60 protein-coding genes (2 of these 60 cut by a window edge) are annotated in these 57,671 nt (G+C 37.1%); 34 read left to right on the top strand and 26 right to left on the bottom strand.

Annotated elements, in window-relative coordinates:
* Both atpD and B176_RS0110785 read right to left on the bottom strand, forming a co-directional pair.
* A protein-coding gene (gene atpD, locus B176_RS0110790; RefSeq protein ID WP_017258825.1) for a F0F1 ATP synthase subunit beta crosses the window boundary here: on the bottom strand, window positions 1-532 show its 5' end (the start). It extends 941 nt beyond the left edge of the window; the window shows 532 of its 1,473 coding nt (coding positions 1-532); its start codon is at window positions 530-532; its stop codon lies off the left edge, out of view.
* Between the two features lie 25 nt (window positions 533-557).
* Complete coding sequence (locus B176_RS0110785; RefSeq protein WP_026063273.1) at window positions 558-776, bottom strand: SHOCT domain-containing protein; 219 nt, start codon at window positions 774-776, stop codon at window positions 558-560.
* Between the two features lie 376 nt (window positions 777-1,152).
* Here B176_RS0110785 and B176_RS0110780 point away from each other — a divergent pair, with 376 nt between their 5' ends.
* The 10 genes from B176_RS0110780 to B176_RS0110735 all read left to right on the top strand — a co-directional run bounded on the left by B176_RS0110780 (window position 1,153) and on the right by B176_RS0110735 (window position 10,147).
* Window positions 1,153-1,713, top strand: coding sequence for a helix-turn-helix domain-containing protein (locus B176_RS0110780; RefSeq protein ID WP_026063272.1), 561 nt, complete (start codon window positions 1,153-1,155; stop codon window positions 1,711-1,713).
* 159 nt (window positions 1,714-1,872) lie between these two features.
* Entirely contained in the window at window positions 1,873-2,643 is a 771-nt protein-coding gene (locus B176_RS0110775) for an MlaE family ABC transporter permease (RefSeq protein ID WP_017258822.1), read from the top strand.
* 3 nt (window positions 2,644-2,646) lie between these two features.
* A complete protein-coding gene (locus tag B176_RS0110770; RefSeq protein ID WP_017258821.1) occupies window positions 2,647-3,432 on the top strand; it encodes an ABC transporter ATP-binding protein in 786 nt (261 codons plus the stop codon).
* Window positions 3,433-3,473: 41 nt separating this feature from the next.
* Complete coding sequence (gene tnpA, locus B176_RS0110765) at window positions 3,474-3,920, top strand: IS200/IS605 family transposase (RefSeq protein ID WP_017258097.1); 447 nt, start codon at window positions 3,474-3,476, stop codon at window positions 3,918-3,920.
* Between the two features lie 40 nt (window positions 3,921-3,960).
* Window positions 3,961-4,947: an MlaD family protein gene (locus B176_RS0110760; protein WP_017258820.1), complete on the top strand. Its 987-nt coding sequence runs from the start codon at window positions 3,961-3,963 to the stop codon at window positions 4,945-4,947.
* 184 nt (window positions 4,948-5,131) lie between these two features.
* Window positions 5,132-6,493, top strand: coding sequence for an OprO/OprP family phosphate-selective porin (locus B176_RS0110755; RefSeq protein ID WP_017258819.1), 1,362 nt, complete (start codon window positions 5,132-5,134; stop codon window positions 6,491-6,493).
* A 22-nt stretch (window positions 6,494-6,515) separates the two neighbouring features.
* Entirely contained in the window at window positions 6,516-7,349 is an 834-nt protein-coding gene (locus B176_RS0110750) for a lamin tail domain-containing protein (RefSeq protein ID WP_017258818.1), read from the top strand.
* Window positions 7,350-7,398: 49 nt separating this feature from the next.
* A complete protein-coding gene (locus B176_RS0110745; RefSeq protein WP_017258817.1) occupies window positions 7,399-8,022 on the top strand; it encodes a hypothetical protein in 624 nt (207 codons plus the stop codon).
* A 21-nt stretch (window positions 8,023-8,043) separates the two neighbouring features.
* Window positions 8,044-8,514, top strand: a complete 471-nt coding sequence (locus B176_RS0110740) for a CYTH domain-containing protein (protein WP_017258816.1) — start codon at window positions 8,044-8,046, stop codon at window positions 8,512-8,514.
* Between the two features lie 4 nt (window positions 8,515-8,518).
* Window positions 8,519-10,147, top strand: a complete 1,629-nt coding sequence (locus tag B176_RS0110735; RefSeq protein WP_017258815.1) for an SLC13 family permease — start codon at window positions 8,519-8,521, stop codon at window positions 10,145-10,147.
* A 14-nt stretch (window positions 10,148-10,161) separates the two neighbouring features.
* Here B176_RS0110735 and B176_RS0110730 read toward each other — a convergent pair whose 3' ends face one another.
* From B176_RS0110730 to B176_RS0110670, 12 genes are all read right to left on the bottom strand, one after another.
* On the bottom strand, window positions 10,162-10,749 hold the full coding sequence (locus B176_RS0110730; protein WP_026063270.1) for an SOUL family heme-binding protein: 588 nt from the start codon (window positions 10,747-10,749) through the stop codon (window positions 10,162-10,164).
* Window positions 10,750-10,783: 34 nt separating this feature from the next.
* Window positions 10,784-11,479, bottom strand: coding sequence for an ABC transporter ATP-binding protein (locus tag B176_RS0110725; protein WP_017258813.1), 696 nt, complete (start codon window positions 11,477-11,479; stop codon window positions 10,784-10,786).
* Window positions 11,480-11,481: 2 nt separating this feature from the next.
* The gene (locus B176_RS0110720; RefSeq protein ID WP_017258812.1) at window positions 11,482-12,741 is read right to left on the bottom strand and encodes an ABC transporter permease; all 1,260 of its coding nucleotides are present in this window, start codon (window positions 12,739-12,741) and stop codon (window positions 11,482-11,484) included.
* Window positions 12,738-13,847 (bottom strand): efflux RND transporter periplasmic adaptor subunit, encoded by a 1,110-nt coding sequence (locus B176_RS0110715; protein ID WP_017258811.1) that lies wholly within the window; start codon window positions 13,845-13,847, stop codon window positions 12,738-12,740. The genes B176_RS0110720 and B176_RS0110715 overlap by 4 nt, the downstream gene beginning before the upstream one ends.
* A 437-nt stretch (window positions 13,848-14,284) precedes the next feature.
* Window positions 14,285-14,920 (bottom strand): MgtC/SapB family protein, encoded by a 636-nt coding sequence (locus B176_RS0110710; protein WP_017258810.1) that lies wholly within the window; start codon window positions 14,918-14,920, stop codon window positions 14,285-14,287.
* 431 nt (window positions 14,921-15,351) lie between these two features.
* Window positions 15,352-18,033, bottom strand: a complete 2,682-nt coding sequence (locus B176_RS0110700; RefSeq protein WP_017258808.1) for a cation-translocating P-type ATPase — start codon at window positions 18,031-18,033, stop codon at window positions 15,352-15,354.
* Window positions 18,034-18,084: 51 nt separating this feature from the next.
* Window positions 18,085-18,966: a universal stress protein gene (locus B176_RS0110695; protein ID WP_017258807.1), complete on the bottom strand. Its 882-nt coding sequence runs from the start codon at window positions 18,964-18,966 to the stop codon at window positions 18,085-18,087.
* Between the two features lie 92 nt (window positions 18,967-19,058).
* Entirely contained in the window at window positions 19,059-19,706 is a 648-nt protein-coding gene (locus tag B176_RS0110690; RefSeq protein ID WP_017258806.1) for a BON domain-containing protein, read from the bottom strand.
* Window positions 19,707-19,875: 169 nt separating this feature from the next.
* The gene (locus tag B176_RS19435; RefSeq protein ID WP_017258805.1) at window positions 19,876-20,913 is read right to left on the bottom strand and encodes a class I fructose-bisphosphate aldolase; all 1,038 of its coding nucleotides are present in this window, start codon (window positions 20,911-20,913) and stop codon (window positions 19,876-19,878) included.
* Between the two features lie 34 nt (window positions 20,914-20,947).
* Entirely contained in the window at window positions 20,948-23,341 is a 2,394-nt protein-coding gene (locus B176_RS0110680; RefSeq protein WP_017258804.1) for a phosphoketolase family protein, read from the bottom strand.
* 6 nt (window positions 23,342-23,347) lie between these two features.
* On the bottom strand, window positions 23,348-24,550 hold the full coding sequence (locus tag B176_RS0110675) for an acetate/propionate family kinase (protein WP_017258803.1): 1,203 nt from the start codon (window positions 24,548-24,550) through the stop codon (window positions 23,348-23,350).
* Complete coding sequence (locus B176_RS0110670; protein ID WP_017258802.1) at window positions 24,543-25,181, bottom strand: HAD family hydrolase; 639 nt, start codon at window positions 25,179-25,181, stop codon at window positions 24,543-24,545. Before B176_RS0110670 ends, B176_RS0110675 begins: the two co-directional genes overlap by 8 nt.
* 320 nt (window positions 25,182-25,501) lie before the next feature.
* Between B176_RS0110670 and B176_RS0110665 the strand changes: the two genes are divergently transcribed.
* The 4 genes from B176_RS0110665 (at window position 25,502) to B176_RS0110650 (ending at window position 29,054) form a co-directional block, all read left to right on the top strand.
* Window positions 25,502-25,987: a helix-turn-helix transcriptional regulator gene (locus tag B176_RS0110665; protein ID WP_237739820.1), complete on the top strand. Its 486-nt coding sequence runs from the start codon at window positions 25,502-25,504 to the stop codon at window positions 25,985-25,987.
* Between the two features lies 1 nt (window position 25,988).
* The gene (locus tag B176_RS0110660; RefSeq protein WP_017258800.1) at window positions 25,989-26,642 is read left to right on the top strand and encodes a nucleotidyl transferase AbiEii/AbiGii toxin family protein; all 654 of its coding nucleotides are present in this window, start codon (window positions 25,989-25,991) and stop codon (window positions 26,640-26,642) included.
* 483 nt (window positions 26,643-27,125) lie between these two features.
* A complete protein-coding gene (locus B176_RS0110655) occupies window positions 27,126-27,944 on the top strand; it encodes a TapB family protein (RefSeq protein WP_017258799.1) in 819 nt (272 codons plus the stop codon).
* Window positions 27,945-28,328: 384 nt separating this feature from the next.
* On the top strand, window positions 28,329-29,054 hold the full coding sequence (locus tag B176_RS0110650) for a LytR/AlgR family response regulator transcription factor (RefSeq protein ID WP_017258798.1): 726 nt from the start codon (window positions 28,329-28,331) through the stop codon (window positions 29,052-29,054).
* Between the two features lie 12 nt (window positions 29,055-29,066).
* On the opposite strand, the gene B176_RS0110645 is transcribed toward B176_RS0110650, so the two are convergent.
* From B176_RS0110645 to B176_RS0110620, 5 genes are all read right to left on the bottom strand, one after another.
* A complete protein-coding gene (locus B176_RS0110645) occupies window positions 29,067-29,768 on the bottom strand; it encodes a hypothetical protein (RefSeq protein ID WP_026063268.1) in 702 nt (233 codons plus the stop codon).
* 325 nt (window positions 29,769-30,093) lie between these two features.
* Window positions 30,094-30,384 (bottom strand): Bor family protein, encoded by a 291-nt coding sequence (locus B176_RS0110635; RefSeq protein ID WP_202803344.1) that lies wholly within the window; start codon window positions 30,382-30,384, stop codon window positions 30,094-30,096.
* A gap of 117 nt (window positions 30,385-30,501) precedes the next feature.
* Window positions 30,502-30,966 carry a GNAT family N-acetyltransferase gene (locus B176_RS0110630; protein WP_040540410.1) on the bottom strand — a complete coding sequence of 155 codons (465 nt, stop codon included), beginning with the start codon at window positions 30,964-30,966 and terminating at the stop codon, window positions 30,502-30,504.
* A gap of 45 nt (window positions 30,967-31,011) precedes the next feature.
* Window positions 31,012-31,545, bottom strand: coding sequence for a dihydrofolate reductase family protein (locus B176_RS0110625; RefSeq protein WP_017258793.1), 534 nt, complete (start codon window positions 31,543-31,545; stop codon window positions 31,012-31,014).
* 35 nt (window positions 31,546-31,580) lie between these two features.
* Entirely contained in the window at window positions 31,581-32,552 is a 972-nt protein-coding gene (locus tag B176_RS0110620; RefSeq protein ID WP_017258792.1) for a c-type cytochrome, read from the bottom strand.
* Between the two features lie 290 nt (window positions 32,553-32,842).
* On the opposite strand from B176_RS0110620, the gene B176_RS0110615 reads away from it, so the two are divergent.
* The gene (locus tag B176_RS0110615; protein ID WP_017258791.1) at window positions 32,843-33,475 is read left to right on the top strand and encodes a YceI family protein; all 633 of its coding nucleotides are present in this window, start codon (window positions 32,843-32,845) and stop codon (window positions 33,473-33,475) included.
* Window positions 33,476-33,599: 124 nt separating this feature from the next.
* Here the strand turns inward: B176_RS0110615 and B176_RS0110610 are convergent, their stop codons facing one another.
* Both B176_RS0110610 and B176_RS0110605 read right to left on the bottom strand, forming a co-directional pair.
* On the bottom strand, window positions 33,600-34,163 hold the full coding sequence (locus tag B176_RS0110610) for a DinB family protein (RefSeq protein WP_017258790.1): 564 nt from the start codon (window positions 34,161-34,163) through the stop codon (window positions 33,600-33,602).
* A 51-nt stretch (window positions 34,164-34,214) separates the two neighbouring features.
* Window positions 34,215-34,724 carry a Crp/Fnr family transcriptional regulator gene (locus B176_RS0110605; RefSeq protein ID WP_017258789.1) on the bottom strand — a complete coding sequence of 170 codons (510 nt, stop codon included), beginning with the start codon at window positions 34,722-34,724 and terminating at the stop codon, window positions 34,215-34,217.
* A gap of 93 nt (window positions 34,725-34,817) precedes the next feature.
* Between B176_RS0110605 and B176_RS0110600 the strand changes: the two genes are divergently transcribed.
* The 3 genes from B176_RS0110600 to B176_RS0110590 all read left to right on the top strand — a co-directional run bounded on the left by B176_RS0110600 (window position 34,818) and on the right by B176_RS0110590 (window position 36,773).
* The gene (locus B176_RS0110600; protein ID WP_017258788.1) at window positions 34,818-35,396 is read left to right on the top strand and encodes a Crp/Fnr family transcriptional regulator; all 579 of its coding nucleotides are present in this window, start codon (window positions 34,818-34,820) and stop codon (window positions 35,394-35,396) included.
* A gap of 96 nt (window positions 35,397-35,492) precedes the next feature.
* Entirely contained in the window at window positions 35,493-35,936 is a 444-nt protein-coding gene (locus tag B176_RS0110595; RefSeq protein ID WP_017258787.1) for an ester cyclase, read from the top strand.
* Between the two features lie 168 nt (window positions 35,937-36,104).
* Window positions 36,105-36,773 (top strand): head GIN domain-containing protein, encoded by a 669-nt coding sequence (locus tag B176_RS0110590; protein ID WP_017258786.1) that lies wholly within the window; start codon window positions 36,105-36,107, stop codon window positions 36,771-36,773.
* Window positions 36,774-36,959: 186 nt separating this feature from the next.
* On the opposite strand, the gene B176_RS20270 is transcribed toward B176_RS0110590, so the two are convergent.
* The gene (locus tag B176_RS20270; RefSeq protein WP_017258785.1) at window positions 36,960-38,828 is read right to left on the bottom strand and encodes a sensor histidine kinase; all 1,869 of its coding nucleotides are present in this window, start codon (window positions 38,826-38,828) and stop codon (window positions 36,960-36,962) included.
* A gap of 293 nt (window positions 38,829-39,121) precedes the next feature.
* Here B176_RS20270 and B176_RS0110580 point away from each other — a divergent pair, with 293 nt between their 5' ends.
* From B176_RS0110580 to B176_RS19425, 11 genes are all read left to right on the top strand, one after another.
* The gene (locus B176_RS0110580; protein ID WP_051130020.1) at window positions 39,122-39,655 is read left to right on the top strand and encodes an NADPH-dependent FMN reductase; all 534 of its coding nucleotides are present in this window, start codon (window positions 39,122-39,124) and stop codon (window positions 39,653-39,655) included.
* A 229-nt stretch (window positions 39,656-39,884) separates the two neighbouring features.
* Window positions 39,885-40,463, top strand: coding sequence for a Crp/Fnr family transcriptional regulator (locus tag B176_RS0110575; RefSeq protein ID WP_026063267.1), 579 nt, complete (start codon window positions 39,885-39,887; stop codon window positions 40,461-40,463).
* A gap of 70 nt (window positions 40,464-40,533) precedes the next feature.
* A complete protein-coding gene (locus B176_RS0110570) occupies window positions 40,534-40,974 on the top strand; it encodes an SRPBCC family protein (RefSeq protein ID WP_017258782.1) in 441 nt (146 codons plus the stop codon).
* 17 nt (window positions 40,975-40,991) lie between these two features.
* Window positions 40,992-41,378: a VOC family protein gene (locus B176_RS0110565; RefSeq protein ID WP_017258781.1), complete on the top strand. Its 387-nt coding sequence runs from the start codon at window positions 40,992-40,994 to the stop codon at window positions 41,376-41,378.
* A gap of 184 nt (window positions 41,379-41,562) precedes the next feature.
* On the top strand, window positions 41,563-41,997 hold the full coding sequence (locus tag B176_RS0110560) for a VOC family protein (protein ID WP_017258780.1): 435 nt from the start codon (window positions 41,563-41,565) through the stop codon (window positions 41,995-41,997).
* A gap of 32 nt (window positions 41,998-42,029) precedes the next feature.
* Window positions 42,030-42,281 carry a hypothetical protein gene (locus tag B176_RS0110555; protein ID WP_017258779.1) on the top strand — a complete coding sequence of 84 codons (252 nt, stop codon included), beginning with the start codon at window positions 42,030-42,032 and terminating at the stop codon, window positions 42,279-42,281.
* Window positions 42,282-42,387: 106 nt separating this feature from the next.
* Complete coding sequence (locus B176_RS0110550) at window positions 42,388-42,939, top strand: dihydrofolate reductase family protein (protein ID WP_026063266.1); 552 nt, start codon at window positions 42,388-42,390, stop codon at window positions 42,937-42,939.
* Window positions 42,936-43,325 (top strand): DoxX family membrane protein, encoded by a 390-nt coding sequence (locus tag B176_RS0110545; RefSeq protein WP_083852705.1) that lies wholly within the window; start codon window positions 42,936-42,938, stop codon window positions 43,323-43,325. The genes B176_RS0110550 and B176_RS0110545 overlap by 4 nt, the downstream gene beginning before the upstream one ends.
* Window positions 43,326-43,412: 87 nt before the next feature.
* Entirely contained in the window at window positions 43,413-43,841 is a 429-nt protein-coding gene (locus B176_RS0110540; RefSeq protein ID WP_017258776.1) for a cupin domain-containing protein, read from the top strand.
* A gap of 43 nt (window positions 43,842-43,884) precedes the next feature.
* Window positions 43,885-44,247: a DUF4180 domain-containing protein gene (locus B176_RS0110535; RefSeq protein ID WP_017258775.1), complete on the top strand. Its 363-nt coding sequence runs from the start codon at window positions 43,885-43,887 to the stop codon at window positions 44,245-44,247.
* 868 nt (window positions 44,248-45,115) lie between these two features.
* Entirely contained in the window at window positions 45,116-45,580 is a 465-nt protein-coding gene (locus B176_RS19425) for an REP-associated tyrosine transposase (RefSeq protein WP_202803343.1), read from the top strand.
* A gap of 123 nt (window positions 45,581-45,703) precedes the next feature.
* On the opposite strand, the gene B176_RS0110525 is transcribed toward B176_RS19425, so the two are convergent.
* Together B176_RS0110525 and B176_RS0110520 are read right to left on the bottom strand one after the other, a co-directional pair.
* Complete coding sequence (locus B176_RS0110525; RefSeq protein WP_017258773.1) at window positions 45,704-46,684, bottom strand: BtrH N-terminal domain-containing protein; 981 nt, start codon at window positions 46,682-46,684, stop codon at window positions 45,704-45,706.
* A gap of 157 nt (window positions 46,685-46,841) precedes the next feature.
* Window positions 46,842-47,624, bottom strand: a complete 783-nt coding sequence (locus B176_RS0110520; protein WP_017258772.1) for a polysaccharide deacetylase family protein — start codon at window positions 47,622-47,624, stop codon at window positions 46,842-46,844.
* Between the two features lie 212 nt (window positions 47,625-47,836).
* On the opposite strand from B176_RS0110520, the gene B176_RS0110515 reads away from it, so the two are divergent.
* The 4 genes from B176_RS0110515 to B176_RS0110500 all read left to right on the top strand — a co-directional run bounded on the left by B176_RS0110515 (window position 47,837) and on the right by B176_RS0110500 (window position 54,980).
* Window positions 47,837-49,213: a TolC family protein gene (locus tag B176_RS0110515; RefSeq protein WP_017258771.1), complete on the top strand. Its 1,377-nt coding sequence runs from the start codon at window positions 47,837-47,839 to the stop codon at window positions 49,211-49,213.
* Between the two features lie 24 nt (window positions 49,214-49,237).
* On the top strand, window positions 49,238-50,575 hold the full coding sequence (locus B176_RS0110510; protein WP_017258770.1) for an efflux RND transporter periplasmic adaptor subunit: 1,338 nt from the start codon (window positions 49,238-49,240) through the stop codon (window positions 50,573-50,575).
* Window positions 50,576-50,859: 284 nt separating this feature from the next.
* Window positions 50,860-52,764, top strand: coding sequence for a sialate O-acetylesterase (locus tag B176_RS0110505; protein ID WP_017258769.1), 1,905 nt, complete (start codon window positions 50,860-50,862; stop codon window positions 52,762-52,764).
* Window positions 52,765-52,790: 26 nt separating this feature from the next.
* Entirely contained in the window at window positions 52,791-54,980 is a 2,190-nt protein-coding gene (locus tag B176_RS0110500; protein ID WP_017258768.1) for a glycoside hydrolase family 52 protein, read from the top strand.
* A 427-nt stretch (window positions 54,981-55,407) separates the two neighbouring features.
* Here the strand turns inward: B176_RS0110500 and B176_RS0110495 are convergent, their stop codons facing one another.
* Window positions 55,408-56,229: a sugar phosphate isomerase/epimerase family protein gene (locus B176_RS0110495; protein WP_017258766.1), complete on the bottom strand. Its 822-nt coding sequence runs from the start codon at window positions 56,227-56,229 to the stop codon at window positions 55,408-55,410.
* Window positions 56,230-56,235: 6 nt separating this feature from the next.
* A complete protein-coding gene (locus B176_RS0110490; protein ID WP_017258765.1) occupies window positions 56,236-57,108 on the bottom strand; it encodes an AraC family transcriptional regulator in 873 nt (290 codons plus the stop codon).
* A gap of 163 nt (window positions 57,109-57,271) precedes the next feature.
* Here B176_RS0110490 and B176_RS0110485 point away from each other — a divergent pair, with 163 nt between their 5' ends.
* Window positions 57,272-57,671 carry the start of an MFS transporter gene (locus B176_RS0110485; RefSeq protein ID WP_017258764.1) on the top strand. It continues 848 nt past the right edge of the window, so only the first 400 of its 1,248 coding nucleotides appear in the window; the start codon lies at window positions 57,272-57,274; its stop codon lies beyond the right edge, outside the window.

Here is a 57,671-nt window from a genome sequence, read left to right as displayed (position 1 = left end):
TCATTTCTGTAAGCAATACAGTTTTACCAACACCTGCACCGCCAAATAGACCGGCTTTTCCGCCACGTTCAAGCGGGATTAAAATATCAATGGCCTTAATGCCAGTTTCAAATACTTGCAACTGGGTAGAACGCTTGTTTAATGGAGGAGGAGCTTGGTGGATGTTTCTTTTTTCTCCCTCAACTAATGGCTTTAAATGATCAATCGTATTTCCAAAAACATCGAACATTCTACCTAGCGTTCTCTTTCCAACTGGTACTTTCAATTCTTGCCCGTTGGCTTCGATTTGCATCCCACGAGACAAGCCTTGAGTGGGCGTTAGCGCAATTCCTCGCACCGTTTTGTCATCCAATTGTGAAAGTACTTCTATTGCAATTTCTTGATGTTCGCCTGCATGCAACAACGCAAACACGGCCGGTAACGAATCTTCAAAGTACGCATCAATCACACTGCCTCGCACAGAAATAATTTTGCCGTAGTTTAAGGCTTTTGTCGGATGTTTTAAGACTGTCTTCGTGTTGTCTTTAATCATGTTAGAAGCGTCTATTTATTGTAATTTATTTGACTTGGCCTATTTCGAGTATTTTCTTTTTCTCGTGATATTCGTCTTCGCTAATCGCACCAGATGCAAACCTTTTTTGCAAAATCTCTAGTGCAGTTTCTTTTTGATGACGTTGGCCTGGGATTTTATAGGGTGTTGCAAATATCCAGAAGAGCATAATCATCCAAATGATCCACCAAATGAAATTCATACCGCCGTAGTTGTTGTAAAACATGGTTTTAATTTTTTTGTGAATTATAAGTCACGGTATTACCGCAATTGTCGTTATTACAAGGTCGGGTTTTGGTATTGATGATTATTGTAGAACTTTAACTAAAAGTTACATGATTCACACCTTTTAGGTCGGGTTTAAAAGGTTTTGCCACGTGAAAATCAAATACTAAGAATTACACAAATAGTTGAATTATTTCCATCAGTCAAACTTTTTTGACAATAAAAAGCGGTACTACTTACACGCTTAAACGGGCTTAAAGTATTAGTGACTGTTGTCACTATTTTAACCCGTGGCTATGTTATTGATTCATTTGATCAATAGAGAATTGTTTCTCTGATAAGCAAAATTAATCCACACATAAACAAGCCAACCCATTATGAAGTTATACATCAGGAACATGGTATGTATTCGATGCAAAATGATTGTGGAGCAAGAGCTTAAACGGCTTTTTTTGCATGGCATTATTGTAGAACTAGGCGAAATAGAAATATTGGAAAATGCCACAGCAGTTCAGCTAGAACAATTGAATACTGCTTTGCTTAAGTATGATTTAGAACTAATGGACTGTAGAAAAAGCATCCTGATAGAAAAAATAAAAAAGGTTATCGTTGAAATGGTGCATTACATTGATGATCCAGAAAAAATCAATTTTTCAAATTACCTCAGTAAAAAACTAAACCATAACTATACTTATCTGGCTAATCTGTTTTCTGAAACCGTTGGAATTACTATTGAGCAATATATCATTAGCCACAAAATTGAGCGAGTAAAGGAGTTGTTATTTTACGATGAACTTTCGCTTACCGAAATTTCTTACAAAATGCACTACAGCAGCGTTGCTCATTTATCAAATCAATTCAAAAAAACCACAGGTTTAACACCTTCTCACTTCAAGAAGTTCGGGACGCATCGATTTGAGGGGATTGTAACTCCTTAGTCTCAAAAATTTATTATTCAAATAGCCTGCTCATTACAAAGTATGAATTCTGTAAGTTATCGGTAGAATTCTGTAACGATTTAACCTTTGGGAATAGGGATTTTTGTAATTACATAGACTACCAAGATCATCTACAAAATTATCATTAAGCTCATTAAAATGTCTGTCATTTCAAGTGTACGTGATTTCCTCGACGAAACCGGTCAAATATCCAGGTTTGCTGGTCGCTTTTTTTCTCACGGTCTTAAACCGAAGTTTGAGATTAAAGAGCTTTTGGCGCAATGCTACGTCATCGGCTATAAGTCTTTCCCGTTAGTAGGACTTACAGGTTTTATCATGGGGCTAGTGCTTACCATGCAACTTCGGCCGTCTTTGGTAACTTATGGCGTACAATCTGAGTTGCCAGTTATGGTCGGAATAGCTATCGTAAGGGAAATAGGTCCAATTATTACGGCGCTCATATTTGCAGGCAAAATAGCGAGTAGCATAGGTGCAGAATTGGGATCAATGAAAGTTACAGAACAAATTGATTCTATGGAAGTGAGCGGAACCAACCCGTTTAAGTATTTGGTGGCTACCCGAGTAATTGCTACAAGCTTAATGCTCCCATTGCTTACCCTTCTTGCAGATGCGATTGCACTTTTCGGCGCTTATATCGGTGTCAACATTAAATCGGTAACCAATATTAAGTTTTTCTTTATTCAGGTTTTTGAAAGTTTAAGCTATAGCGACATCATACCCGCAGTGATTAAAACAGTATTTTTTGGCTTTGCAGTTGGTATCATTGGCTGTTATAAGGGTTTCAATTCTACCAAAGGCACTCAAGGCGTTGGCAGATCGGCAAATTCTGCGGTTGTACTTTCTTCCGTACTCATTTTTGTTTTGGATTTATTAACCGTTCAACTCACTAATCTCCTCGGTTTTAATTAAAGTATGGAAACGAAACCGAAAACAAATGAAGAAAACGAACCTGCGAAAAGCGAGTCGGTTATTGTAATGAAAAATCTTTACAAAGCTTTTGGCGATAATCAAATTTTAGAAGATTTTTCGCTGAGCGTTCAAAGAGAAGAAAGCGTGGTGGTGTTGGGAAAATCCGGTGCAGGAAAATCGGTATTGATCAAATGCATTATTGGACTTTTAACTCCCGATAAAGGAAGCATAGAAGTACTTGGTAAAGAAGTTACTGGGTTAGATGAGGACGGATTGGCGGAAGCCAGAAAAAAAATCGGTTTTCTGTTTCAGGCTAACGCAATCTATGATTCTATGACGGTTAGAGAGAACTTGGAATTTCCGTTACGCAGGCATTGGACAGATTTGGATGAACCGAAAGTGCTAAAAATGGTAGAGGAAGCGCTAGAAAACGTAGGGCTTGCGCATACCATGGATATGATGCCGGCAGAACTGTCTGGCGGAATGTTAAAACGGGTGGCATTAGCCAGAACGCTAATTTTAAAGCCCGAAATTATACTTTACGACGAACCAACAACAGGTCTTGATCCAATTACTTCCAAAGAAATTGATCAACTCATTCTTACTCTACAGAAGAAACTTAAAACATCGTCCATCGTGATTTCTCACGATATGAGCTGTGTAAAGACAATTGCTGACCGTGTAGTTATTCTGTTGGATGGTAAGTGCTATGCAGATGGTACTTATGAAGAACTCGAAAGTTCGGAAGATCCGAAAATCAATCAATTTTTTCAATCTCTTTTGGTTTGATTCCTCGAAGCTCTGCTTCGATTTATTTGTAATTTCGGTATGTGAGTGAATATATTCATAAGAAGCATAATGTATCAGTTTTATTATATCATTTTGTATGTCCGGCAAAATATAGGCGAGTGGTATTCAGTGAAGCGGTTGATATCAGTCTAAAAGAAATTTGTGTTGAGATTTCTAAACGGTATGATATAATTTTCATTGAAATTGGGACAGATAAAGACCATGTTCATTTTCTGATTCAGAGTGTACCTATTGAAAGTCCAACAAAAATAATTAGAACTGTAAAAAGTATCACAGCAAAAGAGATTTTCAAAAGACATCCTGAGGTTAAGCTGAAATTGTGGGGCGGAGAATTTTGGTCTAAAGGGTTTTATGTTAACACAGTTGGGAAACATGGAGATGAGAGTACAATTCAGAATTATGTAAAGTCTCAAGGAAAAGCAGAAGAATATAAAAAAATACACAGTCAACAGTTAGAAATGTTCTAATACCTCTGGGGCTCTGCCCCGAGGTAGTTTATTAAATATTATGGCAAAGACAGGAGGAAATAACATCAAACTAGGCCTATTTGTATTCGCAGGGTTGCTAGTGCTAGTTATCGCATTTTATATGATTGGAAATGGAAGCAATATACTTGGAAGAGACTTTGAACTAAAAGCTCGCTTTAATAACCTAAGTGGTTTAACGGAGGGCAATAATGTGCTTTTTTCGGGTATTCAAGCCGGTACGGTGAAAAAGATTGACATGGTTGGCGATACAATCATTGAAGTCACCATGCAGATTGATAGCAAAATACAGCCATTCATCAAAAAAAATGCAATGGCTGCCATTGGAACAGAGGGCTTAATGGGAAACAAGGTAATCAATATTGAACCAGCCCCACAAGCGAGTGCAAAGGTAACGGATGGAGATATGCTGCAAAGTAGCAAACTGGTAAGCACAGAGGAAATGATGAAGACCTTATCTAAAACTAATGATGATGTTGCTGCAATTGCCAAGGCCTTAAAAGAAACAGTTCTTAGTTTGGATACAAGCGAGCTATTCAGCTTACTGAACGATCCTGAAATTAGCAAAAGTTTAAAATCATCACTCAGTGAGATTAATAAAACTACAAAAAATGCCAATAACATGAGTTCTGGACTCAACACGATTGTTGAAGATATGAAAAAAGGTAAAGGAACTGCGGGGATGTTTTTGACAGATCCAGTTCTTGCCTCAAACCTTAAAAACGCAGTTGAAGATCTAAGGCTAACTAGTGGCAATGCAAAAAAAATCACGGCAAAACTATCGACCACGGTCGATGGATTGGATTACGATTTAAATAACGGTAAAGGACCGATACCTGCATTGTTACGTGATTCTAACATGACTCAAAATCTAAATAAAGGTCTTTACAATCTCCAAAAAGGAACTGGCGGTTTCAGTGATATTATGGAAGCCACAAAACACAGCTTTTTATTTCGTAGGTATTTTAAGAAACAGGAAAAGGACAAGACAACAACCATTAAGAAATAGGCCCTTTTGAGGGTTATTGTGGTAGTTCTGAAGATGTAATTTTCGGAATACATTCGTATGTCATTTAATTTATTTTTAAAGTAATTTCTTTATAAATTAAATAAGTCTATAATGACTAAAGTAATTTTGTATTATTAGTTTATTTATTACTATTGTTTAATTAATAATAAATAAATTGAAAATCATGAAAACATTATTATTGACAGCGGTTCTTGGTCTATACTTCGGCATAGTCTTTAGTCAAGAGGTTCAGGATACTTCCATAAGGGTTGATCATTATGGAAAAGTAGTAGAGCGAGTTCCACTTACTGCGGAAAGTCGTAATGGCATATTGGTGTTTGAATCTCCAGATCAGCTGTACAGACTATGGTTTGATATCAGGGTGGAAACAGACGGACAAATTTTTCTTGGTAAGCCATTAAATCCAATCGGTAATGGTGTTACAATCCGCCGAGCTCGTTTTGCTGTAAAAACCAATTTGGGAAAAAACTGGTATGGGGAGTTGGATTTGAATGTTTCTAACGGTGCGTTGCAACTGGAAGACGCTTATTTTAGTTATGATTTTTTAAATGGATTTAAAGTTAGAGTTGGAAATTACAAAGAGGGCTTTTCCATGTCAGAAACCACTTCTTCACGTTATCTTAAATTTATGGAAAGGGCGAATGTAGTTTCTACATTTGCTCCTTCTCGCCATCTGGGCTTAGAAACATCCTATAACGGAAAATTATTTTTGGTATCGGGTGCCGTTTTCTTTCAGGAAATTAAAGACTTAGAAACGCTTACTTATGTGGAAGACAACAATAAGGACTTCGGTCGGGATCAAGGTCTTTCGCTAACTGGAAAATTTGTTTTTCAACCGTTTGGTGCTAACCAGGATTATGGAGTGCATTTGGCCTACGGATATTCTTACAGACAGCCAAAAACTGATGTAAAACCTTCAGAATATACCAGTATTAGATACAGTACGCGTTCACTCAGCAAAATTAACCGTAAAAAATATTTAGATACCGATCTCATTTCGGATTATAAAAATCAGCTCATCAGCAATATTGAACTTGCTGGTTTTTACAAAGGTTTAAACTTTCAAGTGGAAGTACTTAATAACCAAACCAAAAGAGAAAATAATCAACAAACACTAAAGTTCGGTGGGTATTATGCACAAGCTGCTTATTTATTATTTGGTGGAAAACAAGTGTACGATAAATCAGCAGGCGAATTTACACAACCCGTTAAAGGTAAAAAATGGGGAGACGTTGAATTGGCTTTAAGGTATGATTACGTTGACCTAAATGATAAGGTCATATACGGAGGTTCTGCAGGATGCATTACAGCAGGCATTAACTTTTACACTTCTAGGAATGTAAAATTCATGCTCAACTATAGCAACATCAACCATGACCGGTATGCCAGTGGGAAAAATAAATTGTTTGTTGGATCTGATGTGAATGGTTTACTAACCAAAGACCCTACTAAAGTTGCTAATGGCAATGGTAAAGCAGGCGACGATTATAATCAGCTGGGAATTCGCTGTGAAATTAATTTTTAAACCATTTCTAAATTATAGAACCATGAAACTCAGCTATTTTTCAGTCATCAGCTTAATGCTGGTAATGTTTCTTACACCATCATGTGTAAAGGACGAAATTTATAACGGACCGGCATCAATAGATAAGGCGTCTATTTTGCCGGAAGCTCCAAAATCTACTGATGATGTTATTGTATCTGCTCAAGTCACAGATTTAAAAGGTATTACGTCCGTTACACTATTTTATAAAACAGCTGCCTCTGCGACGTTTCAACCTCTAGAGATGACAAAAGGCGACGGCTCTTTGTTTAGTGCAACCATCCCGGCCTTGGCTTTAAATACTAAGGTTGAGTATTACATTGAAGCAAAAAACGTTGGTGGCTTTCAAACGCTATCTCCTGCAGAAGCACCTGCAAAACTTGCCAGTTATACCGTCGGTGTATCAAGCGTAGTTAAAATTTTCATTAATGAAGCTTTTTCTGACGGCACTAAAGATGCCACCGACCCCGATTGGGCAGAGATTTATAATGCTTCAGATATTCCGGTTGATTTAAGCGGTTATGCTTTTTATGACGAAGGCATTAAATCGTCTGCCGGGGTAAAGCCTAAACGAATATTGAACGCTGGAACAATTATACCTGCAAAAGGATTTCTGGTTTTAAAAACCGAAAATACAGGAGGCGAGTATGCAGTTGAGTTTGGATTAGGAAGCTCTGGTGATGCAGTTTATTTGGAAAATACAGCTGGTGTTTTAGTTTCTTCTTTAGATTTTTTGACCATCAGTTTATCAGGAAAAAAATCATACGGACGTCAGCCAGATGGTTCTACAAACCTGGTTGTATTTACAGCGCCAACAAAAGGAACGTCTAATAATTAGCTTATTTACAGCTATTAACGCATAATATTAAAAGTATTAATTCAATATAATGGATACGAAAAAAGAAGAAACTGAGCCATCAGCACCAAGATTTGAGTTTAGGATATTTGGCCAAAACTTTGACCATTTCGCTAAACGAATGGCTCGGCTTTCTGTGCCTGTTCCAGAGAAGATTTGGGAAAGGCAGAGCGACGAAATTTATATTTTATCAAAAGCTAATGATAACAGTAGTGTGAAAATTAGGGATGGTAAAATCGATATTAAAAAATTGGTAAATACGCTGGAGGGCTTTGAGCAATGGGATCCAATTTTAAAAGCAACATTCCCTGTTAAAGCGGAATTATTGAGCAACACCATATTTCCAGCGTTTAACGTAAATTATCCGCAGCCAAACAAAGACGATTACAGCTATGAAGAGTTTATCGATTTAATCAAAACCTTTCCAGATTTGCTTGCGGTAAATATTCATAAACAGCGGTTTGCTTATATGGTGAATAATACTATTTGCGAGGTTGCAAAGGTGCTGATTAATGGTGCAGAACTTACTACGATGAGCTCGGAATCCACGGAAATCGAAGATATCAAAAAAACAATCAGTGATGTTGGACTGGAAGGAATAGAAAACGTAAATTATTTAAAAGCCTTAAAAAGGGTTGTTGGAATGGTAAAATAAACCGTTCATAAATTAAAAAATATGGCACAAGAAATAGAGAAAAAGTTTTTAGTGAATTCTGATGCTTTCAAGAAGGAAACTTTTGAAAACTCGCATATAATTCAGGGGTATTTATCTTCTGTTCCAGAAAGAGCAGTACGAATTAGAATCAGAGACCAGTCAGGCTTTATTACAATTAAAGGTATCGGAAACGAATCTGGAGCATCTCGTTTTGAGTGGGAGAAGGAAATCCCACTTGTTGAGGCCGAGGAGCTTATGAAGCTATGTGAACCTGGCGTAATTGATAAAACCCGCTACAAAGTAAAAGTAGAAGGTGGCACTTTTGAAGTCGATGAATTTCATGCAGAAAACGATGGGTTGATAATGGCTGAAATGGAAATGGCTAAGGAGGACGACCATTTTGACCGTCCAATTTGGTTGGGTAAAGAAGTAACCGGAGATACCAAATACTACAACGCAATGTTGATGAAATTACCTTTTTCTAAATGGTAACGTAATGGCTCAAAAAAAATCGGTGACAGATAAATTGGGAGAAGATGAAGTAGTTTTCGACCCGCTTGATATGAACAATTATCGGGTGGAGAAATTCAAAAAAATCGAGAAAGTCGGTTTTGAAAAATGGATGGAGATTGCCGGAGGACCATTAGCCATTTTAGTTTTTCTATTTATTTACTTTTTCGCCGATTTTTCTTTTTTAAGCCACATTAACCTAGAGGCACTGCGTAAAGGAGGCGAACAGCGCTTAAATGAACTTGGCGAAGCAAAGTTCATCAAAATCAACTACGCAATGTTGGCCATTTTTGCAGGGGCTATTGTTTTGTGGATTACAGAAGCAATTCCAAATTATCTCACATCACTGCTTGTGATATTATTGATGGTGTTAACAGGCGTAACATCTGAGCAGGTCGCGTATGCTCAACTGGGCCATCCGGTAATGTGGTTGAATATTCTCTCATTTATTTTAGCGAGTATGCTCGTCACTACGCACCTGGCAAAAAGGTTTGCGCTTTGGTTTGTAATCAAATTTGGGAAAAGTGCACAAGGAATTTTCTTTAGTTTTATTGTAATTAACCTGGTGCTTTCTGTTTTTGTTTCTGCTACCACCGCAAAAGCCACTATTTTATTACCCATTTTTATGGTTATCGCAGCTATCTACGGCGCAAATGATAACCATCGCAATAATTTTGGGAGAAATATTGTGTTGCAGAATCTGTTTCAAAACAATGTAGGAGCAAGTGGTTTTATTACCGGTTCTGGCGCAAACTTATTAGCAGGTTCTATGATTGCCGGTGCGTTGGGACAACGTTTTTTCGGGTTTCAGGAATGGTTTATTGCTGCATTTCCCTTGTGTGTAATCTTACTTTTGATGGGATGGTTTGTTGGGACAAAACTTGTTTTCCCGATGACTACGGAAGAACAAAAGCCACAGATTGAAGGAGGAATGGAGCGATTAAAAAAAGAATACGCAGCTTTAGGTAAGATGACCTTCAATGAATATAAGTCATTGGCGATTTTTGTTTCGGTACTTATTTTATGGGTAACAGATAAACAGCATGGGATTTCGCAGACAGCAGTCGCATTAATGGCGGCAATTATTGCATTGCTTCCAAAAATAGGGGTGGTTAAATGGAACGATGTTGATATTCCATGGCATTTGATGCTGTTTTCGGCGGGTGCTTATGCTTTAGGTGCAGGTTTGGATGCAACAAATCTTCCCGGTAGTATGATTGATTCCCTGTTCATTTACTTTAACATTACTGCGGCAACACCGTTTTGGATATTGTATTTAGGACTCACGTTCGCCATGCTTTTTAGTTCAATTATTTTTCAATCCAAAACCATGCGAACGCTGATTTTTATCCCAATTTCGATTGGTGTTGCGCAAAAGTTTGGCTATCCAGTGATGAGTTTGTCGTTTCCGCTAGCATTGCTGATTGAACATGTGTATGTGCTGCCTTTTAATAGTAAACCCGCAGCATTGCTTTACTCTACCAATCAATATAGCATCATTGATTCCGTTAAATTTGGCGTTCCAATGTTGTTTGTTACTTGGGTTATGATAATCGTTTGGGGAGAAACTGTTTTGCGGTTTTTGCACTACACGCCTAAAGGGGTTTTCTTTTAATGAATAATACATTTTTAGTTCCAACGAACACTTACAATAATCTCATTTCTTCTTCCGATGAACTGATAAGGAGCATTATAACCCAAAAATCGGAAGTTTCCGTAATATTCAATTCCACTGGCTTTCAAGGCACCCTCTAATTTAGTGGCGTACTTTTTAATGTCATCATCATCGGCATAACCACCAAATTTTATGGCTGCCACATATTCTTCAGCAGTTTTGTTGATGATTACAGATGGATCATTTGGTTTCGGTAAATCGTCTTTATTGTAGTCGGCGGGCATTACAAAACTCATCGAAGATTTAGAATTTTCAATATCCATGTGAACAGGAGAAGTCATGGCGATACTTTTATTTGCATCATTACCACCAAAAATGTACGAAGCCAATTTCTTAAAACCCGCACCCGAAAGCTCTTTGTAAGAACTTACATTCATAGATACCGTTGCCATTGTAGCCGAAGGATATAAACGGATTTCAAACTCTTTTTCTGTTTTTATAACCCGATACGGTTGTGTTTCTGTTTTTGCCATGGTGAAATAGAGTTGCGAAATAAAGAGTAGAGAAGTCAAAATTGCTGCCATGATTAATAATATTTTCATACTTATAATATAACCTCAATAGCGTTTCAATGTTTTAAGATGATGACAAACCGTGACTCATTATTTTGCCATCTTCCATGGTAATTGTCCTGTGTGTTTTGGCGGCGAAATCTAAATCGTGGGTTACAATCAATAAAGATTGATGGTATTCTTCTGCCAGTTCCTTAAAAATATTGAACACCACATCACTGTTCTTTTTGTCCAGATTACCGGTAGGTTCATCGCCCATAATAATCAAGGGTTCGTTGATTAATGCTCTAGCAATTGCAACACGCTGTTTTTGCCCGCCACTTAACTGGTTTGGATATTTAAGCGCTTCCTTTTCGATACCCAATATTTTCAATTTCTGATATGCATGGTGTTCCACTTCCTTTGGCGAAAGGTTTGCCAATTTTAGTCCTGGCAACATTACGTTTTGCAGGTTGTTAAATTCATTTAGCAAATAATGAAACTGAAACACAAAACCAATTTTTTCATTCCGAACCATCGCCAATTCTGCATCTTTTTTATTTGTCATGCTGATGCCGTCCAACAAAAGTTCGCCTTCATAATTGGTATCCATAGTTGATAAAATATAGAGCAAGGTTGATTTGCCACAACCAGATTTCCCAACTACAGAAACAAACTCGCCAGCGTTGATAGAAAAACTAATATCTGTGAGCACTTTTACTGTGAGCGGATCATGAAATGATTTGCTAATGCCAATGGCTTCGATAACTTTCTTCTCCATGGTTATTTGCCTCTAATGATATCTACCGGATCTATTTTACTTGCCTTTCTGGAAGGGAAATAGCCAGCTAAATACGTTGTGATTACAGAAAACACCGCTCCAATTAAGTAGAATTTTGGGTTATAATTGATAGGGTAGGTCTTTACAGTTGGCAAAGAAGCCGTATTGAAAGGAATTTGACCAATAACTGCAGAAAGTCCGAATCCAAAAACAAGCCCGAGTGCGCCACCAACCAAACCAATGGTTAGGGCAATGGTAATAAATATCGTATTTACATCTTTACCCGAAAAACCCGTTGCTTTTAAAATGGCTATCGAATCCATCTTTTCATAAATCATCATGTTTAAAATGTTGTAAATCCCAAATCCAGCAACAATCAACAAAGTAATTCCTACCGCGTAAGAAATCAGCGTTCGTATAGAACTTCCGGTTTTAAACTGTGAATTTGTCGTCTGTATATCCACCGCATCTGTTTCAAATAATTTTCCGTACTTTTTTGCAAGCGCTGGCGCTAAAGTCATGTCGTATAATTTAACCTGAATATCGGTAACGTAACTTGCGGGTTTCCCCAATATTTTTTGCGTAGTGGAAAGCGTAACATAGCCTTGGATTTTGTCCATCTCATCCATTCCTGATTGAAAAAAGCCGACAACTTTTAATGGGAATTGCGTTCCCTTACTGGTAGTAATTTGAATATTATCCCCTACTTGAACCAACATTTTTTTAGCGACACCAATTCCCAAGATGATGCTGTTGGGCGTGTTTTTTAAATCCATTGTTTTGCCATTTACTACATAATCCTGAAAAGTAAAAAGTTTATTTTCTGCATCAACATCAATCCCATCAATAACACCGGTTAAATTAATAGCGCCCACATTATAAAAAACAGGAACCGTATTTTTTGGTGCAACGCCTCGAACATTTGGGTCAGCTTTTAGCGCTTTGATAATGGCTTCACTGTTCCTGATTTCTAGCAGGTCATTTTTTGGTTTTACGTGGCTAATGAAGTTGTAAGCGCCAGCGTAAGCTTTGGATTTTGCAATGGGTTGAATTGAGGAAGCAGAAATTTCGTTGAAGAGCCTGATATGCGGAGTGCGGTTTAAAATCAAATTATCCAACAAATCATTTAAACCACCCATAAAACTGAGCAAAGTGATAAACATGGTAATGCTGAAAGTAACGCCAAACGCAGCAACCATGGTTTGCTTTAGCCTTGCCCTTAACAAAGCGAATGAAATTTCTGCAATCAGTTTAAATTTCATTGCTGGGGCAGAATTAATTCATCATTTACGTTTATCCCAGATAGAATTTCCACCATTTGGTAATCCTTCAAGCCCGTTTTAATACTGACTTGCTTTCCAGCTTTGTTGACTACCGTAGAGTCATTGAGCAGGTAGTTTCTTGGAATCAGCAGCGCATTATCTTTTGTTTTGATGACTACGTTGGCTTCAAAAGATATGTTTGGATACAAAGTAACTGGTGCTTTTACAAATTCTGCTTCTATGGTGAAAGTTTTGCTTTGCACATTCATAATCGGGTTAATCTTAGTAACCACGGCATTAAAAACAGAATCTTTGTAGCTATTTAAAACCACCAAAACCGGCATACCTAATTTTATGGATACGATATCGTATTCGTCAATCTGCATTTCTAATAGGTATTTGGCATCCTGCCCCACAGTTGCAATGGCTATTTGAGGACTAACAATTTCTCCTTTTGCGAGGTTCATCTTGTAAACTTTTCCTTTTACCTTACTTTTAACCAAGTAATCGCCAGTGTTTTTATTGCTGATGGATAGGTTGTTTTGTGCTTGCTTGGATTGAAAAGACACTTGCCTTTGTAGTTCTGCCAGTTTTTCTTTTGCAGAGCTGTAATTGTTTTCTGCATTTTGGTAGGCCAGTTCCCGCTGTTCTACTTGAACCTGCGTCCCTACGTTTTGCGCCCATAAGTTATTTTGTCTTTTGAGCATGGAAGCCTCATTGTCTTGTTGGCTCTTTGCTAAATTAACCAGCGACTTCGCTTCAGCTATTTTGCCGCTATTTAAGTTTTCAGAATTAAACTCGGCAGATAATTTAGCATTGTCTGATTGTAGTTTCTGGGCATCATTTACAATAGAAAGTATAGGCGAGCCAATTTCTACAGCAGTGCCTTCATCTGCAATAATTTCATCAACAATGCCATTGACTGTTGCATAAACTTGATACTGATTTTTACTCTTTATAACGCCAGAAGCATAAACAGATTCTGTGATGGATTGCTTTACAGGTTTTATGATGTCTTGTTTTTGCTGGCAAGCGCTGAACAAAATTACTAGAAATAGCAAAGCATTTAGCTGATGTTTTAAAATAGGGTTTATGCTTTTTGTCATTTCTTTTGTGTTATTACAATTCGTTTGCCTTGCTCTTTTCTTCGTAAATTGGCTGATTAAAAGCAGCTTTTAAACTGTGCTGAAAATTTTATTTTGATCAATTCAATTTAACCCAAATGTATTGCTTTTCAAGTTGATAGGAAGCTTTTTAGGTGGTTTTCGATTAAAATGTGATGAATGTCAATAATGTATTTCTTGCTGATTTTTAATTGAATGGCTTGTGCCTGAGAGTTCGGTAACAACCAATCCCTAATTACGTATCAATTTTCTTAATAGAGAAAGGTTCCGCGTTAGGGATAGAAATGAAAATCCTTTTTACCTTCGCCTCCGCTCAAGAAAAAAAAGATTGTAACGGATAGCCCGCCGCGACAGCCCCGAGCGATAGCCACTGGGAACGCCCAAATAAAAATATCACTAAAGTTATCTTTATGAGCTTACTAACAGTCCAATTTATTTACCAAAGGGTTTTTTCTGAGCAGTACAATTAAGCTGTCGATGCTCTGCTCTTTTCCTTTAATCTTCCATGATAATATAACGGTTTCCTTATCCCACCTTTGGGTAATCAAATCAAATTTTAACCCCGAATTGGCTATTGTATCTTCCAGAGTGTTTAAAACCTCGTCGCTTTTGATACACTCTACCCTCACTATTGTAAAATGATAGTTTTTGGATATTTTTTTATCGACATAAGGTAAAACCACAAGCGTAAACAGGATTAGAAATGCGGCATAGCCTGATGGGAAATAATAGCCTGCGCCAATGCCCATTGCTACCGCAGAAACTGCCCAGATAGTTGCAGCGGTGGTAATTCCGTTTACTCGATTCTCGTATTTAAAGATGACGCCGGCACCCAAAAAACCAATTCCAGTAACAATGTTGGCGGCAATTCTATCCATGCTGGCGGGCGCTCCCAACGTAACAGACATCAATGTGAAAACACAGGCGCCTATAGAAATCATAATGGTGGTACGGAAACCTGCATTCTTTCCTCTAAATTCTTGTTCTGCACCAACCAGGCCTCCCCAAAGTAATGCGAGGGAGAATCTTATGAGTATTTCTGTTGTTGAGATCATGGTTTTTTATAAATCTTAATTTTTATTTTCCATTTTATAAGTATCCCCCTTTGGAGGGGGCTAGGGGAGGTTAAGTTGTTTAGAAAAAATGAATCTTCTTTAAAACGTTAACATTTCTTTCTGATTCTCACCTGTCAAAAGGAATCTCTGTTCGACGGTTAATTTGGTTTGCTTTCTTATTTTGTGGCAAGGGCTTTTGCGCTCATTGCTTGCCTTCCCTCATGCCGGGAAATGGCAGAAACTTTTTTACAGAAAAAAGTATCCAAAAACTGCCGGCTGCGCCCTTTGCTACAAAGAGAGTGCTTTTACTTTATTCATCGGTACCGCAAAGGCCAAGGCCGAATTTAAGGTTAATTTAGGCCAGTGCTTGCGATTAGGTGTTTTGTAATATTTAAAGCTATCTTTCAGCATAAATCTTAACCCCTAAACCATTACTCCTTAAACCTTCTAAACAATTTATACAATTGTACGCAAAACAAAGGAAGCAAGCTTGCCAACAATGCAATTAGCCATGCTTTTATTGGAATAAATTCGAAATTAAGCGCAGTACGACTGGCTGGGAAAATGTAAACAATCAGAACAATAGAAAAACAAAGTAGCAGCGCAATCCATACAAATTTGTTTTTAGTGACTTCGTTTTTGAACATTCCGGAGTGTATTGATGACATATTGAAAACGTGGAATAGTTGCGAAAAAGCTAACGTGATAAACGCAACGTTGTTGATAATCATTGCATCTGCAACTACATAAACCCGGCAAAGAAATATGGACAATACAACGGACCCAGTCATCATTGCCGCGTAGATAATAATAACCAGCCAGTTTCTGTTCGAGACGATATCTAGTTTTGGATCTCTCGGTGGCCTTTGCATTACGGTTTGGTCGCCTTTACCTAGTCCCAATGCCAGTGCCGGAAAAACATCGGTAACCATATTTAGGAACAGAATCTGTAAAGGGAAGAGCATGGCTGCGGGTGCTATAAAACCTAAAAGCGTGACAATAAAAATCTCGCTGAGGTTACAGGAAACCAGGTAAATCACAAAGCGTTGAATGTTTTGGAAAATTTCTCGCCCGTGTTCTACCGCCTGCGAAATGGAAGTAAAAGAATCATCTTTAAGTACAATGCTAGCGGTTTCTTTTGCAACCTGTGTTCCTCTCAACCCCATTGCAATACCAACATCCGCTTTTTTGAGCGCTGGTGCATCGTTAACGCCATCGCCGGTCATCGCTACGATGTAACCAGCTTTTTGATAAATATCAACAATCTCCAATTTTTGTTTGGGTGTGGTTCTGGCAAATACTGAAGTGTTTAAAATCCTTTTCGTCCAATCTGCTTTTAATAAATCCGGTTTGGGTAGGTCGATTCCTGAGATTACATTTTCATCTTTTGCTTCTATTATTCCCACTTGTTTTGCGATATTCAAAGCGGTCATCGGATGGTCGCCGGTAATCATTACAATTTTTATCCCTGCTGATCGGCAATCACTTATTGCATCTTTAATATCCGCTCGGGGCGGATCTAAAAACCCGACCAACCCAACGTAAGTGAGGTTTTTAAGATAATCTTCGGCAGGTTTCTCAGAAGATGTAAGGTATGCAAAAGCGAGTACTCTTAATCCTGATGCAGAAAGCTTTTCAGCACTTTCAAGGATTTTTTTTCTTTGCTCTTCGCTCAAGTCCGTTACAGCTTCTCCTGATTGTATGTGGTTGCAAACAGCTAGTAGATTTTCTACAGCTCCTTTGGCTGAGACGGTAAAATCACTTCCATTTTTATGAAGCGTAGCCATCATCTTACTCTTAGAACTGAAAGGGATTTCGGAAATCCTTTTAAATTCATTGACCGCCGTTTTTGCGGGAAACCCTGCAGCATCCGCCAAAAGTAAAAGTGAAACTTCAACTGGGTCACCATAAGATTTTTGGTTATGTGCCGATGGATCTAACGGTGCGTTATTGCAAAGGCTACCAATCCTTACCAATAACTCGAAGTTCAATTGACTTTGTCCAATTTTTGCATCTTTAAACTCTAGCGTTCCGTTTTTTATAGAAACCCTAATTTCTTCAGTAGGGAAGGAGAGTACCTCCACATAAATCTTATTTTCCGTTAGCGTTCCCGTTTTATCGGTTAGGATTACATTTACCGAACCCAGCGTTTCTACCGACGAGAGTTTTTTTACGATGGAATTCTTTTTGGCCATCAGCAACATTCCATAAGCCAGCGCTACCGTAACCACAATTGGAAGCCCTTCGGGGAACGCAGCAACAGCTAACGCAATAGAAGTTTTTAAAATTTGTAACCACGGTCTTCCTTCAATAAAGCCAGAAACAGCGAATAAAGTAGTCATGACCAAAGTAATCCAAATCAGCTTTTTCGTCAGTCTGCTAATTTTAAGGTCTAGTGGCGTTTTCTTAGAGATTGAACTGCCCACCAATTCACTTATTTTTCCGAGTGCTGTTTCCTCCGCAATACCCGTAACAATTACTTTTGCATTTCCGTTAAGCACAGCCGTCCCTTTGTAAACCATATTTTGCGCATGGGCAGATTCTGTTTTTTCAGTTGGGATTTCGACAGCTTTGAAAACCGGAAAAGACTCTCCCGTAAGTGAAGATTCATCTACCTGAAGCGCATTTAAAAATACAATTCGTCCATCGCCAGAAACCATATCTCCAGCTTCAAGCAACAGCAGGTCACCAGGTACAAGATTTTCGGAAGGAATTTCAAGGGTTTTGCCATCTCTAACGACTTTGGAATAGCTGACATCCATTTCTCGTAGCGCTTTCATCGAACTCCGAGCCTGCAACTCCATAAAAAATCCGATGATGGCGTTAATCAAAATCACGATAAATATGGTAATGGCTTCGACGTTATTTTTAAAATATAAAGAAGCAAAGGCCGCCACAAAAAGAAGATAAACAATAGGACTATTGAATTGCTCTAAAGCCATGCGCCACAGGCTTTTTTGTTTTTGGCTTTTGTAGCTGTTGAGTCCGAAATGTTTGGTACGCTTTAATGCTTCAGCATCAGATATGCCTTCCGTTTTCGAAGTTGATAAGGTTTTTTCTAACGATTCAGCAGTTAAGGAATAAGCGTCTTTTATAGGATATTCAATTTCCATATGGTGTTTTCAGTGTTGATATCCTTTTATAATTTTTTTAATAGACCAATTTTAGAAAACTGGTAAACAACTGTTTTGAGCTGGATAAATAAGCAAAGGAACGTCGTTCGTAACCGCCATTTTTTTGCTTATACTACTGTTAAATAGGTCTTTGAAAAATGATTTATGTCGATGAACCAATACCAGCATTTCTATTTGTCCATTTTCAATCATCCAATTTAATCCATCAATAATGTCATCTTTTTTAACACCGCGGTAATAAACATTGGCATAATTTGCTTTCGCAGTTACCTGTTTCAAAAGTGAATCTACCTTTAACTGCAATTTGCTTTCATCGGTAGATTCATCAGCAATATGTGTCAGTAAAATAATCGCCTTAAATGCACTTGCTAAACTAGTTAATGAATGGATTTGAGCGATATCTGTTGTGCTTAAATCGGTGGCGAAAGCGATTTTGTTGATTTTTACAAACCTTTGATTTTCCGAAATAACTAGCAGGGGTAAAGTAGCATGATCCATTACCTCGTTTACATGGTTGCCTGTTAACCAACTTAATCCACTTTTCTCGTGACTTCCCAACACCAGCATTACTGTATTTGATTGGTCCAACTCTAGCATTTTTAAAAATGTGGCAAAATCAGCATCGTAGCATTCATACGCTATTTTTAGTTTAAAGTGCGTAGCTGTTGTGGTTGATACTTCTTTTTTTAATTCGTCAACAAGTTGTTCAAGCTGACGCATATTGTCCGCCTTCCAATCAACTCCGTTTTCTCTTGGCCAAACCATTTGGATACCCAGGGGGTTGATTGAAGGCGTTGAAAAAGAATGATACAGTTTAATATTAGCCTGAAGATGTTCCGCTAAATGCAATGCGTATATGGTGGCGTTTTCTGCAGTTTTAGAGAAATCTGTTAGTACAGCTATCGTTTTCATAATGTTATGGATCTGTGAAAAAGACAATTGTTTTATTAAAATTGCTTGAACTTTTTTCTGATTGCAAAGGATGCTATAAAATTGGACATCATTTACTCAATGAGTAGCTCATTATTTACAGCCAGCACACCCGGCCCATTCCACGCAATTTTTTCTGCTTCTTCTTTTTGATAGAGTGATTTTACTGTGCCCTTAAGTGATACTAAGTTGCCGTCCGCGGAAACACGTATGTTTTGATCATAGGTTGCCGAGTATCGTAAAAGCGCTTGCTCGATACTCAGTTTTTCAAGCTGAACAGGTGTTTCTGTCACCATTTTGAGGTTGTTGGTGAAAATTTTGACCCCTTTTACATTTCCAACCGATTTTTTAGCGTCTTCTTTTTGGAAGTTGTACTTTACATGGCCATCCAAAGTGACATGTCCGTTTTCTACTTTTATATCAATACAGTCAAGCGGAAGCCAATTTAATTTTAGATGATGTAGCACCTGATCAGCAACTTCTTCGTCTGTATCTTCCGACACGGAAGCGGTTTTCACTGTGATATGCTCTATAATTGCTTTTACCCCCACAATGCTTTTGGTAATGTTTTCTGCTTGAAGTTTTATCAAATAACTTTGAACAACTCCTGATAAGCTAACCAGACCATCATGGCTCTGTACAGTAATTTTTGCCGTTTTCAATAATGGATCCCATTTGAAAGCATCCTGAATATCTTTTTCCAAATCGAGGTCATTCTTCATGCAGTCTTCCTAAATTAGTGAATGATAAAGTTCAGCATATAGTTTAATGGCCCTGTTACGCAATTATGTAGTTAAGTTACATCTTTCACACTTTTGGATGCTGAAGAATTGTCTTCATCCTTGAATTTTTAAGCATCTAGAATAGTGTTCCTCAACTGCTCTTTGGGATTTAGTGATTGGTAATTGAATCATTTTCCATGGAAACATCATATTCTCCACGAGTTGCAGCTGCGTTACATTTAGCTCTGTGATATAATGCTTTTTGTGCTGTTACAACAGTTGCGTCATCGCCTTTCCAAATCTCCAAAGTGGGTTGTTGTAACGCTCTGCCAAATGAAAATGTAAGTTTCCACGGTACTTTAGATTTATATAATCTGTTCATTGCATTCAAATTGGCCGTTGCTTCTTCTGCTGATTGCCCGCCCGATAGAAATGCAATTCCCGGAACATTTGCAGGAACTGATTCTAGCAAACAATTTATCGTGGCTTCTGCGACCTCTTCAATGCTATGGTGTTTTTTGTTTTCCGATCCAGAAATTACCATATTCGGCTTCAAAATTATTCCTTCCAGTAATACTTTTTGTTGATGAAGTTGCGCAAATACGTGGTTGAGCACATCGGAAGTTACTTGCCGGCATTGGGCTAACGAATGGTCTCCCAACATCATTACCTCCGGCTCTACAATAGGCACCAAACCTACTTCCTGACACAAGGCTGCATATCGGGCTAAAGAATGTGCGTTCGCTTCAATGCAAGCGGAGCTAGGAATGCCATCGCCAATAGTTAAAACCGCCCGCCATTTAGCGAAACGAGCGCCCATTTCTTGGTATTCTACCAGTCGCTTACGTAAGCCGTCAAGCCCTTCCGTTACTTTCTCACCGGGAAACCCCGCCAATGGTTTAGCTCCTATATCCACCTTAATTCCGGGGACAATGCCTGCATCTATCAGAATTTTGATGAAAGGAGTACCATCTGCTTTTTGCTGTCTGCTAGTTTCATCAAACAAAATCGCTCCGCTTATGCTTTCATTAAGGCCGGGGGTGGTTATAAGTAGTTCACGGTATTTTCTCCGCATCTCTACTGTTTGCGGAATACCCAATTTAGCAAAGCGTTTATTACAGGTTACTATACTTTCATCCATCGCCAGTAATCCTTTATTATTTTCAAATAATTTGGTTACAGTAGCTATCAAAATTTGTTTATGCATTGCTAGGATTTTTTTTCATTTATTAGTCAAAATATCATTTTTTCCGTTCAATTGCCGTCCATTTCCAGTTTACTATCTCTGGCATATCTTCACCATGAACATCAATAAAATGTTTATGCTGAATCAGTTTATCCTTCATCATTTGTTTTAAATAGTCGCCTTTTGCACCTAAATTAGGCACACGATCTACTACATCCTGAACCAAATGAAACCTATCGATGTCGTTTTGCACTCTTATATCAAAAGGTGTGGTAATGGTTCCTTCTTCTTTATAACCTCTTACGTGAAGGTTGCGATTGGTTCTGCGATAAGTTAAGCGATGCACTAACCATGGATAACCATGGAAAGCAAAAACAATATGTTTGTCCTTGGTAAATAACGAATCATAATCCGCATCGCTTAAACCGTGTGGATGCTCGCTTGCAGATTGTAATTTCATCAAATCAACCACGTTAACCACACGAACTTTTAAATCAGGCAAATGTTCCCGAAGAATTGACACTGCTGCCATTACCTCTAAAGTAGGGGTGTCTCCACAGCTGGCCAAAATAACATCCGGTTCAGAATCCTGATCGTTGCTAGCCCATTTCCAAATTCCAATACCTTGTGTACAATGTATGATTGCGGCATCCATATTTAGCCATTGTGGCAGCGGATGTTTACCAGCAACCACCACATTCACATAATTTCTGCTTCGCAAACAATGATCAAAAACAGATAGTAAGCAATTAGCATCTGGCGGTAAATAAACCCTTACGATATCGGCTTTTTTATTGATAACATGATCTAAAAATCCAGGATCTTGATGGGTAAAACCATTATGATCTTGTTGCCACACGTGGGAAGCTAAAAGGTAGTTTAATGAAGCTATCGGACGTCTCCAAGGCAATTCTTTAGTTACTTTTAACCATTTAGCATGTTGACTGAACATCGAATCGACAATGCGGATAAAAGCCTCATAGCTATTAAAAAGACCATGCCTTCCGGTTAACAAATAGCCTTCTAGCCATCCTTGGCATTGGTGTTCGCTCAATTGCGAATCCATTATTCGCCCTGAAGGTGCTAAAAACTCATCATTTTCTTCTTCTTTTGCGTCCCATTGGCGGTTGCTCACTTCAAAAACAGCCCCTAATAAATTAGACAGTGTTTCATCCGGACCAAAAACACGAAAATTATTTCTGTTAAGCTTAACAATATCTCTTAAAAACTTCCCTAAAATTGGTGTATCGCCCAGCACTACTTCTCCTGGTGAAGGAATATCTACCGCATGAATTCTAAAATCGGGCATACAAAGGTTTTGTAATAAAACACCACCATTGGTATGTGGATTGGCACCCATGCGCTTGTCGCCTTTTGGTGCGAGCTCTTGCAATTCTGGAATTAACGTTCCGTTTTCATCAAATAATTCTTCTGGTTTGTAACTTCTCATCCAGCTTTCCAATTGTTTCAGATGATCTGGATGTTTTGGATCAACTAAAATAGGAACTTGGTGAGAACGGAAAGTCCCTTCATTGGGCAAACCATCCACTTCTTTTGGACCAGTCCATCCTTTTGGCGATTTTACTACAATCATAGGCCAACGCGGGCGGGTATTGTCGTTATGTGTTCTGGCATATTCCTGATGCGATTTGATGTTTTCGACAGCTTCGTCTAACACGCTAGCCATTAGTTGGTGCATTTTTTCGGGGTCATCGCCTTCCACAAAGTAGGGTGTCCAGCCACAGCCTTCTAAAAACTTTTCTAATTCCTCATGGTCTATTCTAGCAAGCAGTGTAGGATTGCTTATTTTATATCCGTTTAGGTGCAAAATTGGTAGTACTGCGCCATCCGTAATGGGGTTTAAAAATTTGTTAGAATGCCACGCAGTTGCCAATGGGCCAGTTTCGGCTTCGCCGTCTCCAATAACACAGGCTATAATTAATTCTGGATTATCAAAGGCTGCCCCAAAGGCATGACTTAACGAATAACCTAACTCGCCACCTTCATGTATCGAGCCAGGCGTAGTTGGCGCAACGTGACTTGAAATCCCGCCAGGGAACGAAAATTTAGTAAATAAATGTTTTAAGCCAGCTTCGTCTTGTGTAAACTCAGGATAAATTTCTGTCCATGTGCCTTCCAAATAAACATTCCCCACAATTGCAGGTCCGCCGTGACCTGGGCCTGCGACATAAAACATATCTAAATCGTATTTTTTGATTACACGATTTAAATGAACGTAGATAAAATTTTGTCCGGGAGTTGTACCCCAATGACCTACAACAAGTGGTTTTACATGAGCAAGTTTTAAAGGTTCTTTTAAAAGAGGGTTGTCATATAAATAGATTTGCCCTACGGAAAGATAATTAGCTGCTCGCCAATAGGCATTCATTTTTTGTAATAAATCGGGCGTTAGTGCTTCAAGCTCTTGATCAATTATTTCTACTTCCATGGGTATTTATTGTTTAATATTATATTTCAAAGTATCACAAACCAGTTGTGCTATCATTAATTCCTCATTAGTGTGCATCATATACACCGGTGTTCTACTTTTTTCTGTAGATATGATGGTGGTGTTATTCATATTATGCACTTCATCTAGTTCAATTCCCAGAAACTCCAAACCATCACAAATTTTACTTCTCACTTCTGGCGAATGCTCGCCAATTCCTCCTGAAAATATCAAGGTATCCAAGCCACCTAACACTGCGGTAAAAGCACCTATCCATTTGATGCATTGGTAGCAAAAAAAATCAACAGCCTCAGTTGCTCTTGAATCTTGTTGCTGAATTTTAAGTAGCTGTTGCATATCAGCGGTAGTCCCTGAAATAGCGAGTAACCCAGATTCATGGTTGACCATGTGGTTAAATTGGGCAGGACTCAACTTTTCGAATTGCTGTAAATACCATGCAACGCCTGGATCAAGATCTCCTGTCCGAGTGCTCATAGTTAAACCCGATGCAGGCGTAAAACCCATACTGGTATCTATACTTTTTCCATTTTTAATAGCGACCATACTTGCACCACTACCCAAGTGAGCCACGATTATTTTTCCTTTCGATTTTTCGGTACCTGCGATTCGTTCAAATTCTTGCAACAGATATGCGTAGGAAAGTCCGTGAAAACCATATCTTTTGATGCCTTTGTTACGATATTTTCTGGGGATAGGAACTAGCTTGGCAATTGCCGGCATGGAAGTATGGAAATACGTGTCAAAACAAGCAACCTGATCTACATCCGGATAACGCTTTCTAAACACTTCAATCAATTCAATTTCCGCAGGTAAATGTTCTGGGTCAAAAGCACTGATTGCTTTCAATTGCGCTAAAAATTCATCGGTAATTTTTTCAGGAGCCGTGTGCTTCATACCCTGCACTATTCGGTGACCTATCGCCGTTACTTTGATATACTCGGTTTCTTTTTGGAGCCAATTAAACAGCCATTCTGCAGCTTCGGTGTGGTTGGTTACGGGGATATCGATATGATGATTTTTAACTCCATTAGCGTGTGTGAAATGAAGTTGAGCTTGCCCACTCCAAATGCCTTCCATTTCGCCAGAAAGCAATTGATTAAGAGGTTCTTTTATTTCGTAAAGGGCGTATTTTATGCTCGATGAACCTCCATTTATGGTTAGCAAACAGTTTCGTGGCAAATTATCCATGGGTAGTTTGGGTTAGATTTAAGCCGAATTCTTTTAATTTTTCGACTGTAGATTTATAATCAATATGAGAGATGCCCTTCATTCCAAAACCTCTTCCAATCTCCACAAATAGGGGCTGGTTATCTATGTAAATGCTCTCACTTGGGTTTATTTGAGCGATATCTATTGCCAGACTAAAAATAGCTACATCTGGCTTTCGCAGATTCACAAAAGAAGAAGAAACAAAAAAGTCGACGAACTCATTCAGTTTAAAATTCTTTATTCGATATTCGTTGAGTTCTCTGGCTTCATTACTAATGACCCCGACTTTTAAACCGTATTTTTTCTTTAAATGGATGAAGAGTGAAATCATTTCAGGATGAGGAAGGGATTGTTGAAACATGAACGTTTTAAAGTCATCCAGTGAAAAATCTCTTTTTTGGTAAAAGACCACACGTTCTAAATATGTTGCCAATGTCATTTGACCAAGTTCGTAGGTTTCAAAATTGAGGCGATGGCGTTCCTCCATTTCATCGTAATTAAGCTTGAATTCTTTAGCCGCATCTTGCCGGGCGTAATGATCCCATCCGTCGGAAAGCAAAACACCTCCGATATCCAAAAATAAAGTTGTAATAGGATTTTTATTAACCATGAGATTTTTTTATTGAAATTGCTCTTTTGTGCCGACCGTTACCAAGTGTCAAAAGATATTAGATGTTTTGTGATATGTTTTTCATCTACTTATGAAAATGCAACAGGCTCTGCGTAACATTATAAAGGTGGGATTCTGCTTATGATAAGAATTACATAACTAGTTGAATATGTTACATGATTCACACCTTGGAAAAGGATTTTGAACTTGTTTTTGTAGTAATCTTTGGGTTATTTAAAGTACTTATTCAAAGATTAACGAGATAAATATTACACTTATAATGTAAACAAATTTGTTTATATTTGAATATGCAAATCGTAATGGATAAATATAAAGGTATACACCCTGGAATAGTATTGGAAAGAGAGTTGAAGAAAAGAAAACTTAAAAAAGCGCCTTTTGCAATCTCTCTAAAAGAATACCCACAGACCTTAAATGAAATCACGAAAGGGAGACGCGGTATTACGCCAGCTTTATCTCTAAAAATAGATAAAGCATTGGAGTTCGAAGAAGGAACTATGCTTGTTTTGCAGGCTTATTATGAGATAGGGAAAGAAAAATTGAAACTAGAAAATCGACCAAATCTTTCTCTGCTTAGAAACGCTCTTTTTTGGGATACTGATATAGAGAAAATAAATTGGAGTAAGCAATTTAAATCCGTTATAAAAAGAGTATTTGAACGAGGGAACGAAGGAGAAAAAAGCGAGATTATTCGATTTTACGGTATAGAAAAAGTGAAAGAAGTTACCGGAGATAATGATCAGAAAATTTCTTTAAAAATTCTTGATCACGTTAAAACTAGTTAACATGCTTTACTGGAATACGGTTGAAATACTTTTAAAAGAAACTTTGCTAGCCTTAATGCAGGCGGAGGAATTAAGCGAGTTTAGATTGGTCGGAGGTACGGCGATGAGTTTGTATCTGGGTCATAGAATGTCTGTAGATATTGATCTTTTTACAGATGCTAAATATGGGTCTATAAACTTCGAAGAGATTGACAAATTCCTTCAGAGAAGTTTCGCTTATGTGAAGGGAGATTTCGGAGGAAATCCTGGACTTGGTAAATCATATCTTGTTGGAAAATCTAGGGATGAAGTTGTGAAACTGGATTTATACTATTCGATGGATCCCTTTTTTCAAAATCCTGTTGAAGAAGAAGGTGTTAGAATGGCAAGTTTAGAAGAGATTATAGCCATGAAAGTGGATATTATTCAGAGAGGAGGGAGGAAGAAAGATTTTTGGGATTTACATGAAATGTTACCTCGTTATAATATCAGTCAAATGCTCGATCTTCATAAGCAAAGATTTGAATGGACTCATGATGAAAAGCTAATAAGAGAAAATTTCACGAATTTCGGAGAAGCAGAGGATGATTTGACTCCAATTTGTTTACGAGGAAAAGAATGGGCCTTCATAAAAGAGGATTTTGAAGATGCTCTAGCGAACTCTTCCGAGGAATAGGAGTTGCATTATAAAAATAGAATGGTTAAATTTGAACCAATAGCTATTAAACTTAATGTGAGTAAAACAGTGAGTAGCTATCGTAACGCTCAATCAACTTATTGATATATAAATATTTGCGGAAGGATTTAACCGTCCTGCCATCCCGACTGAAACACAGTCTAAATGAGTACAAAACCCTCTAAATATCATAATTTAGAGGGTTTTCTGTTTTTTAACAGTCTATAATAATCCTTTTTAATCCATCTCAACTGTAATTTTTTGCTTGAATTTGCAATCTAATCTCCAAATCATTACCTATTTATAACCTAACAAAGCATCAGCTTAAGTTCCCTTAACGACGAAAAGCATAATTCAGCAATCAAGTGGTGTTTATTTTTAAATTATTGAGTCTGCAAGCGTAAGCCGGTGTTCTATCTACTTTGTTGTATAGCGAATAATCAAACTTTCACATTTGCATCAATATTTTAAAAAAAACTATTTATGATTCTTAAAAAATTTAGGCATATTGGCTTTCTAGGGAAGTTAGTGATGATTTGCTTGTTTGCCCTTTTTGTGACCTCATGTAAAAAAGACCCAGTTAAGAAAGATACCGCAAGTGGTTTCAAAAATTTTATCCCACAAAAAGGCTACACTTACACTTATAAGTTTACCGGTGATGAGCTAGAAAACGCCACACTTGTAAAAACTGTTACTGGGAGTAAAGATTCTCTGGGTACTAAAGTTTACGAGCTACAGAGTACGTTTACCTATGAGGGTGAGGATTTACATTTTAAAAATAAAATTTATGACCTTGGTGGGTTTACCATTTCAACCTTTTATCAGTTCTCAGAATGGGATAAGTTTGTAAAGCTGCTTACAACCTCCGTTGAGGAAGGAGGAGGTCAGGTGCTAGAAAACAAAGTAACTGGTGTGCCATATAACCTGTCTATTAGTAACACACCAATAGTTGGTAGCGATTTAAAATTTACGGGTGGTCCCACACAGTTTTATTTCAAGGCATCTGTTGGAACTGATAACAATGCAATTATTGAAACTAAGCAAACAATTACCCGTCACGATGGAAAAGCAACCAGGAAAGAGACCATAGAAACACCAGCAGGGAAATTTAAGTGTACTGTATGGATTTACAATATTGACAGTAAAATCGAGAATTATTTAAACGGGAACTTAACCAATACAACTATCACCACAGATAAAATCGCAGTGTGGACTGCACCTGGGATCGGTGATGTGCTAACCATAACAGAGGGTTCTGACGGCGGTTTGAGTGAATTAACACTCTTTAAAATTAGTAAATAAAGCAAACTGTCTTTTCGTATTTGCAAACGGCATCGGTTAAAAACAGATGCCGTTTTTGTTTTTGCGATTATTCTTTACAATAGATTCGACTCTAAAATATTTATATAAAATTCTGTTTTACCGATGATACCTGCGTATTTTATAACTAGTCTAGTATCGATTGTTTCTCATTCAAAAAGGTTCAAAGTTCGATTCTTTTTTCAGCAAGGTTGTTACGGTTTTCTCCTCAATTACGTATTGCCTTTACCACTGTAACAATCTAAACGTCAAAGCATCTAACCTTAAGCCATCAGCTAAAAACTTTGGAAGTGGAAGACGTTTTTTTGAGCAACAATAAGTATAGCAGATGCACAACTAACCAATAGAAAATTATAATTTTAATCAATGAAAATAAAAACTTTAATCGTCGACGATGAGCCTTACGCTATCGAAGTAATTGCAAATTACGTTGAAAACTTCTCTGAGATTGAGGTAGTAGCAAAATGCAATAATGCTATTCAAGCTTTTAGTTTTTTACAAAAAAACCAGGTCGACTTAATTTTTTTAGATATTAATATGCCAGGCTTATCTGGGATAGATTTTTTGAGAAGTATGAAAAACCCGCCTAAAGTGATTTTTACTACCGCTTATCAAGATTATGCTCTTGAAGCTTTTGATTTAAACGTTGTAGATTATCTGTTAAAGCCCATTCCGTTCGACCGGTTTTTGAAAGCGATAGAAAAAGTGTTTGAGTTATTTAAACTGAAAGCAACTTCTAAAATTAGCATTGCAAATGAACCTTTACAGTTACCTAATGAAACCGTTCTGTATTTACGCGTAGATAGAAAAATGGTGAAGGTTAAAGTTGACGAGATTTACTGGGTTGAAAGCGCTAAAGATTATATTAAAGTGGCGTTAAAAGACAAGATTTTAGTCAGTAAACAGAAAATAAGTGTGTTGCAGGAACTGTTGCCCGATGATAAATTTTTGCGGATCCACCGTTCTTTTATGGTTTCGATAGATAAAATAGAAAGCTATAACTCTTACAGTATTGAGGTTTTAGGTAAAGAATTGCCTATCGGTAGAAACTACAAACTAGAAAGCCAGAGACAATTAAGAGTACTCAGCTAGGCTAGCATCAATTTAAATAAGTGTTTTTTGCTTTAATAAAGCTCTAATAGAAGCTAAGTGTGCAAACAGGACAATTGGCACCACAAATGTTGGAAGCCAGCTAAACGGGAAATTTGAGATCGCGATATTCGGTTGTTCAAATGCGAATCGCTGGATTGGTGAAGGTGTAGATAAAAGAGCGATAAAAATAATGTTTGTTAGTAGACCTAGGCACACGAAGTTCCAGATCAAAATCACATTTCGGTGAAGCATTTTTTTTGTTAACCCAAAATATGCGATAAAAGGTGCGGTTATTCCTGCAATAATATCAAAATTACGCCCTTCAAAAGTCATTAATTCTGGGACAGCTTTGTTCAAAAAAAGCCAGAATAATACTATCTCAACCGGTAGCCTAATAAGGTGTAAATACGTTAGCGTTTTTATCGATAAACTATCAATAAAGTCTCGTCCTTGAGCGGATAAGAATAATATGATAATGGTGACGATTGGAGGGAAGATTCCGAAAATCATTATTTTTGGTGGAAACAAATCCGTTTCTGCATTGTAAACTCCTTTTATGGTGAGTAAAGCATGAACAGCCAGCCATAGGCTCATCGCTATCGCAATATTCTTCCTTGAGCCAGAGTTTTTGATCGATAGCATAATGAATACAAAAGCCATTGCTGTCGTTAATGCAAATGTGATGGAGATATAGATTGGCAGGTTCTCTATCATTTCTTAAAGGTTTTGTTTAAAACACCGATGTTATTTGCTGACTTCAGTATTTAAGATAAATTTTTTAGGCAATTTCGGTTTTTTAAATGAGATTAAAATGATAGTGAAAATTGATACGAGGCTAATAATGCTATTCCCTAAAACGTAACCAATTCCGTAGCTATTTAGTGTTTCATTATATCTCAATACATTGATAACCTCTCTTGCACTTATGACGAGAACCAGGAAAAGAATAATTTTAAAGAAAACTTTCATATCTAATAAAAATTTATCCGCCTGGCCGAACACTGAAACTAAAACCGAGAGTGACCAGACGGAATAAATTTTATTTTGTTACGGTAACGGTTGTTGGTGTATAAATACCGAAGGTTATAGCTCCTATTAATCCATTTACAAAGCTATGCTGAATGTTTAGCGAATAATCTTTTGCATCGCCCACTAAAGTTTTTGCATCACTTACTGCAACTGGTGCTAACCCGTACACTACGTAGTGATTCCATTTTACAACTTTTTCATTGGTTTGAGGACCTTTTCCAACTACAGCTGTGTAAGAGTAGCAAGAAGACAATAGCGTTGTTGTGCATACTAGTCCAAAAAATACTTTTGTTAATTTCATTTTCATTCTGTTTTTTCAACAAGTTTAGGGCTTGTTAAAAAGGGTTGAAATTAGTGAGGTTGAATGATCGTATTTTGTCGACAGATGGACTTTTTTGAAGTTTAGACTGCAACTTATTCACTCAATCTTTTTTACCATTTTGAAATTTGTTAAGGCCACACCTTTTACTTTTACAGATTGTTCTTTTACAGCTAAAAATCCCACGTTTTCAAAAAAACTTTTTGCTGTTTTACTAACGTTGGCTGTTAATTCCTTTTGTAATTGCCGTTTCGCTTCTTTCTCAAGCTCAGCGTAAAGCAACTTGGCAATTCCCTTCCGTTGATAGTGGTGATGAATATAAAAAAGATCGATATAATTACCCTCGGCTAAGGTGCAAAACCCGGTGATTATTTCTCCATCCTGTGCGATGAATGCCATCTGATTGTTGAGGATGTCTTGCCACCGTTGGTCATCGTCAATCGCCGAAATCCAAGCCTCAATCTGTATACTGTTGTAATCCGATTTGCAAGTGTTTTCAATGGTGTTTATAACCAAGGTTTTTAGTTGTGTTACATCGTTACACCTACCTTGTCTGATCATCATCTTGTTAGCATTTTGGATTTTTATCAATGATAGTTAGCGATTGATCTATTTTTTCAAACGCTTGTAATGTAGTTGTGTAAGTCCTTTTTCAAATTGTTTTGTTGAAAGCAGTTCAAGCTGTTGCTCGGGCCTGCCGTCCTTAAAAAGCCTAATTCCGTCGCCCAACAAAATCGGAATAACGGAGATGATATACTCATCAATCAAATCGTTTTTTATCAGTTCGGTTGCGGTCTCTGCTCCACCATCGCAAAAAATAGTTTTTCCGTCTTTTAACTTAAGCAGTGTAACTAACGTTTTAATATTGCCTGTATAAAACTTTAAAGAACCATTGGTAGATTTAGGAGTTCTTGTGAGGATATAGCAGTCCTTATCAACGTGGGGGAAATCATAGCCCATGGATAATACTTTATCATAAGTTTTACGGCCAACAATCACGGTGTCTACAGTTTTAACAAAATCGGCATAACCATAATCTTGTCCTTCTTGTTCAACTAAGGAAAGAAAACTTAAGTCGTCATTTGTTTTCGCTATATAACCATCTAAACTTGTTGCGATGTATAAAATTAGTTTTCTGCTCAATTTTAAAAATATTTTATCGAGATAACCCGGTACAATTAATTATAAACACGTTTGTCAACCTTATTGTCTTTTGGATTTAAGTTTTTAAGGTAAGCGTATATCGCCTCCAAATCTTTGTTTTTCATCCCGGTATACATACTCCAAGGCATTGGCGTATTATTTACACTCAATCCAACAACTTCGGGCTGGTAAGTAGTATCGCTATACATTTTAAAACGCTGTACAAAAGCCTCTTTACTCCAATTTCCTATGCCATTTGTTTTATGCATGGTGATGTTGGGCGATGTTAAAGTACCGTCTGGGAACTTAAATTCCATACCACCACCAAACTCGGTACCTGCAATAACCTGCCCTTTATCTGTCTTGCTGTGGCAATCTACGCAACCGGCAACATTTACTAAATATGCCCCGTAACTTACGCTGTCTTTTTCGGCTGGAATCTTTTTAAATTGTGCCTTCCTAGGCAAAGTTTTATTAATCAGATTCACCGGAAAGTCGAGCTCAGTTTTGGGAATAACATTCGTAATAGGTGCAATAGATCTTAGGTAAGCAACTATACTTAATACGTCTTCCTTGTCCATTTTTCCAAATCTGGGATATGCCATCAGCGGGAAAAGTGCGCTACCATCCTTACTTTTTCCAGTGGTAATTGCTTTGATGATTTCGCCATCTGTCCAACCAGCTAATGTATGCGGAGTAATGTTTGGCGCATAGATTTTTCCCGGAAAACCCAGGTTTTCGTCAAACAATTCGCCACCACTTCCTAAAGTTCCGCTAACCATTGGGCCTGCGTATAAGTTCCAGTCTCTTTTGCTATGGCAATCCATACAAGCGGCCACATGGTTTGCTAAATATTCGCCTCTTTCTATACGTTGTGCTGTTGCTTCTACTTTAATAACTTCAGCATTTCCGGTATTGGGTAAAGTGGAGTTTACATAAATGCCACCTGCAAGTGCTAACAACACAATTACTGATAAAATAATTCCTATCGATTTTAAAATTTTCATTTTTAAAGATTTTATTTTCTTCAAAAGTGGGATAAAAAACAATAAATAGGAAATGCTGTCGACAAACGACAATATTGAGCGTACGAACGAATAATATTTATTGTTGCTATAGCCGATGTACAATTTTTAAAGATTAACTCCAATTGCATTTTCCTGCTAATTTTTGAGCCTGAGAAAATGAAATATAGAATCGATAAAGTGCATTACAGAGCTAATTATTGTGTTTTGGTCGATAAATTTTGTTATAAAAAGCCTAAAGACCTCCTTTTGCAAAATAATTTTATAAAACAATGAAAAAGAAAATTTTAACTTTCGCTTTTATCAGCGTTATGGCTTTCAGTGCATGCAAACACGATAAAGAAAAGCCATTACCAAACCTAACTAATTTTACGCTAGCCGAAAATTCTAAAATCAAATGGATAGGAAAAGCCGGCGACGGGCGTGTAAACGAGGGAAATATTAAAGTTTACGGAAGAATTGATGCTGAAATTTTTAAAACCAATGTTTTAGGGAATTTAAAACGTGGCGAGTTTGATGTTCCAATATCTTCAATTGATGTTACTAATCTACCTCCAGATCTTAAACCCGTTTTGGAACAGCATTTAAAAACAGCTGATTTCTTTTATGCAATCATGCATCCCAATGTAAAAATTGCAGTTATTTCTGCAAAGCATGTTAATCGTCAGATTTCTGACGATAAGTTTATGGTTGAAGCAGAAATGACCTTATTGGGGCACACACATCCGGTACAATTTCCGGCGGTTATTACGCTCGATGGAGATAATCTGAAGATAAAAGCCGATTTTGAGTTTGACAGAACCGTGTGGGGAATGAATTATCATGTAGATAATTCTTATCCGGATGCGGACCGAATTCTAAAGAATGTAGGCGTAAATTTAGAGCTTAAGGCTACAAGAAATTAATTTTAAAATAGGAGCGGTGAGGCCTGTAGATTTGATTATCTGTGGGCTTTTTTTGATGTTATGGAAGAAGCCAGTTTAAAACCCAAGGTAGAGAGGGAAATCGGTTTTTACACTGGCTTTTTGTTTAGATTTGATGCGTTAGAACTTGGGGTAAGTGGCTTTTAATGGTTTCAATTTGGTGAATGTGCCGAATGTTATGATTGATCAAAAAGCGAAAAGTATCACCCAATTTTAACTTTATAAGTGTTGTAATTGATATTGGAATTCTAATGCTATTCAAGTTTTTTGAACGGGATAATTCTATCAGTTTTAAAAGTTTGATTTGTTGGTTGATAAAGTTATCAATTACTGCTCGGTTTAAATCTGTATAAATTGGATCCTTATCTTTAAATGTTTTCATTTTAGATCCCGGTTTTGGCAACATGCTATTTGCAAAGTAGTTTCCTAAAAAGCCAGTATTAAAATCAGAACTCGGGATAGTGGTTGATTTTTGGATGTTTTTTTCTAAGGCTGGCAAATAAAAATCGCCATACAGATTAAGGTGTTCAATACATTCTAAAATACTCCATGAATTTTCTGATAAGCGGGAGTTTAAATAGCCCGTATCGAGTTCTTTGAGGTTTTCAACGGCATTCATGTTTTGCCTAGTTTGCTCTATAAGCGTTTGAATTAATTTTTCTGATTCCATAATTTTTTTTACAAAAATGGAAGATTAACATTTTCTAAATCTTGATTTGAATCATGATTTTTTTAACCGCGATAAAGTTTCTGCACTCATGCGCAAGTAGTTTGCGATATGCTTTTCGGGGATTTCTTGAAACAACTTAGGGCTTCGTTTCATAACGCTTTCATAACGTTTTTTTGGAGAACTCGTTAATAAATCAATCTCCCTTTCGTGTTGTTGTATAATTAGGTTTTCTAGTGTTTTAATCCATAATTCTTTTACCGTTTCATCTTTTAACAAAGCGTTAAATTGTACTTTATTAATAACCCTAACTACTGTTTTTTTAATGGCCTGTATAAATAAACCCGATGGCCGGTTGCTTAAAAATGAATCTAATGCGACAATCAGGTTTTCTTTATAGCCAAACCTGATTACTTGTTCATCATCATCATTCAAAACAAAGATACGTAGGCTACCGCTTTCAATAAAATAGATATTGGTATCAATACTTCCAGCTACTTTTAAATATTGGTTTCTGTTTACCGTAATCGTTTTCTCAGAAAGGGAGCGTAAGCTATCAATCATTGCCTAGTTAATTGTTTTTATATGATGAAATAATCTAAATTAGTATTTTAACCTAAAAATATGTTGTGTCATTTCTAAATATTCATCGAGCTAATGACTTGTTCTTCTGATACTTTGTTGTACAAGCAACTAAAACATCACCACAATATTTCTAATAAAAGTATTGAAAAAGTATTAGGAATTGCACAACAAAAAAAATACGCTAAGGGAGCTGTCGTTTTAAAAGAAGGGCAAATTTGTAAGAATATTTTATTTGTTGAAAAAGGATATTTAAAATCATCTTATAATAAAGACGGCGTAATTATAAACCTAAACTTTAGTTTTGAAGGGGAGTTTGCCACCAACCTAAAGAGTCTACGTTCTCAGTTAGGTTCTGATATTGTGATACAAGCAGGCGAAGATGCTTTAATTTATCAATTTGACAAAACCCAGCTGATTGATTTGTACGAATATTCGCCAGAAATTACCTTTTTTGGGAGAGAAGTTTTAGAGCAGATATTAATGGCGCAGGAAGAGCATAGCAATCTATTTAAGCTCTACTCGGCTACAGAACGCTATCATTACATTGCCAAACACCATCCTCAGTATTTACAACGCATCAGTTTAACGCAATTAGCTTCTTATTTAGGGTTAAGCCGTGAAACCTTAACTAGGATTAGAAAAAAGAACTAGCTTTTTATTTTGTGACTTTTGTCTCAGGTATCAGATTTTTAAAGCAATAATCTTTGTGCTGTGTTGGGATTCACTAACGCATCATAAATTTTATAAATGAGCACAAAAAGCAATATCGAAACCAATAAATCAATAGTGCGGGAGTTTATTGATGTAATCTGGAATAAAAATCGGTTAACGGACATTGAAAATTACTTAAGTGCAGATTATGTTGATCATTCCTTATTACCTACGCTATCCCCTAATAAAGAAGGTACCTTATTTTGGATTACAGCGACTGGTAAATCGTTTGAACACGAAACGATAATTGGCGATATGGTTTGTGAAGATGATAAAGTGATGCTCAAAATAACGATGAAGCTAAAGCATATAGGTGTTTGGCGGGATATAAAACCTACCCATTTAGAGTTTTCTATAAACGGTTTTCGTTTTTATAGAATGGAAGAAGGGAAAATAAAAGAACATTGGGCATTAATTGACGGCAACGCTATAGAAAATCAGTTAAAGAACACTAACAATAGCTGTAAAGTTGTTCAATAAGAAACTAACGCAATTGATACGCTATACTCTTTCATCCAAAAATTTTCATGTAAAATACAAACCGACAACTTGTTACTGCCGATGGAGGTGTTAAACTTGCTTTCTGTCTACGTTAGCTATTTGTTTGAATAGAATTTGTTTTTTTTGCGGAATAAATTTAAAATAGATATGAAAACATTAATCAGCACAAAATTATTTCCGATAGGGGTATTACTATTACTTGTTTTAGCGTGTAGTAAAGAGAAAATTTCGCCAAGTGGCAAACAGATAACTGTGACAAGAACCACTGGCGAATTTGATAAAGTAGGTGTTTCTGGAGCTTCAAAAGTGTATATATTGCCTGGCAGTACTTTTAAAATAGAAGTAAAGGGCTCAGAAAATTTGGTTTCAAAATTTATAACCAAGGTTGAAAATAGAGAACTCATATTAAAGTATAGCAAGGATGTTAATGTACAGTCTGACGATATTGAAGTTTATATCAACATGCCTAAAATTAATAGAGTAAGTACTTATGGAAGCGCAACTGTTGAACTCTCGGGCAATTTTGGTTCGCAAGAAATCTTTTTGGCCAACATAAGCGGTTCTGGAGATATTAAGTTCGACGGGATTTTAAAGGTCAATAATCTTGAAGCAGAAATTTACGGTTCAGGTAATTGCGATTTACAAAAAATAATCGCCAAAAACGCTAATGCAGAAACACGAGGCTCCGGAAGTATTACGACCACCGTAACAGATAAACTTGACGTAAAAATAGCTGGTAGCGGGAATGTGTATTATTACGGAAATCCTGTTTTAACCACAGAAATCTCTGGCTCGGGAAAAGCAGTTAAGAAGTAGGTAATACTAATATTTAAATTATTAAACCCTTACAAAAAATTGATCAATCAATTTTTTGTAAGGGTTTTTTATGATAACATAATCTTGCGTAATCGAGATTAATGGCTTTTAGTAATCAAATGCTTCAAAGTAATGCGAAACAGGGAAATAGATTTATGGATAATGTACCCAAAACAATCAGGATAATTACGCGGATGTAGAAACAGGAACCTCTAGCAATACAATAAAGATATCCTCCGCGTCGGTTATTTTTAATCTGTGTTTTTTGGGATATAGAATATCTAATCTTGTTTTAATGTTTTTTAAACCAATGTTACCGTGTTCGGGTTTTGTACCGCTTTCATTTTGAATAGTTGGTTTGTTGTTCGAAATCTTAAAAATGAAATGTCCTTCCTTTATCCTAGTTTCTATATTTATCCAAGAATCCTGTTTTAGCTTACTGGCGCCGTGTTTATAGGCATTTTCCACCAATGGAAGTAGCAATAATGGAACAATTTGATAGCTATTTAAATCGTTTTGGTTGTGCACATTTACTTCTAAACGTTGACCATATCTTATTTTTTCGAGCAAAATATATTCAGAAATGATATCCATTTCTTTTTTTAGATTGGTGGTAGCGGTGTTGCACTCGTAAAGCACATATCTTAAAATATTAGCAAGACCCATTACTACCGCTGGCGCATCATTTGATTTGGTGATGCTTAAAGCGTAAAGGTTATTAAGCGTGTTGAACAGAAAATGGGGGTGAATCTGCGCTTTAAGCAGACTCAATTTTATAGACTGATTTCTATTTCGATATACCAAGAAACCGATAAAAGTAATTAGAACAAGGAGTATAATAGCAGAGAAGCTGATCAGGATATAACGGTTTTTTTTGTAAAGTTCATTGTCTTTATTAGCGAGTAATAATTTTTGATCTGAGATTGCTTTTTCTTTAACAGATGATTGGTATTTAACATCAGTTTCGTGTATGGCTTTCTCAATAGATAAATTGTTGAGGGAGTCGCTATAACTGGTGTATTTCTTAAGGTAAAATAATGCTTTGGTATTGTTGCCTATTCCCTCTTGTATTTTAGATCCCAATTGCAGGCATTCCTTAATGTCGCTCGAATCCATTTTCTCAAACGCTTTGGCAATGTTTCTTTCGAAATAATATGCTGCACTTTCGAAGTTATTTAAACCACACAGCGTTTGCGCCATTGCCATTTCAACATGCAACCTCAAGTCGGGGTATGTTTTTTCTGTAAAGGGGTAATAGGCTGGTATTTTTTTTAATTCGATTAAAGAATTGTTAAACTGCTTCTTTTTATAATAAACATGGCTCAAAAACAAATAGATCTGCGCCGTTTGGAAAGGTTCTTTTTTTTTGTCGATGCTTAGTTCTGCCTGTTTTAAGTGTTTTAATGCAAGGTCGTCCTTCCCACTTAGCATCTCGCTAGCAGGCAAGGTTATTTTACTTTTCACGAGGTTTTTATTACCGCTTTTTCTAAGTAAATCATATCCTTTGGTTGAATAATAAAGTGCTTTTTTACCGTCTCTTAATTCAAAAAATATCTTAGATAAAAAAATATAATATTTCCCCTGTTCACTGTAGTTTGTTAAGTTTTCAGAAACTTTAAGTGCAGTGGTAACATTCTCGGTGGCTTGTTTTTGTTGTCCAAGTCTACTTTGAGCTAATGCCACCGAATAGTAAGATTCTGCTATTTCTTGCTTATCGTTAAACTGGTTGCTTAACACCAATATTTGTTGCGCCACTTGCAAAGCCAACTTATATTTGTTTTGTTTTATGAGTGCATCAAAATAAACTTTTAGGTATTGGCGATATTCTGGTTTTTTGGTTCGCACTGTTTCAGAAGATAACATCCTCTTGGCGGAAGCTAGTCGGACCATGGCCGAATCAGGCATATTATTTTTTAAATGCACTTTTGCTATCTCGAGTTCTTTGCTGAAAGGAATATGATTGGCTTGTAGTTGATCAATTATAGAATTGGCAGCTACCGTATAATTAATACTGAGATAAAAAGAGAGGAAAAGAAAAGCTTTCTTAATATTCATATCGGCAACGTTTCCTTAGTTAATGCAGGCACTTTATTAGGTTTTTTGTAATTGGAATCTAATATACAGCAGAAATATATAAAAACGTGGTTAATAGTAGATTAAGGAGATAGAAGGTTTGTTTTTGACGATAAACAACATTGATTTTTTTGACTAATGTTAGTTATAACAACAATATTGAAACGGAAATAAAAACCCGTAACAATGGAAAATAGCTAAAAATAAATGGAGCGTATGTGTGAGAAAGTAATTAATGAACAAGGTTGAAAATTGAAATAATAGCATAATTTATAATGATGAAAAACGTATTAGCAATTGTTGGTAGCGCAAGCTCAGCGTCTGCAAATCTTAAACTCGTAGAAAAAATAAAAACGTTGGCAGAAGGAAAACTAAGCATAACAGTTTTTAATAGTCTAAAATTACTACCCAGTTTTGATCCTGATCTTTCTGTGGACAATCCTCCTCAGTTAATCAAAGATTTTAGGTTAGCAGTAGAAAAAGCGGATGGAGTAATTATATGTTCGCCTGAATATGTTTTCAGTATCCCAAGCGGATTAAAAAATGCTATTGAATGGTGCATTTCTACAACCGTGTTCTCAAATAAGCCAGTTGGAATTATTACTGCTTCTGCAAGCGGAATTAAAGCGCATGAAGAATTACAATTAATTATGCAGACAGCAATGGCAACGCTGAGTAATGAAACCTCCTTGTTGATTCAAGGAATAAAAGGGAAGTTTGATGCTGATGGTGATTTGCAGGACGAATTAACTCTTAAAAAACTGAAGAAGTTTATTGATGATTTTGTGGGATTGTTGGCGTTAAAATAAATAAGGTTTGTAGTTAACCTTGTGTCTTAAAGTCATTCTGCTCAAAGTTAAATTTCGCTGTTGTTTTCAAGGGTGTAAACTACAAATTATCAGATAGTGTTTGTAGAGTAAAAAAATAATTTTTGTGCTCAACACAAAATGTTTGAAAAGCAGATACATTATCGAAATTAAAGCCGTCTGATTTTTTGTTTTAAACCGACAATTTGTACTTTTATTTTAAATAACACCTATGGAACCTACACTATTTCAGACTGTTTATAGTCATCCAATGTTTACTTCGCTCGACCTGCAAAAAACTGTTTCGCTACATCAAAAGGTTATTTTAAAAAAAAATGATTTCCTTTTGAAGGAAGGGAAAATTGCAAATGCATACTATCTGGTAGAATCAGGCTTAATCCGTTTTTATGTAAACGACTTTAACGGTAATGAGATTACCACGCAGTTTATTTGTGAAAACGAGATCGTGAACGAGGTGTCGTCTTTGTTTCAGCGTATTCCATCGGTGCAGAATATCCAAGCAGTTACAGATGCCATCGTTTGGAAAATTGAGTTCAATGATTTTCAGTATTTATACCACAGTATGGAATCTGTAAGAGAGTGGGGCCGTGAGTGGATGTCTGCTCAGCTTTTTCAAATTCAACAGCGTTCGATAGAAATGATTACGCAATCGGCTTCTTTTAGATACTTACAACTTATGGAGCAACGCCCACCAATTATCCAACAAGCACCTTTAAAGCAAATCGCATCGTATTTAGGAATTGCAGATACTTCGCTCAGTCGCATCCGTAAAGAATTGGTTTCTAGTTGATATTTCTTGACATAAGTTAAGTTTTTTTAACTGGTGTGTTTCTATTTTTGATAAACCAAATAAGCCAGAAATGAAAAACCTAAAAACGCTGTCGTTTTCAATTTTTATCGATTCGGATCGGGAAGGAGTATGGGATACACTTTGGAATCCTAGAACTTATGGAAAATGGACGAGCGTATTTTGTGAAGGTAATTATTACACCGGCGAGCTAAAACAAGGTAACACGATCAAATTTTTGAAGGAAGAACGAGAAGGGATGACCTCGTATATTCAGAAATTGGTTAAAAATGAGCAAATCGTTTTCGTTCACCAAAAGCAAATAAAAGATGGTATCGAAACCGATTTTGCTTGGCAAGGTGCAAGAGAGATTTATCATCTAAAAAAAGAAACCGATTCCAGCACAGAATTACAGGTTATTGTTGATGTGGCTTCAAACATGGAAGAATATTTTGCAGATGCTTTCCCTAAAAGCCTGACTTTGGTGAAACAACTTGCTGAACAAAAAATATAAACCTAAATCATAAAAAAATGAAAAATGTTAACCCAGTTTGTTGGTTCGAAATTTATGTAGACAATTTGCAGAGAGCTAAAAAATTTTACGAGCAAGTATTTGACCTTGAAATGCAAGATTTACCTTTTCCAGCATCAACTGAGATGCAAATGCTGGCTTTCCCAATGAATATGGAATCTAAAAATACGGCTTCAGGTGCATTGGTGAAAATGGATGGGATGAAAGCCGGCGGCAACAGTACAATAGTTTATTTTGAAAGAGAGGATTGTAGTATAGAAGAGAGCCGTGTGGTATCGGCAGGTGGGAAGATTCTAACGTCAAAAGAAAGCTTGGGCGAGTATGGTTTTATGGTGTTAATTTCTGATACAGAAGGAAATACGGTGGGGATTCATTCTTTAAAGTAATTTAGAAACTAAAATTTTGACAATCCAAACCTTCAGGAAATTAGCGCTTTCTTTACACATAAAGCAGAAGAGCCGTGTTCCGAGAAAACTCCTTTCGGAGTGCTGAAGGAACTAATTGATCAAGTAAGAAGCGTTAAGAGCGTTCATGGATGAAAATGATATTTAATTAAATAAAACTAAAAGAATGGCAACAGTAAACACTTATTTAACATTTGACGGAAATTGCGAGCAAGCATTTGAATTTTATAAATCTGCTTTTGGCGGAGAATTTAAAGACTTAACCCGCTTTGGCGAAATGCCTCCCCAAGAAGGAATACCTCCACTTTCTGAAGAATTAAAACAACGGTTAATGCATGTAAATCTCCCAATCAGTACAGAAACTACCTTGATGGGAAGTGATATTTTGCCGAACATGGGCACTAGTTTTAAAGTTGGGGATAATTTTTCAGTTTCGATAGGCGTAAATTCTAAGGAGGAAGCCGATAAATTATTTGCGGCGCTTTCAGCAGGTGGTAAAGTTACCATGCCTTTAGAAACTACTTTTTGGGGAGCTTATTTCGGTATGTGGGAAGATCGATTTGGGGTTAACTGGATGATTAATTATGATTTGCCGAAGTAGTTGCAGACTTTTCGGTTCGAATTTTTAAAGGTATGGTGGAGGTATTTAGTACAAACGTTAAGAATCATAAAGAAGCAGATTTTTTATTAAATCAGCTGTGCGAACTATTTCCTGTATATGAAATTAACTTTGATTTAGACGATTGCGATAACATCTTAAGGGTGAAATCGGATTTAGAGACTATTGAGGTGTTTAAGATTGTTGATTTACTGAATAACTTCGGCTTTAGCGTTCAAGTTCTTGTTGATACTACCGAGCTCTTCAGCTACAGATGTTTCCAATAACTGAATACCGCACTTACCTTATCAATAAATGGTAGGTAAATGGAAAAATTGGAATCAAAGATAAAACGATGGACCTAACCAACCATAATGAGCGTTAGAAAAAGATATGAGAAAACTTATCGCAGGAATAAATATGACGCTTGATGGGGTTTGTGACCATACCGCAGTTGATGCAGACGGTGAATTACATCAGCATTACGCAGACTTATTGAAGAATGCCGACGTGGTGTTATATGGAAGGATAACCTACCAATTGATGGAGTTTTGGAGAACCTTGGCAGAGCACCCTTCGGGCGAAAAATCAATGGATGATTTCGCGATAGTAATGGACAATATTCCCAAAGTGGTGTTTTCTCGTACGCTTAAAAAGGTAGATTGGAAAAGTGCAAAGTTGGCAAACCAAGATCTTGAAGAAACCGTTTTAGCGCTCAAAAAGCAATCGGGTAAGCCTATTTTGGTAGGCTGCCGGAGCTTAATTATACAGTTGATTGAACTTGATTTAATTGATGAATTTCAACTTTGCATTCACCCTGTTGTAGCAGGAAGCGGTTTGTCTTTGTTTGAAAACATAAGCAGGAGGGCTATCTTTAAACTTATAAAAACAAAAACGCTAAGTAGCGGTGCTATAATAATTTACTATAAACCAACCATAAAATGAAAAGTTCAATCAAACACAAAATCTTATTTCTATTCTCCTTGTTATTTGGGCTAATGTTTATCAACGCTGGTCTAAATAAGTTCCTTAACTACATGCCAATGCCAGAAAATTTATCAGAAAAAATGCGCCGAGCAGTAGCTGCCTTTAACGAAATTGGGTGGGTAATGCCACTTGTTGGTGTAGCTGAAATTGTTGGAGGATTATTAATAATTATTCCAAAAACCAGAGCGCTGGGTGCGTTGATAATTTTACCTGTAATGTTCGGTATTACATTGACCAATATCGTCCAAGACAGTAGCGGTCTTCCACTTGTAGTTGTTTTATGGGCTATTTTAATTTGGATAATGGTTAATAATCGTAGAAAGTATTTGCCTTTGGTGGGCTAAGCTAATGATGGCAATATCCAGATGGTATTTAAAGAATTGTAAACTAAATTTATTTGCATAATATCTTTAGAAAACTCAGTTTCAATTATGAAACACCACAAAAATAAATCAGACGAAATTATACTGAAACCCGACGAAGGCAGAGTTTACAACTGCGGAACAATGACGGCAATTTTTAAAGCAGATGAAAACGAAACCGATGAGAGATACAGCGTTTCCGAATGGTGGTTAGCGCCTAACTCCCAAGGACCCGGTGTGCACAAACATGCAGAAAACGCCGAGGTGTTTTATATTTTGGAAGGTATTACCTCATTTCTTGTTGGCGAAAAATGGATTGATGCAGAAAAAGGGACATTTCTCCGGATTCCTGCCAATACAATTCACGATTTTGCCAACAGAACCACTGAGAAAACAGGCGTATTAAACTTTTTTATTCCCGGCGGTTTTGAAAAAGATATGCCTGCAATCGTAAAATGGTTTGGAGACCATCCTCAACAAAACAAACGTGGATATTGAGAACTTGAACTTTATAAGAGATTTATAACAACATAAAAATTAAATGAAGATTGAAACTCATAGAATAAATAATATAGAGGTTGCAGAAGTAATTTCGGATGACATGATTATCAATAAATCTGAAGATGGAATTGACTTATTGGGAAATTTATACTATCAGGGATTTGATGAAATTTTAATTTATGAAAAAAACATTACGCCCGATTTTTTTGATCTTAAAACTGGAATTGCAGGAGAAGTGCTCCAGAAATTTTCCACTTATCGTGTTCGCTTAGCAATCGTTGGCGACTTCTCTAAATACACCAGTGAAAGCTTGCATCAGTTTGTCTATGAAAGTAATAAAGCCAAACATATTAATTTCATGGTCTCTAAGGAAGAAGCACTAAAAGTTCTTTCCAGCAGATGATTGAAGCTAATTGCCTTAATTTATATGGACAGTTTAACTACAAATAATTTAGCTGTTCGAGATGTTCCGCAGGGCATGTCGAACTTAAAGATGAAAGGGATTTGTAATCCCCTTTTCGTCTCTAGGTAAGTAAATATTTCCATTTTTCTGTTTGATATGTTCCGCAGGGCATCTCAAACTCGAAAACGGTTTATAATCCCCTTAGCTGTTCGATATGTTCCGCAGGGCATGTCGAACTTAAAGATGAAAGGGATTTGTAATCCCCTTTTCGTCTCTAGGTAAGTAAATATTTCCATTTTTGCTGTCTGATATGTTCCGCAGGGTATCTCAACCTCGAAAACGGTTTATAATCCCCTTAGCTGTTCGATATGTTCCGCAGGGCATGTCGAACTTAAAGATGAAAGGGATTTGTAATCCCCTTTTCGTCTCTAGGTAAGTAAATATTTCCATTTTTGCTGTCTGATATGTTCCGCAGGGTATCTCAACCTCGAAAACGGTTTATAATCCCCTTAGCTGTTCGATATGTTCCGCAGGGCATGTCGAACTTAAAGATGAAAGGGATTTGTAATCCCCTTTTCGTCTCTAGGTAAGTAAATATTTCCATTTTTGCTGTTTGATATGTTCCGCAGGGCATGTCGAACTTAAAGATGAAAGGGATTTGTAATCCCCTTTTCGTCTCTAGGTAAGTAAATATTTCCATTTTTGCTGTTTGATATGTTCCGCAGGGTATCTCAACCTCGAAAACGGTTTATAATCCCCGTTGTTTAATTTGTAGAATAAGCTTAAAAATCCAATATTTATAAATGGCTTTAACTTATAGAATTTACGACCAGAAAGGAGTTTATTTTATTACCTGTACAATAAACCAATGGGTAGATGTTTTTACTCGAAAAGCTATATTGATATTCTGCTAGAAAGTTTGAGGTATTGTCAGCAAAATAAAGGACTGGAAATATTTTCGTGGGTAGTAATGACGAATCATATCCACTTAATCATCAGCACTAAAAAAGATAATCTCAGTGATATTATCAGAGATTTTAAAAAGTTCACCGCTTCTCAAATTACCGTAGCGATTAAAAACAACGAAAAGGAGAGCAGAAAAAATTGGCTGTTATGGCTTCTGAAGAAAGATGAATCTGTTTTGTTTTGGCAGGAAGGTTATTATGCCGAAGAAATTAGAGAACTAGATTTTTTTAATGTCAAGCAAGATTATATTCATTTTAATCCGGTTCGAGCAGGCTTGGTGGAGAAAGAGGAGGAATATTTATATAGTAGCTGTGGAACAGTTTATGGTGTGAGGGAGGGCTTGTTGGAGTTGAGTAGATTTGCTTAGCGTGGTGGATTGCAAATCCACATTATTTATGAGTTCGACATGCCCTGCGGAACATGTCGAACAGCTGGATGTTCAATTTGGCACTAAACCCGCTTTTTTGCAAAACCCCTGTTAGTAGTTCGGCTATATTGTCGCCAATATTTCCATTGTCTTTTTTTCTTTGTCTGATATTGTTTTTAAAATATCTGATGCTTGTTGAATAAATTTAAAGTCTTTCGTTTGGCTTACTTTCTCAAATAGTTGAGAAACCGAAGTCCAAAGTGCTGCAATTTCTACAAATGCTTCGTGTCCTGTTTTTAGTTTGTCAAGTTTAAGCAAGTCGTAGCTTTCTATTAAAAAGTCTCGGTACAAGTTTCTAAATAATGCTCCACCTGTTCCTGCTTTTTCCATAAGCATTGCAGATGTCTTGAACTCATTTTCAATGTCGTTACTTGTTTTGAACCATTTAACTATTTCGGTGCTTGTTTTTAAAACTCCTTTGTACCCAATATTTGTAATTGGTGGATTAATATATTCAGTTGCATTATTTCTAATTGCTGAAATAATTGCAGTTTTCAAGTCAAACATTTTGTTTGTTTTACTCAATGTATAATACAAATTTTTTGATGACATCGGACCTTTTTCTGCTCTTGCCAAAGCCAAACTTTTCAAACTTGTTTGTACTTGTCCACCTTGTTGTTTTGTGTCCACCAAAAAAGCATTTTCGTTGTCATAGCCGTAAAGTGCTGTATAATGTCCTGCAAAATGAAAAGGTCTTGAAAAATATTGTAAATAAAAACAGTCTAATTTTAAGCCGACTGCTTGACCGCTGTCAATAAGTTTCTTTACATTGTCCCAAGCTTTTTGAGTTGAAGCTGTTTCTTTTACTGTAAATTCAAGATTTAGATTTCTTGCAATATTTTCAGTTAAAACATCTGGTTTTACTCGTCCACCAATGAAAGGAAAATTCATTGATTTCATATTCCAAAATATAAATCCAAGACCTTCGCCCAAACCAAAAAGCATTGGTTCAGAAAGTTCAATGTCAAGTTGTCGCAACAAAGTTCCTGTCGCAGTTGTTTCGCAATGTTGTCCGTCAAATGGTTTAATTTTCTCTATTTTCATTGTCTACTGTGATGTTATTTTAGCGGACCGCTAACTTACATATATCTGCAATTCAATTGCACAAACACAACAGCCGTTGATTGTATATGTACAATTTGTTAACAGTGATAATTTTCCAATTTAGAAAATTAATTTAACTAACCACTCGGGAAAATAGCTATAATACCCCAAACTCAAATCCCTCATCCCTCCAAACCTCCAACACTTTAGGCAAAACAAACTCCAACCTATCCCAAGCCTTCAAACTATCATGAAAAACAACTACAGATCCATTTTCTGTGTAGTTTAAAACGTTCCGTAAACATTTCTCAGGCTTTAAACTCGGGTCGAAATCACCACTTAAAACATCCCACATGATGATGGAGATGTGAGGCTTTATAGAGGTCTGAGGCTTAGGGTTTAAGGTGTAAGGGCTCTGCAAATCATCTTGATACTTGATACTTGATTCTTGAATCTGCAAATCATCTTGATACTTGATACTTGATTCTTGACCCTTCAAATCATCTTGATACTCGATACTAGCTACTTGATACCCATTATTCAAAATTTTCTCAATCTGCGATTTCTTAATCCTCCCGTAAGGTGGGCGAAATAAATTTGTCTGCGTTAGTTCCTGGCATTTTAAAAAGTTTGCCAAATACGTTTCATCATCGGTTTTCCAACCTTTTAAGTGGTTAAAAGTATGGTTGCCAATGGTATGTCCATCGGCTTTAAGCTGTTCAAAAATTTCGGGATGTTTTGTAATGTTATCGCCAATGCAAAAAAAGGTAGCTTTGGCATTAAAGTTTTTTAGGGTTTTTATTACCCAAGGTGTAACAATAGGGATGGGGCCGTCGTCAAACGTTAAATAAATTACCTTTTCGGCTCTGCTTTTGTTCCAGATAAGCTGTTTGGGGTAAAACTTTTTGAGTAAGTAAGGGGTTTTTGTTAAAAAGAACATTAAGAGCCTGTTTAAATTTATATTTTAAAATTGTTTAGAGGTTATTTTTGAGTGAAACAAGGCAAATTTTGGAGAGATAGCCGGAAGCTATCTTGAAGAATTTAACGCAGTTGTAGCCAAAAAGAATCATAAACAAATTATTAGATGAATTTTAAACATGCTCTTCCCAACTAAAGTAGCTATAAATTTAGAATTGCAGATAATTTAACCAAATGAAATACAGTAAATTAAAATTGCCACTGTTTGTACTGTTGGCTATTTCTGTTGCCACAAACGTTTTTGCACAAGGCGGTGAGACTGTCACGCTAAAGCAGGCGGTGGATATTGCCTTGCAGAACAACCTGCAGATTAAGCAAGCGCAGTTTCAGTCTGCCATTACCGATGAAAATTTAAAGCAATCTAAATTTGAGCTCTATCCAAGTTTAAACAGCTCGTTTTCTGCAAACAAGCGTTTCGGTTTGTATTTTGATCAAACCTCTGGAGGAATAACTAGCGAAAGTAGCAATACCGCTAGCGGGAATTTATCCACAGACATCAATTTATTCAGCGGTTTTCGACTGCAAAATCAAATTTTACAGAACAAAGCATTGTTGGCATCTGATCAAAGCAATGTAGAGAAAGTGAAAAACGACCTTTCGCTTTCTGTGGTGAATACCTATTTACAGATCTTAAACAATCAGGATTTAACTAAAGCCAGCGAGCAACAATTATCGCTGTCTCAGCAACAGTTGGGTGTGGCGCAAAAGAATTTTAAGGTTGGTAATAACACCCAAGCAGATCTTTCCCAAGCTCAGGCTCAAGTTGCCAATAATGAGCTAAGTTTAACCAATGCGCAAAATGCCTTTGAACTTTCTATGCTTAACCTAAAGCAATTGATGGAAATGGATCCTGAGCGTAACATTACGTTACAAGTGCCGGTAATTGAAAATTTAGAAACCATGGAAAGTAAGTACAGCGGTTATGAGGTTTACAGCAAAGCCGTGACCAATTATCCCGATATTAAGGCTGCGGAATATAGTACCAAGGCTTCTGAATTTGGTGTTAAAATTGCAAAAGGTGGTTTGTATCCTACGCTAAGCTTTGGCGGTCAGCTTTACAACAGCTATTCGAGTAATGCTTATGATCGGGCTATTGGAACTGGCGGTCAAGTGATCAGTACTAAAATTCCGTTTAGCGAACAGCTGAACCGAAATTTTGGACAAGCTTTGGGTTTCAACTTATCGATTCCAATTTTTAATAATTACCGCTCTCGCTCTAGTTATAATATAGCTAAAATCCGTTTCGAAAATGCAAAAGCAAGCGAGCAGTTGGTGAAAAACAACCTCAACAAAGTTGTTAATCAAGCGGTGCAGGATTTAAAATCTGCTATAAAAAGTTATAGCGCCACACAGAGTGCATTTAACTCATCGAAAGATGCATTCAACGCCATTAAACAGCGTTATGATGTGGGTTTAGCAAACGTAATTGAGCTCAATACCTCGCAAACAAATTACAACAAAGCCGAGTTTGATTTTATACAGGCAAAATACAATGTTATCTTCCGAAAAAAAGTGATAGACTTTTATTTGGGCAACCCTTTAACCTTATAAGCTAAAAATTAAGAATACAAGAATATGAATAAGACACTTAGAAACGTACTGATTATAGCCGCTGTTTTGGTTGTGATTGTAGTAGTGGCAAATAAAATGGGCTGGATTGGTAAAGGCAAAACCACACAGGTTGCGGTAACTAAAGTCGAAAAAAAGAATATCGTAGAAACGGTTTCTGCCAGTGGTAAAATACAGCCAGAGGTTGAAGTAAAGCTGAGCCCAGAAGTATCGGGAGAAATTGTGGAGCTGAATGTTAAAGAAGGTGATCTGGTTAAAAAAGGGCAATTGCTTTGTAAAATAAAACCAGATATCTTGGTTTCGGGTTACGAGCGTAGTGTAGCATCTTACAATGCGCAAAAAGCCTCTGTAGCGGGTAGCCAACAACAGTTGATACAGTCGGAAGCTAGTTTTAAAAACATTGAAGCCAAATATCGTAGAACAGAAAAGCTTTATAAAGACAAGGTTGTTTCGGCATCTGAATTTGATGCAGCAAGGGCCGAATACTTATCAGCGAAAGCGAGTTTAGAGTCTGCAAAGCAAAGCGTAGTAGGCGCAAAGTTTGGTTTAGAGCAATCTGGAGCGGCCGTGAAAGAAGCTGGTGATAATTTGGCCCGTACCAATATATATGCGCCAGTTGATGGTGTAGTATCTAAACTTTTGGTAGAAAAAGGCGAACGTGTGGTTGGTACAGCGCAAATGAGCGGTACCGAAATTATGACCATTGCCAACCTAAACAGTATGGAAGTTAATGTGGATGTAAATGAGAACGATATTAACCGTGTAAGTTTGGGTGATACCGCACTAATTGAGGTTGACGCATTTTTGGATAAGAAGTTTAAAGGCATTGTAACGGAGATTGCGAGTTCGGCGAATGTGGTGGGTACCGGAACAGACGAGGTTACAAATTTTAGGGTGAAGGTTCGGATTTTAGCTGAGTCGTACAGTAAATTGAGTAACAAGGGGCAAACTAACTCTCCGTTTAAACCAGGTTTATCTGCTACGGTTGATATCCAAACAGAAAAAACAATGGGTATTGTGGTGCCAATTCAATCTGTAACGGTACGCGAAGAAGAAAAGCCGGAAGAAAACAACGTTGATAAACCTAAAGACGAATCTGAGAATACTAAAAAAGGAAAATCAAAGGCTAAGGAGTACGTTTTTGTAGTGGAGAACGGTAAAACCAAGCAGGTAGAGGTTAAAACTGGAATTCAGGACGACCAGAATATTTTGATTTTGTCGGGATTAAAAGTTGGACAACAGGTGGTAAGCGCACCTTATGCGGCTATTTCTAAAGATTTAAAAGATAAAATGGATGTGGAAGTTGTAGAGAAGAGCAAGCTTTTTATGGGCGATAAGAAATAGAATTCTTTATAAGAGAGTTTAGCCCGATAGAATTTTTTTCTATCGGGCTTTTTATTGTTAGCGATTTTTTAAATCGGCTTTTACTTTCACATCAAAAAAAGAAATTAGCACTTCCTAATTGAAAAAGGCACTCCTAAACGTTTTAATCAACATGTTGATTCGTGTACGCAGACGATGGGGGTATTTATTTAAATTATTGTAAATAATAGCTTATTATTGTAATTCATAAACTGATTAAAAACCAATTATAATTCTCGAAAACAATGCTTCTTCTAAAACGATTAATGTACTGTTTATTAATTACCATGCTATTTACGCTGGTTGCCCAAGCGGAAGTTAAACTTCCAAAACTGGTAAGCAGTGGAATGGTACTGCAACGCGATCAAAACATTAAAATTTGGGGCTGGGCAAAGCCAGGCGAAGCAATTGCTGTAAGTTTTAAGCACAAAATCTACAAAACTAAAACCCAAGCAGATGGTAAGTGGTTGTTAACAATTAAACCTCAACAAGCTGGCGGTCCGTTTAAAATGTTGATTAATAATATTGAGCTAGATGATGTATGGGTTGGAGATGTTTGGTTATGCTCTGGGCAGTCAAACATGGAAGCTTTAATGAGTAGGCCAAACATTAAAGCCAATTATCCCGATGTTATTGAAAACAGCAGAAATCCTATGATTAGGCAGTTTACAGTGCAAAGAAATATGGCTTTTAATCCACTAGAGGACGTTACAACAGAGAAAGGTTGGATTAGCGCAAATCCAGAGACTGTTCTGAATTTTTCTGCTGTTGCATATTTTTTTGCCAAAGATTTATATGAGAAGTACAAAATTCCAATCGGGATTATCCATTCAAGCGTAGGTGGAACACCCATACAGTCTTGGGTAGATAGCGAGTCTTTAACCAGTTTTCCTGATTATAGAAAGGTTTCCGATCCTTTAAAAGACACTGCCGAAGTATCTCGGGTATTAACGGATCACCACCTAAAAACTATCGCCTGGCATAAATCTGCCGAAGAAGATGATTTAGGCATCCGTGAAAACTGGGCAAAAACGCCTTATGCTAAAGATGCACAATGGAAAGAGATGACCGGCTTAGATCAGTTCATCAAGCAGTTTTTAGGATTAAAGTACGGTGTAATGTGGTTTAAAACCGAGGTAGAAATACCAGCTTCATTGGCGGGGAAATCTGCAAATTTAATATTAGGAACCATGTCCACCTTAGATGAAACTTACATTAATGGTCAAAAGGTTGGTGGCATCAACAGTAGCTATAGCGATCGTGATTATGTAGTTAACGCCGGCATTTTAAAATCCGGAAAAAACACGATTACCATTAGGCTCATGAGTAATGCCAACGGCTTCAGTTTTCATCCAAAAAATATTTATCAATTAAAATTTAAAGACGATTCAATAGCCTTAAATAAGCCTTGGCAATTTAGATTTGGTATTCAAAAAACGTACTTGGCGGATGGCAATGGTTTATCGTTCCGTACGCCAACGGCATTTTATTATAGCATGATTAAACCTGTTGCTAACTATAATATTAAGGGTTTTGTGTGGTACCAAGGCGAAAGTAACGTTGCAAGGGCTTACGAGTATCAAGAGATTTTTACTTCTTTAATTAAATTGTGGCGGAAAGACTGGCAACAAGAAAAACTTCCGTTTTTGTATGTTCAGCTGGCAAATTATTTACCACCAAACGCGAAACCCGAGATTAGCAATTTTGCGCTGTTGCGGGAAGCACAGCTAAAAACATTAACTGTTCCTAACACCGCCATGGTTGTTATTCATGATCTTGGCGAGAAAAACAATATCCATCCGGCTAATAAGCGAGATGTAGGGAAACGCCTTGCTTTGGCTGCGCAAAAGCTTGCTTACCATGAAAACGTGGTGTTTTCTGGGCCTATTTACAAATCAATGAAGGTGGTAGGCGATAAAGTTTATGTTTCTTTTGACCACATAGGTACGGGATTAAAAAACTTAGGAAATCAACTTAACCAGTTTAGCATATCTGCTGATGGGAAAAACTTTGTACCCGCACAGGCTAGCATAGTGAGCGAACAAGTTGTGGTTTGGAATCCGTCAATTAAAAATCCACAAGCTGTCCGTTACGCTTGGGCAGATGATCCAGAAGGTGCCAATTTATACAATCAGGAAGGTTTGCCAGCCTCAGGTTTTAAAAGTAACTAATCAATATACATTTTAACATTTACCAAATGAATTTTAAAAAAACGTTATTTACACTGGTGCTAACTGGCTTTTACTTAGCTAATTATGCGCAAAGTTTTAAGGTTGATCAAAATTTAATCTCCACACCTTTAACAGATAGTACAGATTTTTCTTTGCTTAACTCAAGGTTGGGTAGCAGGTTTACATTCTCGTTGTTAAATGAGAAACAGAGTATGCAAACTAGTAGTTTGGGTTTTGATATGGATGACCAGACTGGTTTATTGATCGGTTTAACGGTAGATAAAAAGCTTTACTGTTTTAGAACGACCAAACTACCCAGAAATGCGAGCTATCTTAAAAACCAGCAGTTGAAATTTGGACCAACTTCCATGGAAATCACAGGCGAAACGCCAGAGGGAATCAAAGTTAATTTCACCCTGATATCCTCTTTTACACCTTCTAAAGATTTGAAAGATAGTGTGGCGATAAAAACCCAAATATTTCCGGGTTTTTATATGCAGGTGAATGTAGACAACTCAAGCGCTGCAAACAAAAGCTGTAAACTTCAGATTGGATTGGCAAAAACACCGGTAAAGAGCTTCAATTATATGGCGCTCGAGCCTACCAAGCCAGAAAATACTGATCAAAGTATGCTGTTTAGAGATATGGCACATTTAAATGCGAAGCTAGCTTTAAAAGCAATTAAAACTCCTGCCAAAGGTGTGTTTACCGAAAACGGTTTTGGAGGTTTATATTACGAGTTTAACTTGCCGAAAAAAGCAAGAAAGGAGTTTACACAGATTTATGCTACCTATAATGACAGTACGGTTATTGAAGACCGACGTATAAACTTACCGCTTAAGTTTTACTATACGCAATACTGGAAAAACATTGCCGAGGTTGTAAAATATGCCGAAGATAATGCTACGCAAAACATCAGCCTGACGCAAAAATTTGAAAACAGTTTGATGAACAACACCTTAAACGCTCAGGAAAAATGGGTTTTGGCATTATCGTTTCATACAGATCTGGCAAATACTTTTTTCTTGATCGATAAAAATAAGCAACCTAGTTTTTATGTTTCGGAAGGTAGGTTTAAACATTTAAGCACTGTAGACGTTGCACACGAAACAGAAGTAAGTGCTGTTTTTGCTCCTTGGCGTTTAAAACTGCAACTGGCACAATGGACACATTACATCGCTCGGGCAGAATTAACGGTAGCAGCAAATCCGGTTCAGAACAAACCCGCTTATCAGCAAGGAATGACGGCTGCAGAATATGGTCCGTATTTATACCATGACGTTGGTGATTTGCCTTTTGTAAGTGAAACTGCCAATTACGATTACGGTCCGCATATGGCGGTAGAAGAGAATACTTCGTTTGTGTTGCTATTGTACTGGTACTGGAAAATTAGTGGCGATGATAGCTTCGTGAGGTCAATGCTAGGTACAGTTGATGTTTTGATGCAATCTGTAATGAACAGAGACACAAATGGTAATGGGATAGCCGATAAAGCTTACGGTTGGACAACTTACGATGCTAACGAGGCTTTGAAGCTTTCGCCGGATAATACTTTTTTAGGAGCCAAACAGTTTAGCGCTTATGTGGTAGCGGCAGAAATGTTTAGGGCGTTATCTAACAAAGAAAAAGCAAAAACAATTGATGCAACCGCTGTTGGTGTTGTTGATGGGGAAGGTGTTGGCTATAAAAAAGCTGGTGTTGCAGTAAATAACGAATCGTTAAGAGAGAAGCAGGCAAACCGTTTAGAAAGCGAAGCGAAAACGATTCTTGCAACTTTAAAAGCAGCGCAAAGTAAATATGGTTTTATCCCAGTGAGTTTGGATGAAGCTTTTCCTAAGTGGAAACAACGTTCGGTGGTTATTGGCGAAGGTTTGTTTTTACCCGGATTAGCTGGATCAAAAGCACCATTATTAGGTGAGCTGGCAGCAGTGTTGAAGAAAGATTATGCCACAACTTATGCACAAAGCATTACCGATTATGGCATTAAATTAACTACTGATGAAGGTACTACGTGGTTTAGCAAAACCATTGTCGCCGATGTTGTTGCCGACCAATGGTACGGTATTAAACATTCATCTGCGTCTTATGTCTACAATTGGAACAAAAATAGTCCGTACGCTTATAACGACGGTTTGCTTAAAAAGGATGATGTGTGGATTGGTTACTGGTATCCGCGGGGGATTTCTTCGTTAGGTTATTGGTTATTGCGGAAGTAGGGAGCCTCACCCCCGGCCCCTCTCCGAAGGAGAGGGGCCGGGGGTGAGGAAATGTTTAGTGGTTTTTCTCTTTAGACCGTCATATCGAGGCTTAATATATTTCATATAAACCAATATGGAATGACGTTACTTATTTGTTGGTAATTTTTTTTGTTTTCGCCATTGAGATTAATACCTCTCGACAATAAGCCTCGTAGAGGCTACCGCTTTGTAAGAGTCCACATATGACAGGAAATGCTACGTAGGGGCTACCTAGTCCACTTTGTAGATAAAAGACTGCAAAGGGTAGCTCCTACGGAGCAAAGCACCTATATAGTAGCTAGAGGTTACAAAGCGGTAGCTCCTAACGGAGCAGGTGTGTTCTTTAAGCGTTTTTGTCCGAGTAAGGTTTCTGTTTCGAGAACCCTGCTTTAACAAGTACAAACTGTTATTTTAAGCTAGCGTATCGTTTTTCTAAAAGGTTTTTCATAAACATATTTGCATCCCATAAAGAACTCACATCCTGTTTACTAAATGGTAACTGTGGCATGTAGGGAAATGGACCAAATTCGCAGGTGATGGTCAGTGTCTCTGATTTTTTAACTAGGTGATGCTGTACAATCGCATCCCACCAAACACAATGGAAATCGATCGCTTCCTGCCATTCGGGAGCGGCGGGGTTATTGACCTGAGGACCTCCCGGAAAACCCACCCGAGCATGAAAATGATTGCTCCGGCTAATGGCTACATCTAAAATCTCTTTTTGGTCCTGTAAGTACGATTCTGCGACGCAACACCAATGAGAAAAATCGGCGGTTAAGCGTAAATTGGGGTGCTGTTCTAAATATGGAGCAGTAGCCGATGTACAAAAACTGAACTTGCCACGATGCGTTTCATGTAGGATGTTGATACCAGTTTGTTCACTTACGGCAGTTGCAATGTCAATCAATTTACTGTTCTGTTCAAAAGGAAAAAAGTCTTTACCCGTTTGCGAATTAATGAAAATCGGTTTCGCCGACGCTAACTGTAATAGCCTGGTTTCGTATTGCTTGCAGTGCTCCTCAAAATCAGCAGTAGCGGTTTCAAAATGTTGTCCAATCCATGCTAAACCATTGTTTCGGAACGCATCAAACATCTCTGTCTGCTCACTTTTGCCGGTTGGTAAGCCAGCCTCAACGCCATGGTAGCCAGCTTTTTTAGCTTTCAAAGCAAAATCAGCCCATGTTAAATCTCGGTTTCCCCACCGAGGGATAAAAAAAATGATATTCATGTTTTATTAGTTTGGATTTAGGTATTGTTGCTGATATTCTTTGGGGGTTTTGCCATTTGTTCTTTTAAATAAACGGTTAAAATAAGATGGATTATTAAAACCCGATTCAAATGCAACTTGTGCAATGGTTAAATCGCCTTTAAGGAGTAATCCCGAGGCGTTTCCTAGCCTAATTTCATTCATAAAATCTTTAAAGGTTTTGCCCGTTTTCTTTTTGAAATATCTACAGAACGCAGCGGTATTCATATTACATTTTAGAGCGATGTCTTTTACGCTTAAATCGCTTTTGAAATTGTTTAATACATAATTATAAACTGCATCTATTTTTTCGATATCATTGCTTTTGTATTGATGCGCAAAACCAATGCTGCATAAAAAGGTGTATTGCTTTTGCGTGGCGATGGTTAGCAGAATGTTTGTTAAAGCAACAATCCTTTCGCCTTCGTCAAGTGTTAAAAAATGAATCAATTGCTGAGGCAACAATAAATTGCTTTTTGTATTCACTGCAATTCCTCGCTTAGCGTCATTTAATAAATCCAACACCGGTTTCATCGGCGGAATTTTAAGAAATTCGCTACCCGCATAATCAGGGTTAAACCTGATGATGATTGCCTCGGCGCCGTCACCGTCTGTGTTTTGATAATAACTTTGATGGTTGCGCCAATAATGAGGTAAACGTGAACCTAAAAGTATGATTTCCCCGGGTTTGAACTCCGAAATATGATCGCCAATGAATTTTGTGCCTTCGCTTTTGATAATAAAAGTAAGTTCCAGCTCATCATGAAAATGCCAAGGATTTGCAAAATAGCTCACCTTTTCTCGTCGAGCATCAATATAAAACTTACTATAAGCCGGTACCTTTAAATGAACTGGTTTCATTGAACAAAAGTTACTAATTTTTTTGTATAAATGATTATAAGGGCAAAATTTGTTTTATAGTTGGCAAAATTAGAGCTAAGTACTCCTGAGTTTTTGAATTAGCTTCGTAATAACCAATTCACCTAAATCCGTTTTTCGGAAAATCTTTCTGTTTTAAATAAATATGAAAATCTCTTATGCTTGGAAAATCTGTATCCTACTCTTTTTTAGTACAACCATCAACTATTTGGACAGACATGTACTCAGTATTCTGGCACCCGAATTACAGCACTTGTATAATTGGAGCGAGGTAGAATATAGCTATATCGTTACCTCATTTCAGGTTTCTTATGGCTTGGGCGTGGTATTGACAGGTAAATTGCTGGATAAGTTTGGCACCAAGTGGATATTTGCAATCGGTGTTGCTTTATGGAGCGCAGCGGGAATGGCACATGCGTTTGCAAAAGGCGCTGTAGGTTTTGGGCTTGCCCGTTTTAGCTTGGGTTTAGGAGAATCTGTCAACTTTCCGGCAAGCGTTAAAACCGTCGCCGAATTATTTCCCCCATCGCAAAAAGCATTTGCAA

This window comes from Pedobacter arcticus A12 (assembly GCF_000302595.1).
Lineage (GTDB): Bacteria > Bacteroidota > Bacteroidia > Sphingobacteriales > Sphingobacteriaceae > Pseudopedobacter > Pseudopedobacter arcticus.
This window is presented reverse-complemented; position numbering and strand designations above follow the sequence as displayed.

Bases quoted from the DNA above. Each gene is read 5' to 3' on its own strand.
- B176_RS0110785 (WP_026063273.1), bottom strand. From the start codon at position 776: ATGTTTTACAACAACTACGGCGGTATGAATTTCATTTGGTGGATCATT.
- B176_RS0110780 (WP_026063272.1), top strand. From the start codon at position 1,153: ATGAAGTTATACATCAGGAACATGGTATGTATTCGATGCAAAATGATT.
- B176_RS0110775 (WP_017258822.1), top strand. From the start codon at position 1,873: ATGTCTGTCATTTCAAGTGTACGTGATTTCCTCGACGAAACCGGTCAA.
- B176_RS0110770 (WP_017258821.1), top strand. From the start codon at position 2,647: ATGGAAACGAAACCGAAAACAAATGAAGAAAACGAACCTGCGAAAAGC.
- B176_RS0110760 (WP_017258820.1), top strand. From the start codon at position 3,961: ATGGCAAAGACAGGAGGAAATAACATCAAACTAGGCCTATTTGTATTC.
- B176_RS0110755 (WP_017258819.1), top strand. From the start codon at position 5,132: ATGAAAACATTATTATTGACAGCGGTTCTTGGTCTATACTTCGGCATA.
- B176_RS0110750 (WP_017258818.1), top strand. From the start codon at position 6,516: ATGAAACTCAGCTATTTTTCAGTCATCAGCTTAATGCTGGTAATGTTT.
- B176_RS0110745 (WP_017258817.1), top strand. From the start codon at position 7,399: ATGGATACGAAAAAAGAAGAAACTGAGCCATCAGCACCAAGATTTGAG.
- B176_RS0110740 (WP_017258816.1), top strand. From the start codon at position 8,044: ATGGCACAAGAAATAGAGAAAAAGTTTTTAGTGAATTCTGATGCTTTC.
- B176_RS0110735 (WP_017258815.1), top strand. From the start codon at position 8,519: ATGGCTCAAAAAAAATCGGTGACAGATAAATTGGGAGAAGATGAAGTA.
- B176_RS0110730 (WP_026063270.1), bottom strand. From the start codon at position 10,749: ATGAAAATATTATTAATCATGGCAGCAATTTTGACTTCTCTACTCTTT.
- B176_RS0110725 (WP_017258813.1), bottom strand. From the start codon at position 11,479: ATGGAGAAGAAAGTTATCGAAGCCATTGGCATTAGCAAATCATTTCAT.
- B176_RS0110720 (WP_017258812.1), bottom strand. From the start codon at position 12,741: ATGAAATTTAAACTGATTGCAGAAATTTCATTCGCTTTGTTAAGGGCA.
- B176_RS0110715 (WP_017258811.1), bottom strand. From the start codon at position 13,847: ATGACAAAAAGCATAAACCCTATTTTAAAACATCAGCTAAATGCTTTG.
- B176_RS0110710 (WP_017258810.1), bottom strand. From the start codon at position 14,920: ATGATCTCAACAACAGAAATACTCATAAGATTCTCCCTCGCATTACTT.
- B176_RS0110700 (WP_017258808.1), bottom strand. From the start codon at position 18,033: ATGGAAATTGAATATCCTATAAAAGACGCTTATTCCTTAACTGCTGAA.
- B176_RS0110695 (WP_017258807.1), bottom strand. From the start codon at position 18,966: ATGAAAACGATAGCTGTACTAACAGATTTCTCTAAAACTGCAGAAAAC.
- B176_RS0110690 (WP_017258806.1), bottom strand. From the start codon at position 19,706: ATGAAGAATGACCTCGATTTGGAAAAAGATATTCAGGATGCTTTCAAA.
- B176_RS19435 (WP_017258805.1), bottom strand. From the start codon at position 20,913: ATGCATAAACAAATTTTGATAGCTACTGTAACCAAATTATTTGAAAAT.
- B176_RS0110680 (WP_017258804.1), bottom strand. From the start codon at position 23,341: ATGGAAGTAGAAATAATTGATCAAGAGCTTGAAGCACTAACGCCCGAT.
- B176_RS0110675 (WP_017258803.1), bottom strand. From the start codon at position 24,550: ATGGATAATTTGCCACGAAACTGTTTGCTAACCATAAATGGAGGTTCA.
- B176_RS0110670 (WP_017258802.1), bottom strand. From the start codon at position 25,181: ATGGTTAATAAAAATCCTATTACAACTTTATTTTTGGATATCGGAGGT.
- B176_RS0110665 (WP_237739820.1), top strand. From the start codon at position 25,502: ATGGATAAATATAAAGGTATACACCCTGGAATAGTATTGGAAAGAGAG.
- B176_RS0110660 (WP_017258800.1), top strand. From the start codon at position 25,989: ATGCTTTACTGGAATACGGTTGAAATACTTTTAAAAGAAACTTTGCTA.
- B176_RS0110655 (WP_017258799.1), top strand. From the start codon at position 27,126: ATGATTCTTAAAAAATTTAGGCATATTGGCTTTCTAGGGAAGTTAGTG.
- B176_RS0110650 (WP_017258798.1), top strand. From the start codon at position 28,329: ATGAAAATAAAAACTTTAATCGTCGACGATGAGCCTTACGCTATCGAA.
- B176_RS0110645 (WP_026063268.1), bottom strand. From the start codon at position 29,768: ATGATAGAGAACCTGCCAATCTATATCTCCATCACATTTGCATTAACG.
- B176_RS0110635 (WP_202803344.1), bottom strand. From the start codon at position 30,384: ATGAAATTAACAAAAGTATTTTTTGGACTAGTATGCACAACAACGCTA.
- B176_RS0110630 (WP_040540410.1), bottom strand. From the start codon at position 30,966: ATGATGATCAGACAAGGTAGGTGTAACGATGTAACACAACTAAAAACC.
- B176_RS0110620 (WP_017258792.1), bottom strand. From the start codon at position 32,552: ATGAAAATTTTAAAATCGATAGGAATTATTTTATCAGTAATTGTGTTG.
- B176_RS0110615 (WP_017258791.1), top strand. From the start codon at position 32,843: ATGAAAAAGAAAATTTTAACTTTCGCTTTTATCAGCGTTATGGCTTTC.
- B176_RS0110610 (WP_017258790.1), bottom strand. From the start codon at position 34,163: ATGGAATCAGAAAAATTAATTCAAACGCTTATAGAGCAAACTAGGCAA.
- B176_RS0110605 (WP_017258789.1), bottom strand. From the start codon at position 34,724: ATGATTGATAGCTTACGCTCCCTTTCTGAGAAAACGATTACGGTAAAC.
- B176_RS0110600 (WP_017258788.1), top strand. From the start codon at position 34,818: ATGACTTGTTCTTCTGATACTTTGTTGTACAAGCAACTAAAACATCAC.
- B176_RS0110595 (WP_017258787.1), top strand. From the start codon at position 35,493: ATGAGCACAAAAAGCAATATCGAAACCAATAAATCAATAGTGCGGGAG.
- B176_RS0110590 (WP_017258786.1), top strand. From the start codon at position 36,105: ATGAAAACATTAATCAGCACAAAATTATTTCCGATAGGGGTATTACTA.
- B176_RS20270 (WP_017258785.1), bottom strand. From the start codon at position 38,828: ATGAATATTAAGAAAGCTTTTCTTTTCCTCTCTTTTTATCTCAGTATT.
- B176_RS0110580 (WP_051130020.1), top strand. From the start codon at position 39,122: ATGATGAAAAACGTATTAGCAATTGTTGGTAGCGCAAGCTCAGCGTCT.
- B176_RS0110575 (WP_026063267.1), top strand. From the start codon at position 39,885: ATGGAACCTACACTATTTCAGACTGTTTATAGTCATCCAATGTTTACT.
- B176_RS0110570 (WP_017258782.1), top strand. From the start codon at position 40,534: ATGAAAAACCTAAAAACGCTGTCGTTTTCAATTTTTATCGATTCGGAT.
- B176_RS0110565 (WP_017258781.1), top strand. From the start codon at position 40,992: ATGAAAAATGTTAACCCAGTTTGTTGGTTCGAAATTTATGTAGACAAT.
- B176_RS0110560 (WP_017258780.1), top strand. From the start codon at position 41,563: ATGGCAACAGTAAACACTTATTTAACATTTGACGGAAATTGCGAGCAA.
- B176_RS0110555 (WP_017258779.1), top strand. From the start codon at position 42,030: ATGGTGGAGGTATTTAGTACAAACGTTAAGAATCATAAAGAAGCAGAT.
- B176_RS0110550 (WP_026063266.1), top strand. From the start codon at position 42,388: ATGAGAAAACTTATCGCAGGAATAAATATGACGCTTGATGGGGTTTGT.
- B176_RS0110545 (WP_083852705.1), top strand. From the start codon at position 42,936: ATGAAAAGTTCAATCAAACACAAAATCTTATTTCTATTCTCCTTGTTA.
- B176_RS0110540 (WP_017258776.1), top strand. From the start codon at position 43,413: ATGAAACACCACAAAAATAAATCAGACGAAATTATACTGAAACCCGAC.
- B176_RS0110535 (WP_017258775.1), top strand. From the start codon at position 43,885: ATGAAGATTGAAACTCATAGAATAAATAATATAGAGGTTGCAGAAGTA.
- B176_RS19425 (WP_202803343.1), top strand. From the start codon at position 45,116: ATGGGTAGATGTTTTTACTCGAAAAGCTATATTGATATTCTGCTAGAA.
- B176_RS0110525 (WP_017258773.1), bottom strand. From the start codon at position 46,684: ATGAAAATAGAGAAAATTAAACCATTTGACGGACAACATTGCGAAACA.
- B176_RS0110520 (WP_017258772.1), bottom strand. From the start codon at position 47,624: ATGTTCTTTTTAACAAAAACCCCTTACTTACTCAAAAAGTTTTACCCC.
- B176_RS0110515 (WP_017258771.1), top strand. From the start codon at position 47,837: ATGAAATACAGTAAATTAAAATTGCCACTGTTTGTACTGTTGGCTATT.
- B176_RS0110510 (WP_017258770.1), top strand. From the start codon at position 49,238: ATGAATAAGACACTTAGAAACGTACTGATTATAGCCGCTGTTTTGGTT.
- B176_RS0110505 (WP_017258769.1), top strand. From the start codon at position 50,860: ATGTACTGTTTATTAATTACCATGCTATTTACGCTGGTTGCCCAAGCG.
- B176_RS0110500 (WP_017258768.1), top strand. From the start codon at position 52,791: ATGAATTTTAAAAAAACGTTATTTACACTGGTGCTAACTGGCTTTTAC.
- B176_RS0110495 (WP_017258766.1), bottom strand. From the start codon at position 56,229: ATGAATATCATTTTTTTTATCCCTCGGTGGGGAAACCGAGATTTAACA.
- B176_RS0110490 (WP_017258765.1), bottom strand. From the start codon at position 57,108: ATGAAACCAGTTCATTTAAAGGTACCGGCTTATAGTAAGTTTTATATT.